At 46.6% G+C, this 57,671-nt stretch carries 51 protein-coding genes and 1 tRNA gene (2 of these 52 running past the window's edge); 15 read left to right on the plus strand and 37 right to left on the minus strand.

Annotated elements, in window-relative coordinates:
* Positions 1-273 carry the 3' portion of a hypothetical protein gene (locus tag AWU77_RS19435; RefSeq protein WP_084618559.1) on the plus strand. Its footprint begins 48 nt before the window's first position, so only the last 273 of its 321 coding nucleotides appear in the window; its start codon lies beyond the left edge, outside the window; the stop codon is at positions 271-273.
* Positions 274-360: 87 nt separating this feature from the next.
* On the opposite strand, the gene sthA is transcribed toward AWU77_RS19435, so the two are convergent.
* From sthA to AWU77_RS19475, 8 genes are all read right to left on the minus strand, one after another.
* A complete protein-coding gene (gene sthA, locus AWU77_RS19440) occupies positions 361-1,776 on the minus strand; it encodes a Si-specific NAD(P)(+) transhydrogenase (protein ID WP_062067530.1) in 1,416 nt (471 codons plus the stop codon).
* Between the two features lie 57 nt (positions 1,777-1,833).
* Positions 1,834-2,085, minus strand: a complete 252-nt coding sequence (nqrM, locus tag AWU77_RS19445; RefSeq protein ID WP_062067532.1) for a (Na+)-NQR maturation NqrM — start codon at positions 2,083-2,085, stop codon at positions 1,834-1,836.
* A gap of 96 nt (positions 2,086-2,181) precedes the next feature.
* Positions 2,182-3,405: an NADH:ubiquinone reductase (Na(+)-transporting) subunit F gene (nqrF, locus tag AWU77_RS19450; protein ID WP_062067535.1), complete on the minus strand. Its 1,224-nt coding sequence runs from the start codon at positions 3,403-3,405 to the stop codon at positions 2,182-2,184.
* A 22-nt stretch (positions 3,406-3,427) separates the two neighbouring features.
* Positions 3,428-4,036 carry an NADH:ubiquinone reductase (Na(+)-transporting) subunit E gene (nqrE, locus tag AWU77_RS19455; protein WP_062067538.1) on the minus strand — a complete coding sequence of 203 codons (609 nt, stop codon included), beginning with the start codon at positions 4,034-4,036 and terminating at the stop codon, positions 3,428-3,430.
* A complete protein-coding gene (locus AWU77_RS19460) occupies positions 4,036-4,704 on the minus strand; it encodes an NADH:ubiquinone reductase (Na(+)-transporting) subunit D (protein WP_062067541.1) in 669 nt (222 codons plus the stop codon). The genes nqrE and AWU77_RS19460 overlap by 1 nt, the downstream gene beginning before the upstream one ends.
* 2 nt (positions 4,705-4,706) lie before the next feature.
* Positions 4,707-5,483: a Na(+)-translocating NADH-quinone reductase subunit C gene (locus AWU77_RS19465; protein WP_062067544.1), complete on the minus strand. Its 777-nt coding sequence runs from the start codon at positions 5,481-5,483 to the stop codon at positions 4,707-4,709.
* Positions 5,476-6,678 (minus strand): NADH:ubiquinone reductase (Na(+)-transporting) subunit B, encoded by a 1,203-nt coding sequence (locus AWU77_RS19470; protein ID WP_193747563.1) that lies wholly within the window; start codon positions 6,676-6,678, stop codon positions 5,476-5,478. Before AWU77_RS19470 ends, AWU77_RS19465 begins: the two co-directional genes overlap by 8 nt.
* Positions 6,679-6,681: 3 nt before the next feature.
* The gene (locus tag AWU77_RS19475) at positions 6,682-8,025 is read right to left on the minus strand and encodes a Na(+)-translocating NADH-quinone reductase subunit A (RefSeq protein WP_062067550.1); all 1,344 of its coding nucleotides are present in this window, start codon (positions 8,023-8,025) and stop codon (positions 6,682-6,684) included.
* Positions 8,026-8,594: 569 nt separating this feature from the next.
* Here AWU77_RS19475 and mfd point away from each other — a divergent pair.
* Together mfd and AWU77_RS19485 are read left to right on the plus strand one after the other, a co-directional pair.
* Positions 8,595-12,056, plus strand: coding sequence for a transcription-repair coupling factor (gene mfd / locus AWU77_RS19480; RefSeq protein WP_062067553.1), 3,462 nt, complete (start codon positions 8,595-8,597; stop codon positions 12,054-12,056).
* Between the two features lie 35 nt (positions 12,057-12,091).
* Complete coding sequence (locus AWU77_RS19485; protein ID WP_062067556.1) at positions 12,092-12,952, plus strand: CsiV family protein; 861 nt, start codon at positions 12,092-12,094, stop codon at positions 12,950-12,952.
* Positions 12,953-13,037: 85 nt separating this feature from the next.
* Here AWU77_RS19485 and AWU77_RS19490 read toward each other — a convergent pair whose 3' ends face one another.
* The 20 genes from AWU77_RS19490 to leuC all read right to left on the minus strand — a co-directional run bounded on the left by AWU77_RS19490 (position 13,038) and on the right by leuC (position 35,035).
* Positions 13,038-13,253 (minus strand): cold-shock protein, encoded by a 216-nt coding sequence (locus AWU77_RS19490; protein WP_062067559.1) that lies wholly within the window; start codon positions 13,251-13,253, stop codon positions 13,038-13,040.
* 186 nt (positions 13,254-13,439) lie between these two features.
* Positions 13,440-14,171 carry an S-methyl-5'-thioinosine phosphorylase gene (locus AWU77_RS19495; protein WP_062067561.1) on the minus strand — a complete coding sequence of 244 codons (732 nt, stop codon included), beginning with the start codon at positions 14,169-14,171 and terminating at the stop codon, positions 13,440-13,442.
* 2 nt (positions 14,172-14,173) lie between these two features.
* Positions 14,174-14,641, minus strand: a complete 468-nt coding sequence (locus AWU77_RS19500) for a methylglyoxal synthase (protein WP_062067564.1) — start codon at positions 14,639-14,641, stop codon at positions 14,174-14,176.
* Between the two features lie 118 nt (positions 14,642-14,759).
* Complete coding sequence (gene htpG, locus AWU77_RS19505; protein WP_062067567.1) at positions 14,760-16,664, minus strand: molecular chaperone HtpG; 1,905 nt, start codon at positions 16,662-16,664, stop codon at positions 14,760-14,762.
* A gap of 170 nt (positions 16,665-16,834) precedes the next feature.
* Positions 16,835-16,911, minus strand: a tRNA-Val gene (locus tag AWU77_RS19510).
* Positions 16,912-17,013: 102 nt separating this feature from the next.
* Positions 17,014-18,222: an O-succinylhomoserine sulfhydrylase gene (locus tag AWU77_RS19515; protein ID WP_062067570.1), complete on the minus strand. Its 1,209-nt coding sequence runs from the start codon at positions 18,220-18,222 to the stop codon at positions 17,014-17,016.
* 25 nt (positions 18,223-18,247) lie between these two features.
* Complete coding sequence (gene purF / locus AWU77_RS19520; protein WP_062067573.1) at positions 18,248-19,777, minus strand: amidophosphoribosyltransferase; 1,530 nt, start codon at positions 19,775-19,777, stop codon at positions 18,248-18,250.
* A gap of 28 nt (positions 19,778-19,805) precedes the next feature.
* Positions 19,806-20,327, minus strand: a complete 522-nt coding sequence (locus AWU77_RS19525) for a CvpA family protein (protein ID WP_062067575.1) — start codon at positions 20,325-20,327, stop codon at positions 19,806-19,808.
* Positions 20,328-20,403: 76 nt separating this feature from the next.
* Positions 20,404-21,015, minus strand: coding sequence for an SPOR domain-containing protein (locus AWU77_RS19530; RefSeq protein ID WP_062067577.1), 612 nt, complete (start codon positions 21,013-21,015; stop codon positions 20,404-20,406).
* Between the two features lie 44 nt (positions 21,016-21,059).
* A complete protein-coding gene (gene folC, locus AWU77_RS19535) occupies positions 21,060-22,352 on the minus strand; it encodes a bifunctional tetrahydrofolate synthase/dihydrofolate synthase (RefSeq protein ID WP_062067581.1) in 1,293 nt (430 codons plus the stop codon).
* 25 nt (positions 22,353-22,377) lie between these two features.
* Positions 22,378-23,238 carry an acetyl-CoA carboxylase, carboxyltransferase subunit beta gene (gene accD / locus AWU77_RS19540; protein ID WP_062067595.1) on the minus strand — a complete coding sequence of 287 codons (861 nt, stop codon included), beginning with the start codon at positions 23,236-23,238 and terminating at the stop codon, positions 22,378-22,380.
* Between the two features lie 77 nt (positions 23,239-23,315).
* Entirely contained in the window at positions 23,316-24,125 is an 810-nt protein-coding gene (trpA, locus tag AWU77_RS19545; protein WP_062067598.1) for a tryptophan synthase subunit alpha, read from the minus strand.
* A 68-nt stretch (positions 24,126-24,193) separates the two neighbouring features.
* Positions 24,194-25,420 carry a tryptophan synthase subunit beta gene (gene trpB / locus AWU77_RS19550; RefSeq protein ID WP_062067601.1) on the minus strand — a complete coding sequence of 409 codons (1,227 nt, stop codon included), beginning with the start codon at positions 25,418-25,420 and terminating at the stop codon, positions 24,194-24,196.
* A 38-nt stretch (positions 25,421-25,458) separates the two neighbouring features.
* Positions 25,459-26,085 carry a phosphoribosylanthranilate isomerase gene (locus AWU77_RS19555; protein ID WP_062067604.1) on the minus strand — a complete coding sequence of 209 codons (627 nt, stop codon included), beginning with the start codon at positions 26,083-26,085 and terminating at the stop codon, positions 25,459-25,461.
* 121 nt (positions 26,086-26,206) lie between these two features.
* The gene (gene truA, locus AWU77_RS19560; RefSeq protein ID WP_084618561.1) at positions 26,207-27,100 is read right to left on the minus strand and encodes a tRNA pseudouridine(38-40) synthase TruA; all 894 of its coding nucleotides are present in this window, start codon (positions 27,098-27,100) and stop codon (positions 26,207-26,209) included.
* A gap of 86 nt (positions 27,101-27,186) precedes the next feature.
* The gene (locus tag AWU77_RS19565) at positions 27,187-30,333 is read right to left on the minus strand and encodes a FimV/HubP family polar landmark protein (RefSeq protein ID WP_062067606.1); all 3,147 of its coding nucleotides are present in this window, start codon (positions 30,331-30,333) and stop codon (positions 27,187-27,189) included.
* Between the two features lie 366 nt (positions 30,334-30,699).
* A complete protein-coding gene (gene asd, locus AWU77_RS19570; protein WP_062067608.1) occupies positions 30,700-31,806 on the minus strand; it encodes an aspartate-semialdehyde dehydrogenase in 1,107 nt (368 codons plus the stop codon).
* A gap of 31 nt (positions 31,807-31,837) precedes the next feature.
* Complete coding sequence (gene leuB, locus AWU77_RS19575; RefSeq protein WP_062067880.1) at positions 31,838-32,914, minus strand: 3-isopropylmalate dehydrogenase; 1,077 nt, start codon at positions 32,912-32,914, stop codon at positions 31,838-31,840.
* 36 nt (positions 32,915-32,950) lie between these two features.
* Complete coding sequence (gene leuD / locus AWU77_RS19580) at positions 32,951-33,598, minus strand: 3-isopropylmalate dehydratase small subunit (RefSeq protein ID WP_062067610.1); 648 nt, start codon at positions 33,596-33,598, stop codon at positions 32,951-32,953.
* 12 nt (positions 33,599-33,610) lie between these two features.
* Entirely contained in the window at positions 33,611-35,035 is a 1,425-nt protein-coding gene (gene leuC, locus AWU77_RS19585) for a 3-isopropylmalate dehydratase large subunit (RefSeq protein WP_062067612.1), read from the minus strand.
* A gap of 177 nt (positions 35,036-35,212) precedes the next feature.
* Here leuC and AWU77_RS19590 point away from each other — a divergent pair, with 177 nt between their 5' ends.
* Positions 35,213-36,091 (plus strand): LysR family transcriptional regulator, encoded by an 879-nt coding sequence (locus tag AWU77_RS19590; protein ID WP_062067614.1) that lies wholly within the window; start codon positions 35,213-35,215, stop codon positions 36,089-36,091.
* Positions 36,092-36,194: 103 nt separating this feature from the next.
* Entirely contained in the window at positions 36,195-36,947 is a 753-nt protein-coding gene (locus AWU77_RS19595) for a TIGR04219 family outer membrane beta-barrel protein (protein ID WP_062067617.1), read from the plus strand.
* Positions 36,948-36,997: 50 nt separating this feature from the next.
* On the opposite strand, the gene AWU77_RS19600 is transcribed toward AWU77_RS19595, so the two are convergent.
* The gene (locus AWU77_RS19600; RefSeq protein WP_084618562.1) at positions 36,998-39,175 is read right to left on the minus strand and encodes a patatin-like phospholipase family protein; all 2,178 of its coding nucleotides are present in this window, start codon (positions 39,173-39,175) and stop codon (positions 36,998-37,000) included.
* Positions 39,176-39,544: 369 nt separating this feature from the next.
* Here AWU77_RS19600 and AWU77_RS19605 point away from each other — a divergent pair, with 369 nt between their 5' ends.
* From AWU77_RS19605 to xthA, 5 genes are all read left to right on the plus strand, one after another.
* The gene (locus AWU77_RS19605; RefSeq protein ID WP_062067620.1) at positions 39,545-40,621 is read left to right on the plus strand and encodes a 3-deoxy-7-phosphoheptulonate synthase; all 1,077 of its coding nucleotides are present in this window, start codon (positions 39,545-39,547) and stop codon (positions 40,619-40,621) included.
* Between the two features lie 234 nt (positions 40,622-40,855).
* Positions 40,856-41,254, plus strand: coding sequence for a hypothetical protein (locus AWU77_RS19610; RefSeq protein ID WP_062067623.1), 399 nt, complete (start codon positions 40,856-40,858; stop codon positions 41,252-41,254).
* Positions 41,255-41,411: 157 nt separating this feature from the next.
* Positions 41,412-42,344 carry a transporter substrate-binding domain-containing protein gene (locus tag AWU77_RS19615; protein WP_084618563.1) on the plus strand — a complete coding sequence of 311 codons (933 nt, stop codon included), beginning with the start codon at positions 41,412-41,414 and terminating at the stop codon, positions 42,342-42,344.
* A gap of 208 nt (positions 42,345-42,552) precedes the next feature.
* The gene (locus AWU77_RS19620; RefSeq protein WP_062067626.1) at positions 42,553-44,664 is read left to right on the plus strand and encodes a carboxy terminal-processing peptidase; all 2,112 of its coding nucleotides are present in this window, start codon (positions 42,553-42,555) and stop codon (positions 44,662-44,664) included.
* Between the two features lie 86 nt (positions 44,665-44,750).
* Positions 44,751-45,563, plus strand: a complete 813-nt coding sequence (gene xthA / locus AWU77_RS19625) for an exodeoxyribonuclease III (protein ID WP_062067629.1) — start codon at positions 44,751-44,753, stop codon at positions 45,561-45,563.
* Between the two features lie 58 nt (positions 45,564-45,621).
* Here xthA and AWU77_RS19630 read toward each other — a convergent pair whose 3' ends face one another.
* The gene (locus AWU77_RS19630; protein ID WP_062067631.1) at positions 45,622-46,563 is read right to left on the minus strand and encodes a LysR family transcriptional regulator; all 942 of its coding nucleotides are present in this window, start codon (positions 46,561-46,563) and stop codon (positions 45,622-45,624) included.
* A gap of 139 nt (positions 46,564-46,702) precedes the next feature.
* Between AWU77_RS19630 and AWU77_RS19635 the strand changes: the two genes are divergently transcribed.
* A complete protein-coding gene (locus AWU77_RS19635; protein WP_062067634.1) occupies positions 46,703-47,302 on the plus strand; it encodes an FMN-dependent NADH-azoreductase in 600 nt (199 codons plus the stop codon).
* A gap of 46 nt (positions 47,303-47,348) precedes the next feature.
* Positions 47,349-48,203, plus strand: a complete 855-nt coding sequence (locus AWU77_RS19640) for a pirin family protein (RefSeq protein ID WP_062067637.1) — start codon at positions 47,349-47,351, stop codon at positions 48,201-48,203.
* Between the two features lie 90 nt (positions 48,204-48,293).
* Here AWU77_RS19640 and AWU77_RS19645 read toward each other — a convergent pair whose 3' ends face one another.
* Positions 48,294-49,319, minus strand: a complete 1,026-nt coding sequence (locus AWU77_RS19645) for an acetylating acetaldehyde dehydrogenase (RefSeq protein WP_062067639.1) — start codon at positions 49,317-49,319, stop codon at positions 48,294-48,296.
* Positions 49,320-49,923: 604 nt separating this feature from the next.
* Here AWU77_RS19645 and AWU77_RS19655 point away from each other — a divergent pair.
* Both AWU77_RS19655 and AWU77_RS19660 read left to right on the plus strand, forming a co-directional pair.
* Positions 49,924-51,174 carry a hypothetical protein gene (locus AWU77_RS19655; protein ID WP_062067644.1) on the plus strand — a complete coding sequence of 417 codons (1,251 nt, stop codon included), beginning with the start codon at positions 49,924-49,926 and terminating at the stop codon, positions 51,172-51,174.
* Between the two features lie 30 nt (positions 51,175-51,204).
* Positions 51,205-52,233 (plus strand): DUF6976 family protein, encoded by a 1,029-nt coding sequence (locus tag AWU77_RS19660; RefSeq protein ID WP_062067646.1) that lies wholly within the window; start codon positions 51,205-51,207, stop codon positions 52,231-52,233.
* 69 nt (positions 52,234-52,302) lie between these two features.
* On the opposite strand, the gene AWU77_RS19665 is transcribed toward AWU77_RS19660, so the two are convergent.
* Positions 52,303-52,827, minus strand: coding sequence for a hypothetical protein (locus AWU77_RS19665; RefSeq protein WP_238582531.1), 525 nt, complete (start codon positions 52,825-52,827; stop codon positions 52,303-52,305).
* A 13-nt stretch (positions 52,828-52,840) separates the two neighbouring features.
* Positions 52,841-53,230 carry a hypothetical protein gene (locus AWU77_RS19670; RefSeq protein WP_062067648.1) on the minus strand — a complete coding sequence of 130 codons (390 nt, stop codon included), beginning with the start codon at positions 53,228-53,230 and terminating at the stop codon, positions 52,841-52,843.
* A 179-nt stretch (positions 53,231-53,409) separates the two neighbouring features.
* Between AWU77_RS19670 and AWU77_RS19675 the strand changes: the two genes are divergently transcribed.
* The gene (locus AWU77_RS19675; RefSeq protein ID WP_062067650.1) at positions 53,410-55,239 is read left to right on the plus strand and encodes an ABC transporter ATP-binding protein; all 1,830 of its coding nucleotides are present in this window, start codon (positions 53,410-53,412) and stop codon (positions 55,237-55,239) included.
* Positions 55,240-55,284: 45 nt separating this feature from the next.
* Here the strand turns inward: AWU77_RS19675 and AWU77_RS19680 are convergent, their stop codons facing one another.
* The 4 genes from AWU77_RS19680 to AWU77_RS19695 form a co-directional block, all read right to left on the minus strand.
* On the minus strand, positions 55,285-55,752 hold the full coding sequence (locus AWU77_RS19680; protein ID WP_062067652.1) for a helix-turn-helix domain-containing protein: 468 nt from the start codon (positions 55,750-55,752) through the stop codon (positions 55,285-55,287).
* 137 nt (positions 55,753-55,889) lie between these two features.
* Positions 55,890-56,135, minus strand: coding sequence for a hypothetical protein (locus tag AWU77_RS19685; protein WP_062067654.1), 246 nt, complete (start codon positions 56,133-56,135; stop codon positions 55,890-55,892).
* Between the two features lie 4 nt (positions 56,136-56,139).
* Positions 56,140-56,685: a DUF2058 domain-containing protein gene (locus tag AWU77_RS19690; protein WP_062067656.1), complete on the minus strand. Its 546-nt coding sequence runs from the start codon at positions 56,683-56,685 to the stop codon at positions 56,140-56,142.
* Between the two features lie 12 nt (positions 56,686-56,697).
* Positions 56,698-57,671, minus strand: the 3' portion of a protein-coding gene (locus tag AWU77_RS19695) for a cryptochrome/photolyase family protein (RefSeq protein WP_062067659.1). Its footprint extends 577 nt past the window's final position; the window shows 974 of its 1,551 coding nt (coding positions 578-1,551); its start codon lies beyond the right edge, outside the window; it ends in the stop codon at positions 56,698-56,700.

Raw genomic sequence — 57,671 nt, forward strand, 5'->3', positions numbered from 1 at the left:
TTTGCCGCTCAAATCCATTACGTAACCGCAGAAGAAATTCGCATTCCTGTTGGTGAGCAAGCCAAAGACCAAGTGCTTGTCGACATGCCAACCAAAGGCATGAGTAAAGAGCGCGTTAAAGCGCTGTTTGGCGCACCATTAGAAGAGATTCCCGCTAAAGGTCAGCCACCTATTTCACGCTGGAAATATCAAGAATTTACCGTTTATTTTGATAACAATACGGTGATTCACTGCGTGCGAAACTTTCACCCAAAGGTAAATCCAGCCGAGTAAAATCAGCACTGGGCGATACACAAATTTGACTCAATAAAAAAGGGCCCGATCACTCGTGCCCTTTTTTATTGCTGCCACCGAGGCAAACTAACGACGACTAATTCGATTCACGCCATCCAGTGCAGCAACACGATACGCCTCAGCCATGGTGGGATAATTAAAAATATTATTGAGGAAATAGTGAATACTATTGCCTCCGCCCTTCTGCGTCATAATCGCTTGTCCGATATGCACAATCTCGGCTGCTTCAGCACCAAAGCAATGCACACCGAGAATTTCCAAGGTGTCTACATGAAATAATAGTTTCAGCATACCTACGTCTTCGCCGCTGATTTGACCGCGAGCTGTATTTTTAAATAGGGCGCGCCCCACTTCGTAAGGCACTCTCGCTTGTGTTAATTCAGTTTCAGTTTTACCCACTGAACTAATCTCTGGCAGGGTATAAATACCGGTGGGAACATCCTGCACTAATTGGCATCCTTCACCAAAAATACCGCCTGATACCGCACGCCCTTGGCCATAAGACGCACTCGCCAAACTCGGCCAACCTACCACATCGCCTACAGCATAAATATTGGGAACCTGGGTGCGATAGCAATTATCAACTTTTAAATTACCGCGATGATCCGCCGTAAGGCCTGCCGCCTCAAGATTCAATGCATCCGTATTGCCACTACGGCCATTACACCAAAGAATGGCATCGGCCTTAAGCCGCTTGCCGGACTTTAAAAATAAAGTCACGCTGGAGTCACTTGCTTCAATCGCTTCAAATTCTTCGCTGTGGCGAACAGTGACACCGCTATCGCGCAGGTGATAACTCAGTGCATCAGAAATTTCATCATCGAGAAATGACAACAATCGCTCGCGGTTATTGATCAAATCAACACGCATGCCCAAACCAGAAAAAATCGAAGCGTATTCGCAACCAATAACGCCGGCACCGTAAACAATGATGTGCCGCGGCGTGTGCTGCATTTCCAGAATGGTATCGCTGTCGTACACACGAGGGTGATTAAAATCAACATCAGCTGGGCGATAGGGGCTTGAACCAGTAGCAATCACAATATTGGTGGCAGAAATAATTTCAATGCCTCCATCTAACTGCAGCAAGCTCACCGTATTAGCATCAATAAATGATGCCCGACCAATATGCACATTAACGCGATTACGCACATAAAAACTGGTGTGTAATTCGACCTGCTTAGGAATTACTTTTGCTGCAGATTGCAATACACGCGGAAAGGTTAAGCGGCGACTATCGCCAATTTCGCGAAACAAACTATTACTTTTGAATTGAATAATTTGTTTAACCACATGACGGAGTGATTTAGAAGGAATTGTTCCCTTATGCGCACAGCTTCCGCCTACAACCGCCCTGTTCTCTACTACTCCGACCCGTTTTCCTGCCTTAGCCGCTGCTATAGCTGCAGCTTCGCCCGATGGGCCGGAACCTATAACTAAAAGATCATAATTGTGATCTGCCGATTTTTTACGACCAGTCAATTTATTCCCCTTAACCGAATGACAGGATTGATTGTGATGACTTTAGTCTAGCAACAACTATTCCTTTTGTTTGCTGGCATCGTATGAAAGATCGCTATTGTCACTCTTTACCATTGATGGCTTTGCTTTTTCTTCAGCACACTTTGCCTCATCACCACCACACAAATCGCAGACATAATTTGGGTCACCCAACGCTTTACCTACACCACCGCAGGAACCGGACACAGGCCGTCTACCTGCAAGCACATTGATTGACAATGCAAATGCCACAAACAACATCACCAGTAAGGTAACTATAAGAACAGCCATAATTAACCCCTAGGCATAAAGCCTTTACTTCACATTAAAAATACCAACCAACAAAAGAAAAAACGAGGCGGTTACCCAGCCTCGTTTTCCTTTTCATTAACCACCAAAATCGTCGAGTAAAATATTGTCGTCTTCAACACCCAGACTCTTCAACATTTTAATCACAGCGGCATTCATCATTGGCGGACCACACATGTAAAACTCACAATCCTCTGGTGCCGGATGATCTTTCAGATAGTTTTCATAAAGTACATTATGAATAAACCCAGTCATACCATTCCAGTTGTCTTCTGGCTGAGGATCAGATAAAGCGACATGCCATTTGAAGTTTTCATTCTCAGCTTGCAGCATATCGTAATCTTCTTTATAGAACAGTTCACGCAAAGAGCGCGCACCGTACCAGAACGACATTTTACGATCAGTTTTCAAGCGGCGCAGTTGGTCAAAAATGTGTGAACGCATAGGCGCCATGCCTGCACCACCACCAATAAACACCATCTCAGCATTAGTCTTCTTGGCAAAGAACTCACCAAATGGACCATATACTGTAATGTGATCACCCGGCTTTAAACTAAATACAAATGAAGACATTTGACCCGGTGCAATTCCCTGTGATTTAGGCGGTGGAGTTGCAATACGAATATTGAACTTTACTACACCTTTTTCTTCAGGGTAATTTGCCATCGAATAGGCACGAATAACTGGCTCAGTCACTTTTGATTCCAGATTAAAGAAACCAAAACGCTCCCAATCGCCACGATACTCAGGCTCGATATCAAAGTCAGAGAACTTAACATGATGCGGTGGGCATTCAAGCTGCACATAGCCACCAGCGCGGAAGTCTACACTCTCACCTTCAGGCAGACGCAAAGTCAGCTCTTTAATAAAGGTGGCAACGTTAGGATTGGACTCAACAGTAGTAACCCACTGTTTAACACCAAACACTTCTTCCGGTACATGAATAGTCATGTTTTGCTTAACAGGAACCTGACAACTTAAACGCCAGCCTTGTTTTTGTTCACGACGATTAAAATGCGGCTCTTCGGTTGGCAAAATTGAACCGCCACCTTCATTCACCACACATTTACATTGCGCACAACTACCACCGCCGCCGCAAGCAGATGCCAAAAACACATTATTGGCAGCCAGTGTCTGCAACAATTTACCACCAGCAGGTACGGTAATTGTTTTCTCATCATTGATGAGAATTTGCACATCGCCGCTATTTACCAATTTGGCGCGGGCCACAAGAATCACCACCACCAGCGCGATGACGATTGCGGTGAACATGACTACACCTAATACAATCTCGATATTCATTGAATTCTATTCCTCGTCTCTCTTAGAGGGAAATGCCGCCAAAAGACATAAAGCCTAATGACATCAATCCCACGGTGATAAAGGTAATGCCCAAGCCACGCAGACCTTCTGGCACATCGGAATATTTCATTTTTTCAAGAATACCGGCCAGCAATACAATCGCAATTGCCCAACCTGTACCTGAACCCAAACCATACACCACACTTTCACCGAAGTGATAATCGCGCTCAACCATAAACAGCGATCCACCCATGATCACACAGTTCACGGTAATCAGCGGCAGGAACACACCCAGTGCGTTGTAAAGTGCGGGCAAGAACTTATCCATAACCATTTCCAAAATCTGTACGATTGCTGCAATCACACCGATAAAAGAAATAAAACTCAGGAAGGTCAGATCAACACCGGTGACGCCAGCCCAAGCCAATGCATCCTCTTTCAACAGATAAGTCAAAATCAGATTGTTAGCCGGTACGGTAATGGTTTGCACCACAATTACCGCAATACCAAGACCAATTGCCGCGTTAATCTTTTTAGACATAGCTAAAAAAGAACACATGCCCAAGAAAAATGCCAGCGCCATATTTTCAATAAAGACGGAGCGCACAAACAAACTTAAAAAATGTTCCATTATGCGATCTCCTGAGTCTTGATGGAGTTAGGCGAAATTTTAAATGATTCTTTCTCTACCTGATTTTTCTTCCAGGTACGCATCGCCCAAATAATAATACCAATAATAAAAAACGCACTTGGGGGCAGTAACAGCAAACCATTAGGCACATACCAACCACCATCAGATATAGTTGGTAGAACTTGAATGCCAAACCATTTGCCAGCACCAAACAGTTCACGGACGGTCGCAATGACAATTAACAGCACCGAGTAACCCAAACCGTGACCAATACCATCTAAAAAGCTAGGTACCGGAGGATTCTTCAGCGCAAATGCTTCAGTACGCCCCATCACAATACAGTTGGTTATGATCAAACCTACAAATACTGAAAGCTGCTTACTAATGTCATAGGCCACGGCTTTCAAGACCTGATCTACCACAATAACCAATGCAGAGATAATGATCATTTGCGCAATAATACGTACACTGCTTGGCAAATAATTGCGCACCAAAGATACAAAAAGATTTGAAAAGGCTGAAACCAGAGTCAAACCGATTGCCATAACCAAACTGACTTTCACACTAGATGTCACCGCAAGCGCGGAGCAGATACCCAAAATTTGTAAAATAACTGGGTTATTTTCCAAAATGGGTTTGACGAGGAGATCTTTTGCTTTGCTGCTCATGATTAGGCCTCTCCATTTTTCAAATTGGTCAGGAAAGGTTTAAATCCATTATCGCCCATCCAGAATTTCATCAAATTGCTCACACCATTACTAGTCAAAGTGGCTCCTGCAAGAGCATCCACTTTATGTTCAGCATCAGGTGTTGAATCATCGACATGCCCCTTAACTACACTGACAAGAACATCGCCTGACTCCGAGTAAATCTTCTTGCCAATCCATAATTGCTTCCATTTTGGGTTATCAACTTCGCCACCCAATCCTGGTGTTTCTTTTTGATCATAGAAACCAAAACCAAGAACAGTGTTCAAGTCTTTATCCAATGCAACAAAACCAGACATGGTTGACCATAGACCATAACCACGTACTGGAAGTATCACTTTGGAAAGCCCATTATCGTCATTTACCAAAAATACTTTGGCGTATTTTTCCCGACGAATTATTTTTGCAATATCCAGCTCTGCACCCAGCTTGTCCGACAGCTCCGGCTTTTTAGCAGATGCGGTTTGATCGAATTTATCCACGTCGGATATTGCATCTGTAAACTTACCAGTTTCTAAATCGATAATTTTCACTTCGACTTTCTCAAACTGCGCATCAATAGACTGCGAGGCATCATAAATACCTGCAATTTTGAGTACGTTGGTTTTAAAGTCGAGCGCTTTGTTGGCGGCCTGCACAGGCTTTAAAAGCACTGCGGAACCAGCCACCAAAATAGAAGCCACAAGACACATAATCAATGTGACTGCGATAGTGTATTTTGCTGTTTGTTGGTTAGCCACGCGCCAGTCTCCGTTTAATATTGGATTGAACGACGAAGTAGTCGATAGTAGGTGCAAACATGTTTGCAAACAAAATAGCTAACATCATGCCCTCTGGATAAGCCGGGTTAACGACACGAATTGTAATCACCATGAATCCGATTAACGCGCCATAAATCCACTTGCCTGTATCAGTCATAGAAGCAGATACAGGGTCGGTGGCCATAAAGAACAAGCCAAATGCAAAACCACCGATTACCAAATGCCACCAAAATGGCATTTGAAACATGGGATTACTACTACCAGAACCAGCCCAGTTATAAAGTAGCGTGGTTAAGATTGCACCCGCCAAAACACCTAGAACAATACGAGTTGATGCGATACCCATAATCAGCAGCGCAACACCGCCAATCATTAATGCCAATGCAGACGTTTCACCAATAGAGCCTTGCTCAAAGCCGATAAATGCGTCTAACCAGCTAACATGATTAACTACTGCATCCATACCCTGCTGAGCAGCAATAGAAAGTGTAGTTGCACCTGTATAACCATCTACTGCAGTCCACACCGCTTCGCCTGACATTTCTGCCGGATAAGCAAAGAAGAGGAATGCGCGACCAGTCAGTGCAGGGTTGAGGAAGTTTTTGCCAGTACCACCAAAAACTTCTTTACCAATCACCACACCAAAACTGATACCCAAAGCCGCTTGCCACAAAGGCAAATCGGGCGGACAGGTTAAGGCAAACAGGATGGAAGTTACAAAGAAACCTTCATTCACTTCATGACCACGCGTGGTAGCAAATAACACCTCCCAAAAACCACCGACAATGAACACAGTCGCGTATATAGGAAGGAAGTAAGCAGCACCCAGCACCAAATTGTCCCAGATACTGTCGGGATTATGACCAGCGAACATCGCAGTCAAAGCGCCATGCCAGTTATCGATACCCGTTGCGCCTGTCGCAGCCAAAATAGTGTTTGCTTGCAAACCAACGTTATACATACCAAAAATCATTGCTGGCCAAGCACACAGCCACACAGTGATCATGATACGTTTCAGGTCAATGCCATCGCGCACATGAGAGGTGGATTTAGTGACATCAGCCGGCTTGAAAAGCCCGGTATCTATAGCTTCATAAAGTGAATACCACTTTTCATATTTACCGCCTTTATGGAAATGCGGCTCAATACTATCGAGTAATTTTCTCAGACTCATCAATTAGCCCTCCTGCTCAATGCGTGTAAGGTTATTGCGCAGGATTGGACCGTATTCATACTTGCCAGGGCACACAAATGTGCACAATGCCAAGTCTTCTTCGTCCAACTCCAGACAACCCAGTTGTTGTGCCGCTTCGGTATCACCCACAATTAGCGCGCGCAACAGTTGAGTTGGCAGAATATCTAACGGCATAACCTTCTCATAAGAGCCTACCGGAACCATAGCGCGCTCGGAGCCATTGGTTGAAGTAGTAAAGTTGAATACTTTTGAAGGGAGCAGCTTAGACAAATAAATTCCCATTACCGAGAACTTGTTGGTGCCAGCACGCAAGTAATGCAGCATTTCGCGCTCGCGACCTTCGAGTAATACACTGACTTGGTTATGAAAACGTCCAAGGAAGCTCAAGTTTCCATGAGAGCGACGGCCACCAAACACCGAGCCGGAAATAACACGATTCTCACCGGATTTGGTTTGACCTTGAGTCAATTCACTCAAGTTGGCACCGATGCGAGTGCGCACCAAACGTGGACGCTCAACCTGTGGGCCAGCAAGTGCAACTACGCGATCAACATTTAACTGACCGGTAGTAAACAACTCACCAACAGCAATTACATCTTGATAACCGATAGTCCACACAGTTTTATGTGCACTAACCGGATCAAGGAAATGGATATGCGTACCCGAGTTGCCAGCAGGATGAACACCAGCAAAAGCCTCAGCAACAATATTGCTACCTTGCCCTTTAGGAAGATCTGCACCTTCGGCATGACATACAAACACTTTACCTTCGGTCAAGCGCGCTAACACTGTCAAACCATTCGCAAACGCTTCTTTTTTGCTGGCGATGATAACCTGTGGATTAGCAGCAAGTGGATTGGTGTCCATCGCCTGCACAAAAATCGAGCTGGGCTTTGAATCCAACGCGGGAGCCTTGCTGAAAGGACGCGTGCGCAATGCAGACCAAAGACCGGATTGCACCAAATTTTGTTGCACACTCTCACGTGTCAAACCAGCCAAATCAGCCGCTGAATACTTGGCGAACTCGACTGCATCATTGCCCTCCACATCAATAACAATTGAGTGGAATACACGCTGATCACCGCGATTAATTGCACTAACAATGCCTGATGCTGGAGCCGTGTAGATAACACCGGGCGTCTTTTTATCAGAAAACAGTTCCTGACCAAGTTTAACCTTATCACCAACCTGTACCGCCATAGTGGGCTTCATACCATGGTAATCAAACCCGATTAAAGCTACTTGGCGAACCTGCGGGCCATCTTCAATAGATTGATTGGGGCTGCCGGTAATGGGCAAATCCAATCCTCGACGAATCTTTATCATACGTCTCTGCCTAGTCGTTCGTGTGGATGTGGACCTGGTAAACCAGGCCATGGGAATGCAGCAAGCGATAAACCAACTGTCATTATTCAGTTACTTCCTGGCGGGAACTGAATAAGACTTTGTGGAGGACGTGCTTGATGCGAGCGCGCCAGTGTTTATTTACGCTGCAAATAAACCAATGGAGCATAGAGCCAGTAACTTTCATTCAACATCCTGCATCAACATCTGCCCTGAGAAGCACAGAGAACACACAAGAGATTGATTTCTGAGAAGTTTTGGTTAGCCCTAGTAAAACCCGCGAATTATAAACGCCACCCAGACCAAGCACCATAGCAATGCATCGATTTGATGCACGTTTTACTCGCGTTTTCGTTGAATTCGAATTCTTTTTGCCTATATTGCCAGCAATAAAAATACCAATGAAAACATTTCTCATCTACAAGAAGTACTGGTTAAGCCTAGCAGCAAATCATCATTAAGCTTTTATTTACCTATTGATCACCCAAGAAGCCGCATAACACAGGTAAAATGCCCGCCACCCAAATGAATGTATAACTAATAAACGCTTTATGACCCAGCAACTTACAAGCAATCCCCCTATCTCAAGCAAATCTGGCAATCGCCACTATTGGGGCCAGCTCTTTGGTAGCGCCCAGGCACTTACGATTGTAAATGCCGCCAAGACTTACCAAGGTCTAAGCTTGGTAGTCACTGCCGACACCAGTGCTGCAATTCGGATGGAAACCGAACTTTCGTTTTTTGCAAAAGGACAAGATCCACTGCCGGTATTACATCTCGCCGATTGGGAAACCCTGCCCTACGATACTATCTCCCCGCATCAGGACATTATTTCCGAGCGTCTAAGCACGCTCTATAAATTGCCCGGCATAAAACAGGGGATTCTCGTTGTTCCGGTAACCACACTCCTGCAGCGACTCATGCCGCAATCCTATTTGGTTGGCAACAGCTTGATGGTTTCGGTTGGGGAAAAACTCGACGCCGATCAGTTGCGCCACAACCTGGAACGTGCGGGCTATCACTGCGTCGATACGGTTTACGAGCACGGGGAGTTTGCAGTGCGCGGTTCGCTGATGGATATTTTCCCCATGGGCAGCGAGCTGCCCTATCGCATCGATTTATTTGATGACGAAATCGAAACCCTGCGCACCTTTGATCCGGAAACCCAAATCACTATCGACAAGGTCGATAAAATTCAATTGCTCCCAGCAAAAGAATTTCCTCTCAACAAAACCGGCATTGGCCTATTTAAACAAAAGTGGCTCGAACGCTTTGATGTCAACCACAAAGCATGTCCAGTCTTTCAAGATGTCAGCGCAGGCATATCGCCACCCGGTATCGAATATTATCTGCCGTTATTTTTTGATGCCTGCAGCACGCTGTTTGACTACCTGCCTACTGACACCCAAATTTATGCGCTGGGCGACATTGAAAAATCAGCCGAAAATTTTTGGCTCGAATTATTGCGTCGCTATGAAAGCCGCCGTGTAGATCCGTTGCGCCCACTGCTCGCACCACGGGATATTTATCTGGCGATTGATGAATTTTTTGGCAATCTGAAAAATTACCCGCGCACCTTTATAGAATCTGCAACGCTGGAAGAAAAACCCGGCAACTACAATTTCGCCACCGCCGCCACACCATCACTACCGATTCGCGCGCAAGCCGATAATCCGCTCGCCGCGATTCAAGCTTTTTTAATGGAATTTGATGGCAAGGTTTTATTTTGTGCTGAATCGGCTGGGCGCAGGGAAACCTTACTGGAATTATTGGGCCGCATTCGTGTTCGTCCAACAACAGTAGAGAGCTGGCACGACTTTCTTACTCACAACGAAAAGCTCGCAATCACCGTTGCCCCCCTTGAACAGGGATTACTACAAACCAAGCCTAAAATTGCGCTAATTTCCGAAGCGCAGTTATTTGGTGAGCGCATTCAACAACAGCGCCGCCGCAAACAAACGCAAGACAACGCTGATTTGGTGGTTAAAAACCTCACCGAATTAAAAATCGGCGCATCGGTGGTACATATCGATCACGGTGTCGGCCGCTATCGCGGCTTGGAAACTATCACCATCGACAATCAAACCAACGAGTTTTTAACACTGGAATACGCTGATGAAGCCAAACTGTATGTTCCGGTAACTAGTCTGCACTTAATCAGCCGCTATGGCGGTGCTGAAGATAACTTGGCGCCACTGCATAAACTGGGCAGCGAGTCATGGCAAAAAGCACGCCGCAAAGCCGCCGAACAAATTCGCGATACTGCCGCGGAATTATTGGAAGTTTACGCGCGCCGCGCCGCTCGCAAAGGTCATAAATTTCCCGACCCTAAAATTGCTTATGAAGCTTTTTCTGCAAGTTTTCCGTTTGAAGAAACTGCAGATCAGCAGCGCGCAATTGAAGCTGTAATGGAGGACATGCTCTCATCCAAACCTATGGATCGCTTGGTGTGTGGCGATGTTGGTTTTGGTAAAACAGAAGTCGCTATGCGTGCGGCATTTATTGCCAGCCATAGCGGTAAACAAGTTGCCATTCTTGCGCCGACCACCCTGCTTGCACAACAACACTATGAATCATTAAAAGATCGCTTTGCCGATTGGCCCATCACCGTTGAAGTGCTCTCGCGCTTTCGTACCACTAAAGAAGTGAATCAAGTACTGGAGCGATTAGCGGAAGGCAAAGTGGATATAGTAGTCGGCACCCATAAACTTTTATCGCCCGATATTAAATTTAAAGATCTCGGTTTATTAATTATCGATGAAGAACATCGTTTTGGTGTGCGGCAAAAAGATCAGATCAAAGCACTGCGCGCAGAAATCGATATTCTCACGCTCACGGCAACGCCGATTCCTCGTACATTAAATATGTCGATGGCCGGCATTCGCGATTTATCGATTATCGCCACACCGCCGGCGCGGCGCTTATCGGTTAAAACCTTTGTGCGCACCTACGATGAAGCCACTATAAAAGAGGCGATACTGCGGGAAATTTTGCGCGGTGGACAAGTGTATTATCTGCATAACGAAGTCGACACTATTGAAAAAGTAGCGCGCGAACTGCAAGAGTTAATTCCTGAGGCGCGCATTGGTATTGGCCATGGGCAAATGCGTGAGCGCGATCTTGAACGGGTGATGTCAGATTTTTACCACAAGCGTTTTAACATTATGGTGTGCACCACCATTATCGAAACGGGTATCGATATCCCCAGCGCCAATACCATTATTATCAATCGCGCCGATAAATTTGGCCTCGCGCAATTGCACCAATTGCGTGGTCGTGTCGGCCGTTCGCACCATCAGGCATACGCCTATTTACTAACACCTGATCGTCGCTCAATGACCGACGATGCACAAAAACGTCTTGAAGCCATCAGCGCAGCAGAAGATTTGGGCGCTGGTTTTACGTTGGCAACCTACGATATGGAAATTCGCGGCGCCGGTGAACTGCTGGGCGATGAACAAAGTGGCCAAATTCAAACTATCGGTTTCTCACTGTATATGGATATGCTAGATCGCGCGGTAAAAGCAATCCGCCAAGGCAAACAAGCAGATCTAGAAAAAGCACTGAGCGAAGCGATTGAAATCAATCTGCGCATTCCAGCACTCATTCCCGCCGACTATTTGCCTGATGTGCACACACGACTAGTGATGTACAAACGCTTGGCTAATGCCGACAGCGAAGAAGCCCTGCGCGACCTGCAAGTAGAAATGATCAACCGTTTTGGCATGCTGCCCGAACCGATCAAAAATTTGTTCCGAGTTACGCAAATTAAAATTACTGCCGAAACCATCGGCATTACCAAACTGGAAGCTAACGCGCGGGGCGGAAAAATTGAGTTCTCCAGCGATACCCGGGTGGATCCACTCAAAATAGTTAAACTGGTTCAAAGCCAGCCGCGCATTTATAAATTGGAAGGCGCCAATCAATTGAAATTTACCATGGACTTGGAAGCGACTGAAAAGCGCATCCAAACCGTTGTCGATTTATTAGATCACTTGATGACTGGCAAATAATGCCGACTCTTATCAATTACTGGTGGAATTAATTTATGGTTTCTCAATCAATAAAACACCTATCAACATTACTTGGCGTGACTGCGGTTTTTGTAAGCGCAATGCTGGCACTGTCCACTCAAGCACAAACGCGAACGCACGAGGGCTGGTATCAAGTTGAGATGATAGTTGTAGCGCGAAAAGACGATTCCGGGCAAGAACACTGGCCCAGCAACATTAAATTGCGCTACCCCGCCAAATGGGTCGAGTTGAAAGATCCCGCCGCTACCGAAACTGGCATCACCGGTAGTACGGCAACGGTAGATCTCACCAAAGAAGCCTTTTATTTGCTACCCGCTAGTGAACGGCAATTAAATGCACAAGCGCAAAAATTACAGCGCAGCCCGAATTTTGAGGTTTTGTTTCACAATGCCTGGCGGCAAATCATCACCAATAAAAAATCCTCCAAAGCCATCCTCATTAATGGCGGCCGAACTTTTGGCCAACATCAAGCATTGGAAGGTAGTATTCGCTTAAGTGTGGCCACTTATCTGGAGCTGCAAACCAATTTATGGCTAACGCAATTTGATCTCAATGTCGGCCAAGAAATCACCCAAACCTGGCCAGAAATTCCATTGCGCCCGAACTATACAACAACAGCAACCCATAATTTTTCATTGGATTCCGATATAGAAGCAGAATTGGAACAAGCCCTGGCAAATGAAAACAGCCAATGGTCGAGCGGAAATATAGAAGGCAATGCGACGCAGCCCGAAGTGGATAATTTTGTGACGCGGCAAATTATTTTACTGCAAGAAGAGCGCGATATGCGTAGCAGCGAAGTACACTACATAGATCATCCAGTATTGAATGTCATTATTCAAATCACGCCCTACTCAACACCAGCAGGGCAATAATTATTTTTTGCTTCCCCCAAAAAAAACACCGGCCAGTGCCGGTGTTTTTATTTTGAGAGTTGGGAAATCCTGAGTGAAGTTTACATCAGCTCAGCAAAATAACATCTTCTGCCTGCAAGCCCTTATCACCTTGTTGCAACTGAAACTCAACACTTTGACCTTCAGCTAATGAGCGGTAACCTTCCGCACGGATATTTCTGTAGTGTACAAAAATATCCTCGCCTCCTTCTCCTCTGGTTATAAAACCGTATCCACGCACGTTGTTAAACCATTTAACAGTGCCCATCTCACGATCTGCCATATGAAACACCTCTAACAGCATTGGTAGCTTATTGTTATTGCTCGGTTTGCTTCATCCGTTGATCGCCAGCACAGCAGGCTAGCAGCTATCCACAACCGGGTTCATAGAACTAAAAACCCCGCGTTAACGGATATTAACAAAAGTTAGAAATAAGAGGGGGATTTTTTGCTGCTTATTTGCCCAAGACTACTGCTTAGCAAATAGAAAAATAGCCTTTTTAACATCGTCCATGCCGGCAACAAGAGTTTTCATTATGTCGTCAATACTCAACTCTTCGCTCGCCAGCCCAGCTGCCCAATTAACCACCAAGCATAGCGCCGCGTATTTTAATCCCAGTTCGCGCGCCAATGCCGCCTCCGGCATTGCGGTCATTCCCACCAAATCGCAGCCATCACGCTGTAAACGCAAAATTTCTGCTGCTGTTTCCAAACGCGGCCCTTGCGTACAGGCATATACACCCTGCTGCTGAAACGGAAGATTCGCCGACAATAAACTGGCGATCAATTGTTGACGCATGTCCTCACAATAAGGGTGGGTGAAATCGATATGATTGATATAGCCATCAAGCAAGAAGTTATAACTCTGCTCGCGACCATAGGTGTAATCGATAATTTGATGCGGCACGACAAAGGTGCCCGGCTCCATTGTAGGATGAATACCGCCAACCGCATTTACAGCTAGCACTTGCGTGACGCCCGCCTCTTTTAGTGCCCACAGATTTGCACGGTAATTAATCTGATGCGGCGGCAGTTTGTGCCCCTGCCCATGACGAGGCAGAAACACCATCTGACGACTACTTATTTTCGCGATAATCAATGGCGCAGAGCAATCACCATAGGGTGTAATGACTTTCTGTTCAGCAATAATTTCCAATTCAGGAAATTGATTTAACCCGGAGCCGCCGATAATTGCCAACATCGCTAGACACTCGTTTGCGCGCGGCTAGCCATATAGGCTGCATAATCTGGAACCCAATGTTGTGACTCACCATTAAAGAGCGGCGAAGACACCATAAAATCGGCAGAGCTTTGGTTACAGGCGATAGGAATATTCCACACAGCGGCAATACGCAACAGTGCTTTTACATCGGGATCATGTGGCATTGGCTCAAATGGATCCCAAAAAAAGATCAACATATCGACCCTGCCCTCGGTAATGAGCGCGCCTACTTGCTGGTCACCACCCAAAGGTCCGGAGATAAGTTTGTTAATCGGCAAGGCCGTTTCTTTTTCTATTAAGGTGCCGGTCGTGCCGGTCGCAAATAATGTATGGCGGCTCAAATCGGCGCGGTGTTTTTTACACCAGGCAAGCAAATCTTTTTTTCTATTATCGTGCGCAACAAGTGCAATCGATTTTGCAGCTGGCAAACTAATTTCTTTATATTCCATGGAGCTCACCCAAAATAATAAATAAAAAATGACCCTGCCTGAATATAGATGGGGTCGCCTAGACGGGGTCGCCCAGACAAGGTCATCTTTAATAGCAGCCGTAAAAATCAGCGGCTAATTAATTGCTAAGTTCCAGCAATAATTTATTCAAGCGTTGCACATACGATGCGGGGTCTTGCAACTGGGCGCCTTCAGCAAGATTTGCTTGATCAAACAGAATATGCGCCAAATCACCAAAGCGCTCCTCATTACTTTCCTGTTCCAACTTTTTCACCAGCGGGTGCTCTGGGTTCAATTCAAAAATCGGTTTGGAGTCAGGTACTTTTTGCCCTGCCGCTTCCAGAATGCGGCGCATTTGTGCACCCATATCGTGATCACCCACCACTACGCACGCAGGAGAATCCGTTAGACGGTGGGTAATACGCACTTCGGACACTTGATTTTCCAATGCCGCTTTTGCACGATCCAGTAATGGTTTCAATGCTTCAGCGACTTTTTCTTGTGCTTGTTTTTCTTCTTCGCTGTCGAGCTTACCTAAATCCAGCTCACCCTTGCCTACATCTTGCAAAGATTTGCCATCAAACTCAGCCAAGTGGCTCATGAGCCACTCATCAACACGGTCGCTTAACAACAATACTTCAATGCCTTTTTTACGGAACACTTCGAGGTGCGGGCTGCTTTTTGCGGTATTAAAATTTTCAGCGGCGATGTAGTAAATCTTCTCCTGACCCTCTTTCATCCGCGCCACGTAGTCTTCGAGCGAATGATTTTGCTCGGCGGTATCGGTATGGGTAGAAGCAAAGCGTAACAACTTGGCAATCTTTTCACGATTGGCAAAATCTTCCGCAGGGCCCTCTTTCATTACTTGGCCAAATTCTTTCCAGAAGGTGGCGTATTTTTCCGGCTCGCTTTTCGCAAGTTTTGCCAGCATATCCAATACACGCTTAGTCAGTGCGGAACGCATAGCGTCGATGTTGGGATCTTTTTGCAGAATTTCACGCGAGACGTTCAAACTCAAATCGTTTGAATCCACTACACCTTTTATAAAACGCAAATACAACGGCAGGAATTGCTCGGCGTCATCCATAATAAACGTACGTTGCACATACAACTTCAAACCGCGCGATGCATCTCGGTTGTACAAATCATAAGGTGCACGCGCGGGAATAAACAACATGCTGGTGTAATCCAAATTACCTTCCACACGATTGTGGCTCCAACTAAGTGGATCAGTAAAATCGTGGCTTACATGCTTGTAAAACTCTTTGTATTCCTCATCGGTTACGTCGGAGCGCGAACGTGTCCAAAGCGCTGTTGCCGTGTTGATAACTTCATCTTCCAGCTCTTCGCTCACCGCATCATCACCCGCAGGCTTTTGCTTTTTCATCACAACAGGAATTGCGATGTGATCGGAATATTTCTTGATGATTGAGCGCAAGCGCCAGTGATCAGCAAACTCCAATGCATCATCTTTCAAATGCAATTCAATGGTCATACCGCGATCAGCTTTTTCGATTGACTCCACAGTAAATTCTGCGTCGCCAGTACACTCCCAGCGCACCGCTTCATTTGCTGGTGCCCCCGCACGACGAGTAGTGACCACAACCTTATCAGCAACGATAAAAGCTGAATAAAAACCAACACCAAACTGACCAATCAATTGCGCATCTTTCTTCTGATCGCCAGACAGTTTTTGCATAAATTGTGCGGTGCCGGATTTGGCGATAGTACCGAGGTTTTCAATCACCTCATCGCGCGACATGCCGATACCGTTGTCACTAATCGTAAGAGTTTTTGCTTCTTTATCGAAATCGATACGAATCTTTAATTCGGTATCGCCTTCATATAAGTCGCCATTTGATACGGCCTCAAAACGCAATTTATCAGCGGCATCCGACGCATTAGATACCAACTCACGCAGGAAGATTTCCTTGTTTGAATACAGCGAGTGAATCATCAAATGCAGCAATTGTTTGGCTTCAGTTTGGAAACCACGGGTTTCTTTGCGGGCATCAACGGTCATTTTCTAACTCCTGGGTACATGCACGAAGGTGTGAATAATTAACATCCGCCAGAGATGGCGAGCATGAACACAAGATGGGGTAGTCATACTGAAATTCAAGGGGGAGAGCGATACGCAGCAAATCCTAGACAATAAAAAAGCCGCTAAAAAGCGGCTTTTTTAAAGATTTTTGGTAGGACTAAGCAGACTCGAACTGCTGACCCCCACCATGTCAAGGTGGTGCTCTAACCAACTGAGCTATAGTCCTAAATTGTTAAGCCTTTTGGCTAACTGGGCGCGCACTTTACCAAGGTGAATTCGCAAGGACAAGACCCAACAACACTTTTTTGCGCCCTAGCCTTGCAAACTCTTAGTAAATGCCTAAACCGCGCGCAAGATCGGCTTTTAAATCGCCAATATCTTCCAAGCCAACCGCAACACGAATCAGGTTTTCGGTAATGCCTGCATCCGCCTTTTGTTCTGGCGACAAACGACCATGGGTTGTGGTTGCTGGATGCACGATGGTGGTTTTGGTATCACCCAAATTAGCGGTCAACGACATAATGCGGGTTGCATCGATCACTTTCCACGCCTCATCTCTGCCGCCTTTTACTCGGAAAGATAAAACACCACCAAAAGCAGATTGTTGTTTCACAGCCAGCTCGTGGCCAACATGGCTTGGCAAACCGGCATAAAACACTTTTTCTACTTTAGGGTGACCATTCAACCACTGCGCCAATGCCAATGCATTGCGCGAATGCGCCTCCATCCGTAAACGCAAAGTCTCCAAACCTTTTAAGAATATCCACGCATTAAAAGGGCTAAGGCTTGGGCCAGCGCTGCGAATAAAACCGAGCACTTCATCGACATATTTTTTTGCACCGGCAACCACACCACCGAGGCAGCGGCCTTGGCCGTCTATGTACTTGGTAGCAGAATGGATAATTAAATCTGCGCCCAGCTCTAGTGGTTTTTGCAGCGCAGGCGTACAGAAACAATTATCGACAGCCAATAACGCGCCGCGTGCATGGGTTAAATCTGCAAGGCGCTGGATATCAATCACATCGCATAAAGGATTCGACGGCGTCTCAACAAAAACCAGTTTGGTATTAGCCGTAAAACCTGCTTCCCACTCGGTGTAATTGGTCGGATTAACAAAAGTGGTAGTCACACCAAACTTTTGCAAGTATTTAGTGAACAACACAGTTGTTGTACCAAATACGCTGCGCGAACAAAGAATGTGATCCCCCGATTGCAGTAAGGCAATGCAGGTAGACAAAATGGCCGCCATGCCCGATGAAGTGCCGACGGCAGATTCAGCACCTTCGAGCGCCGCAATACGCTCTTCGAACATGCGCACAGTAGGATTGGTATAACGCGAGTAAACATTGCCGGGTTGATTGCCCGCAAACCGGTCGGCCGCTTCTTGCGCACTGGCAAAGACATAGCTTGAAGTGAGAAACAGCGCTTCACTGTGCTCACCTTCATGGGAACGCGACTGCCCTGCGCGAATGGCCAGCGTATCCAGAGCAGCGCCGAACAGTGGATCTTCAGCTAAATGTTCGTCGTAATTTTCCATAGAAATTCACTCAATAACTTATGCGTTAAACGCTCGCGGCTCCGTTGTGCAAACCTATCGGCAACTCCATTTGTTTAACCGATTTTTTACCTGATTTTGCACTGTCATTACGCGCTGCCGCGACTTTTTCTAAATATTCTGCTGTTACATCACCGGCACAATATTCTCCGTTAAATACCGCGCAATCAAATTCTGTTACGTTGCTATTTCCTTCTGCAGAGGCGGCAATTAAATCTTCCAGATCTTGATAGATCAGCCAATCAGCGCCTATATCACTACACACTTCATCGTCGGTGCGGCCATGTGCAATTAATTCATCGGTTGTCGGCATATCGATACCGTACACATTGGGGTATTTCACCGCGGGCGCCGCTGAGGCGAAATATACTTTCTTGGCACCAACATCGCGCACCATTTGAATAATTTGCTGGCAAGTAGTACCGCGCACGATGGAGTCATCGACCAGTAGCACCACCTTATCTCTAAACTCCAACTCAATCGGATTCAATTTTTGGCGAACAGATTTTTTGCGTTGCTGCTGACCGGGCATAATAAATGTGCGCCCGATGTAGCGATTTTTTACCAAACCTTCACGGAATTTTACGCCCAGCTTTTGCGCAAGCGCCTGGCCTGCCACGCGGCTGGTATCCGGAATTGGAATAACAACGTCAATATCGTGATCAGGGCGTTCGCGCAGAATTTTTTCTGCCAACTTTTCACCCTGACGCAAGCGTGCTTTGTAAACCGAAATGCCGTCCATAATAGAATCGGGGCGCGCGAAATAGACATGCTCAAAAATACAGGGGGTTAAGCGTGGCGATTTAGCGCATTGGCGACGATGCAGTTCGCCATCTTCGGTAATATAAATTGCTTCACCGGGTGCGACATCGGCAATCAACTCAAAGCCTAATACGTCGAGCGCAACGCTTTCAGACGCCACCATATATTCGACACCGCCCTCTTCCGAGGGACGCTTGCCATATACTAATGGACGAATGCCGTTTGGATCGCGAAATGCAACCAAACCATAATTGGCGATAAGCGCCACTACAGCATAACCGCCGGTTACACGGTTGTGTACACCAGCAACTGCAGCAAACATATCATCGGCAGTCGGGCTCAGCTTTCCCTGCATCTGCAATTCATGGGCAAATACGTTGAGTAATACTTCTGAGTCCGAATCTGTATTTACGTGGCGCAAATCAGTTTTGAAAATATCTTCGCTCAGTTTATCGGCATTGGTTAGATTGCCGTTGTGCGCCAGCGCGATACCATAGGGTGAGTTGACATAAAACGGTTGTGCCAACGCTGGACCGGAACTACCTGCGGTTGGGTAACGCACATGGCCAATCCCCATGGTACCCAGCAATCGCTGCATATGACGAGTTCTAAATACGTCTTGCACCAGACCATTTGCCTTTTGTTGGCTCATGCGGCCATCCTGACAAGTCACCATACCAGCGGCGTCCTGCCCACGGTGCTGCAAGATGGTCAACGCATCGTAAAGCTGCACATTCACATCGCGTTTACTCACAATACCTACAATACCGCACATAAGATTGCCTCAATAACAGTTATCAACTTTAAACTTTTTGACCGCTTTCAACACTGCCAAACAGTGCTGTTAGCCATTGGGCGACTTGTTCATAAGCCGCCCTGACCCACTCTTCACACGCGAGAAAGTGGGGGATGAATTGCGCCTGTGACCACCACTGATCTTCATTCACCGGAATGAAACCGGGTAACAGGATCAGTAGCGCCATCACAATTATAAAGGCGCGCGCTGCACCAAACACCATTCCAAGAAGACGATCAGTACCGGATAAGCCGGTGGCACGCACCAATGCGCCAATGAGATAACTCAACATCGCACCTAGCAGTAGCGTAACGATAAATAACACCGCATAGGCGGTCATGAGCCGAACAGAAGGTGTTTCAATTTGGTCGATCAGCAGAATTTCAAGCTGGCCACCGAAGACTCTGGCTACCAGCACTGCAGCAACCCAGATTATTAGCGAAAGGGCTTCGCGCACAAAACCACGAATCAAACCGATCAAACAGGACAGGGAAAAAATCCCGATTATGGCCCAATCAGCCCAATTCATTCGCGCGCCCACTCCAATATCATTGATGGGAGGTTTACAGAGGCGCGCATTCTAACAGAGGTGCAGGATTATGGCTTTAGGGTTTAAAGGGTAAAACGAGGGAATTCACTTTCAACTGTTTGTCTAATTGCGACTTAATCGCAAGCGCTTGGGCTTTATCTTGCTTGGGTCCGATAAATACGCGGTAAATAGTCGCATTAGCGGTCGCAACTGAACGCACATAGGCTTTATGCCCCTCAGCCTGTAGTTGATCACGCAACTTATTCGCTGAAGCTTGCACACTGAGACTTGCCACCTGAATCACCCATGTGTCAGGCAAACCTTGTTCATTCAACGGCATATCCGGCACCGATGTTTCCGCTTTTGCCGCTGCAGATGAAACTGACTGCCCGGACGACGAGACAACCGCAGCAGTTACTGCTGGCTCAGCAGGAGGAATTTGCGCAACCGCAACGGCTTCAGCTTCATCCGGGACAAACATTGTTTCCGGTGCTGGTGCTGGCTCAATGCCATCTGGCCGAGTGGGCTCATTAAAATCCACCGCAGTGATGCTCGGACGCCCCGGGATGTGGGAGCTAGTATCCACTTGATACTGTTGGCGATCCTTAAAAAAACTGGGCAGAAACAATACAGCAATAGCCGCAAGCACTGCAGCGCCAATCAATCGATGTTTTACGGATTCTCTCACCTAAAACCTCTACGCCAAAACCATGGGATAACAATGCAGTCTAACTAGTATTGCTCCGCGCAGCCTGCGAGCGCTTGCAAACCGGCCGCAACCGTATAAAAAGATCCAAAAATAAGAATGCGATCGCCTGGTGCCGAGTTGTTGAAGGCCGCTTGCAAGCAATCGGCCACACCACCTGAAAATGCTACCGTCACACCCAAATCGACCAAATTCTGGCGCAATTGTTCAACACTGGCTGCGCGCGGGATAGGTGACAAATCAGCCACATACCAGGAACTGACCAATCCTTTGAGATTGCCCAAGCTTTGAGCGCGATCCTTATCTGCCATCATCGCCACTATGCCATGTATTGTTGAGCCGGGTGCCGACACTTGCTCCAAACGCTCAGCCAAATAAGCAGTCGCTGCTGGATTGTGAGCCACATCGAGAATGACTTGTCGCTCGCGCCACTGCAAGGTTTGAAAGCGCCCTGGAACGCGCAATGCAGCTATACGTGTAAATGCATCCAGAGTCAGCAAATCCAAACCAAGAATAGACATTACTTGCAATGCAGCGGCAAGGCTGGGCAACGGTAGCTGAGGAAGAGGCTGAGAGGAAAACTGAAGGTGGTTGTTCCACCAATTCCAAGTGGCGTTATCCGTGACAGAATAACCAAAGTCGCGCGAAATCAAGTGTAGTGAAGCAGAGAGATTGCTCGCGTGATCTAACAGCGATTGAGGCGGAGAAAGATCAGCGCACACCACCGGTCTTTCTGTGCGCATAATGCCTGCTTTTTCATAGCCAATGGCTTCGCGGTTATCGCCTAACCAGTCCGTATGATCAAGCGCAATACTGGTGATTACCGCCACATCGGCATCAATAATATTGATTGCATCCAAACGTCCACCCAACCCCACCTCAAGCACCATTGCAGTCACTTGTTTGCGGCGGAAAATTTCCAGCGCAGCTAAAGTACCGTACTCAAAATAAGTGAGGGAAATAGGCGCGGGATAATCCGCAGAGGTTTGTTGACACGCATTGAATATAGCTTCAAACGCGGAGCAGATTTCATCATCTGCAACTGCATTGCCATTAACGACAATGCGTTCGTTATAGTGTACTAAGTGTGGAGAGGTGTAGACACCAACCGAATAGCCCGCAGCATTTAACAGCGCTGCAGTAGCAGTAACGCAAGAGCCTTTTCCATTGGTACCAGCAACAGTAATAATTTTTGCCGCTGGTTTTAATAAATCCATTCGCTGCGCAACACGGGTAATCCGCTCAAGACCGAGATCAATCTCGGTTGGATGATTTTTTTCCAACCAGTCCAACCAAGCAGGTAGCGAATTAAATTGCATAGCAGCGACTAATTAAAAGAATCAATTACACAGCTGCTTTGCGGGTAAATTTTGCCAATAGCGAGGCCAACTTATCGCGCATATCACGGCGATGGATGATCATATCGATCGCACCGTGTTCCAGCAAAAACTCTGCACGCTGAAAACCTTTGGGTAATTTTTGACGGATAGTTTGTTCAATAATGCTGGGGCCAGCAAAACCAGCGCGGGAGCCAGGTTCACAGATATTCAAATCACCTAACAGTGCGAGACTAGCAGAAACACCACCATACACTGGGTCGGTCATTACTGAAATATAGGGGGTCCCCTGCATTTTCAAGCGCTCAATAACAGCACTGGTTTTAGCCATTTGCATTAATGAAATCAATGCTTCCTGCATACGTGCACCGCCAGTAGCAGAGAAACAAACAAAAGGAATATTTTCTTTTAGTGCGATAGTTGCCGCACGAGTAAAACGTTCACCCACCACATAACCCATAGAGCCGCCGTGGAATGCAAATTCAAAAGCGACAGCAACAATCGGCATACCTTTTAACTCGCCACGCATAGCTACCAACGCATCTTTTTCGCCGGTTTCTTTTTGCGCCGCAGTTAAACGGTCTTTGTATTTTTTCACATCTTTAAATTTCAGGCGATCAATTGGCTCAACTTCGGTGGCCAATTCCTGACGATTCTGCGGATCCAAAAACATTCCCAAACGTGCACGCGCGCCAACACGCATGTGATGATCGCACTTGGGGCAAACATCGAGCGTTTTTTCCATTTCCGGCTTATACAGCACCGCATCACACTTAACACACTTTTCCCACAGACCTTCAGGCACCTTATTGCTGCGCTTGGTATCAGTGCGGGAAATACTTGGAATAATTTTATCTAACCAACTCATGGTCGCTTCTCTGTACTCGATGTCAATTTAGTTGATTGGCTTTACCCGGCGCGCGAGTTACCAACGTTTTTTTGCTATCAAATAGAATCTATTGCTACGCGAATGCTGCCGACAATATCACCTACTGCTGCAGCAATGTCAGTGGCGCTCTTATCAGCCATGCTGCCCATTTTTTCAACCAGAACACTGCCAACCACGACTCCGTCGGCCAATACAGCAACCGCTTTAGCGGTTTCAGGGTCTTTAATACCAAAGCCTACACAAACGGGCAAATCTGTTAACTGACCAAATCCGGCTAACTTTTCTTTAACTGCATTTACATCTAAATGGCCTGCACCCGTTACACCCTTCAGTGAAACGTAGTAAAGAAAACCACTGGCATAGGCTGCGATCTTTTGTGCGCGCTCGAGCGTGGTAGTGGGTGCAAGCAAGAAGATATTATCTAACCCATTAGCATCAAGCTCACCCTTGAGCACCACAACTTCTTCCGGCGGCAAATCTACCGTGAGCAATCCGTCAACACCGGCATCAGCCGCTGCTTTCGCAAATTCAGCATAGCCAAAACGTTCAACAGGGTTAGCGTAACCCATCAATACCACAGGTGTAGTGTTGTTGGTGGTGCGAAACTGCTTAACCAGTTCAAGCGTGCCACGCAAACTGATGTGATGCTCAAGTGCACGCTCGTGACCTTTTTGAATCACTGGACCTTCGGCCATAGGGTCGGAGAAAGGCACGCCTAGTTCAATTACATCCACCCCCTGCTCCACCATGGCGTGCAAGGTTGGCAAGGTTGCTTGTGGATAAGGGTCACCATTAACTACATAGGCAACTAAGATTTTTTTGCCCGCCGTTTTGGCCTGACTCAAGTGCTGGGAAATACGACTCATCGACAATTCCTGATTTTTTATTCACCGCCTATTGGGCGATATTTCAAATTAGCTGTTGACCCACAAGATTAAACAGTGATGCCGTCTAAGCCTGCGACAGTCAAAATGTCTTTATCGCCACGACCAGAAAGGTTGGCAATGATGATTTGATCTTTGCTCATAGTCGGCGCTAATTTTTCCACATATGCCAGCGCATGACTGGATTCCAATGCCGGCATAATGCCTTCCGTCTTGGTGACTTTGCGGAACGCGGCCAAAGCTTCGTCATCGTTAATGGCAACGTAATTAACACGACCTATATCTTTTAACCAAGAATGCTCAGGACCTACACCGGGATAATCCAAACCAGCTGAAACCGAGTGAGTCTCGATAATCTGACCGTTCTCATCTTCCATCAAATAAGTGCGATTGCCGTGCAATACACCGGGGATACCTTTATTCAAAGGCGCAGCATGTTTACCGGTTTCGATCCCCAAACCACCTGCTTCAACACCGTACATTTTGACTGATTCATCAGTAAGGAATGGATGAAACAGACCGATTGCATTTGATCCACCACCGACACAAGCGACCAACGCATCGGGCAAACGACCGGCCTGCTCCAGACACTGACGGCGTGCTTCACGGCCGATAATCGATTGAAAATCACGCACTAGTTGTGGGTAGGGATGAGGCCCAGCAACGGTACCAATAATGTAGAAGGTATCATCAACGTTAGTAGCCCAATCACGCATAGCTTCATTCATCGCATCTTTCAACGTGCGCGAACCTGAAGTCACCGGAAATACTTCTGCTCCCAGTAATTTCATCCGATATACGTTGAGCGCTTGACGCTTAACATCTTCAGCACCCATGTAAACGCGGCACTTTAAGCCTAAACGAGCAGCAACAGTCGCCGTAGCAACGCCGTGCTGACCAGCGCCCGTCTCAGCAATAACACGAGATTTGCCGGTAAATTTTGCCAGTAAGGCTTGACCAATAGTGTTGTTAACCTTGTGCGCACCGGTGTGATTAAGGTCTTCGCGCTTTAAGTAAATCTGTGCGCCACCCAATTCACGAGTCCAACGCTCGGCAAGGTAAAGTGGCGAAGGACGGCCAACATAGTGCGCCATATCCTTGTCGAATTCTGCTTGAAAGCCAGGATCATCTTTCAATTTGAAATAAATAGACTCAAGTTCATCGAGCGCGTAAATCAGTGTCTCGGAAACAAAGCGACCGCCGTAAGGGCCAAAGTGACCTTCCGCATTGGGGAAAGCACTGTAATCAATAGCTGAAAACTGCTCAGTGTTACTCACCGTTTAATCACCTGTAAGAAGCCGACAATAAACTGCATTTAAGCTGCAGCATGTCGTGCATTATGGATAAAAGAGGTTATTTTGCCGTGATCTTTTTTACCGGGTGCCGATTCTACACCACCGCTCACATCAACCCCATAGACTTGGGTTGCCTGAATTGCGCTGGCAACATTAGCGGAGGTTAAGCCCCCAGCCAAGACCAAAGGTGTTGTCGAAAACTGAGGCACTCGCGCCCAATCGAAGGTTTCACCCGTGCCACCGGGTACACCAGCGCGATAAGCATCCAATAAAATACCTGATGCGCTGGGGTACTGCGCGATGGCAGCGGCCACATCCAATTCTGGCCGCATCCGAATGGCCTTCATGTAAGGGCGCGCAAAGGATTCGCAATAAGCCAGATCTTCATCGCCGTGAAACTGTAAAAGCTGCAGCGGCACTTGATTCAATACGGCAGTCACAAATTCTGGATCAGCATTGACGAACAAACCCGTCACCACTGTAAACGGCCCTGCAGCCAAAGCTATCGCACGCGCCTGTTCAATACCCACTGCCCGAGGACTGGCAGCGTAAAACACCAACCCCAAGGCCTCAGCGCCAGCTGCAACCACAGCGTTAGCATCCTCTAAGTTAGTAATACCGCAAATTTTGACACGCGCTCTGGACAAGCTCTGACTCTCCAATCGCTATTCGCGAACAACCAGAATGAAGGACTTGGCAAAAAATAAGGCGGGGATATTAACAGAATTAACAGCGAAAAGCCGCAAACTGCAAGGCTTCATTTTACGCTCAAGGTGCAAAGCCACCTAAAGGTTCAGTAAAAAACAATGGCCCCGGCAGGCAGGATGACAAACCAAAATGCTCAGGATAGTCAACACCAACGAGATAGAGACCAAAGGGTTTGGCAGTAACGCCGGCAGCACTGCGATTTCGCGCCGCTAAAACCTCCGCAACCCAGCTCGATCGCTTATCGCCTGCCCCCACAGCCATCAACACTCCGACAATATTGCGCACCATGTGATGCAGAAAAGCATTGGCCTGCACCTCCAAAATAATTAACTCCCCTCGCCGCGCCAGATGTATGTATTCAATCCGTCGCACTGGGCTTTTTGCCTGGCACTGAGTTGCGCGAAAAGAAGTGAAGTCATGCTGACCAATCAGATGTGCCGCGGCCTCGCACATCGCTTCAACATTCAGCGGACGCGACGACCATGTCACTTGGTCATGCAACAAACCTGAGGGGGTTTTCGCATCGCTTATTAAATAACGATAGGTACGATTGAGGGCACTAAAACGCGCATGAAACTGTGGCACCACCTCTCGCGCCCAACGCACCGTCACAGAATCTGGCAAGTGCGGCCGCACACCGCGCAACCAGGCTTTTTCAGGGCGAACAGCTAGAGTATCAAAATGGATTACCTGATTAGTGGCGTGCACACCCGCGTCCGTCCTGCCTGCACAAACCAGACTCACAGGCTCATTAGCGACAACAGATAAGGCCTTTTCCAAGGCCTGCTGCACGGTTTTTACCCCGTTTGGCTGCACCTGAAAACCGTGATAATCAGTTCCTTTATATTCAATCCCCAAAGCAATGCGATGCATCCCGTCCGGCCAAATAGTATCGGCTACCACCTCACCATTGCGGGCATAAGGCTTGGAACTGGGAACGTAGTTTTCACTCATTAGAAAGCAGCCATCACACTAAAACCAAATTGCACAAAATAAAAAAGCCTTGCACCGAAATGCAAGGCTTTTGCGATCCACAAAAATTACCCTATACGGCCAAGCAACTCATTTGCTTCTTTACGCTGCTCATCATTACCCTCACCCAAGACCTCAGAAAGGATATCTTTAGCGCCTTCACTATCACCCATGTCAATATAAGCACGCGCCAAATCAAGCTTAGTCGCGGCCTCATCGGCATCCGCCAGGAAGTCCAATTCAGCATCCATGTCGTCATCAGACAAGTCTGCAAGAGCAGTTTCATCGCTGGAAAACTCATTCAAGTCAATATCATCAGACTCACCAGAAAAATCCGACAAGGCTTGTGCAAACAAATCCTCGTCATGCTCTTCTTCAGTATCAACCAAGGCCGAGTCGCCAGGCATTGACACAGTAGAGTCCTGCACAGGCTCTGGTTGCGCAGGAATTTCATCCTGCAACTCCAGATCAACCATATCATCTTCAACAGCAAGCTCAGTGTCGGCAAGTTCTGCGGACTCAGATAGTTCGCCCAGATCCGCATCAAGCTCAGCAAGATCAATATCATCTTCAGCCAGATCAAAATCCGGCATTAAATCATCAGGATCAACCGCAGGCGCTTCAGCTACAGCCGTGAGCTCCTCCTCAATACCAAGATCAGCCAAGTCTTCGTCCAGCTCAAAATCCATTGACGCATCAGAATTATCCAAATCGTCGGTCAGACTCAGATTAGCGACGGACAAATCCCCGGGCGTTGAACCAGCACCTGAAAGATCAAGATCCTCAAGGTCAAAATCATCTTCTAAATCCAGATCAAGCTCAACGGCTGCTGATTCAAGTGCCGCCTCCGCCCCACTCTCAACCACTAAGTCTTCATCAAACTCAACATCCAGACTTTCCATTTCATGATCAAGTGCTGCCAAGTCGACATCTTCAACATTCATATCCAAGTTGAAATCATCTGGTAGCACATCAAGTGATTCCGGAGCCTCAGTAACAAGCTCAGCAGACTCTTCTAATGAAGACTCAGTCAACTCAAGATCATCATCCAAGTCAAAATTGAACTCGTCTTCAATGGATGATGCCTTAACTTCCAGATCCTCCGGCAGAGTATCGACATCCATATTATCGAGCGCTAATGACAACTCGGATAAGTCATCGACCTCGTCAGAACCCGCTAGATCATCACTTAAATCCAAATCGAACTCTGTTGCCACTTCGGTGGGCGCACCTGAGCCTGACGAGGCAAGGTTAGACTCGTCATCATCTAAATCCAGATCAAAATCAAAACTGGTTGATTCACTTGCAGCAACCGGAGCAACTGACAAATCCTCATCGAGCTCCAGATCATCGAGCGAAAACTGATCCAGATCTTCAGTCTGGGAATCGCCGGAAGCCGAAACCCCGGGATCAAACTCATTTGCACCTGAGATCCCGTCACGCAACTCTGACGCACGCGCCAGCAAAGCACTGCCCGCAACAGGCAATAATGCAGCATAGTGTTTATCGAAAGCAGGAGCATTTTGCTGCTGGGAATAAACTTCGAGCAATTTCATGCGAATATCAGCAGAGTCTGGATCTTTCTGCAGCGCATTGAGGAGCATTTCTTCAGCTTGATCTAATTTTCCATAAGCGATGTAAATATCAGCCTCACCAACTACATCGCCAGTTTCAGCAACCGCCGGAGCTTCACTGCCCTCATCAAATAACGACGCCTCATCAATTTCATTAACCTGATCAATTTCATCAGCGGCCTCTTCATACTCACCGGCTGAATCGTCCATAGCAAATACATCATCCTGCTCTTCCGCCGCTTGCTCCTCAGCTTGCTTGCGCCGACGATAAGCAAAGTAGCCAGCGCCCGCTAACCCCAGGACACCCAAACCAATCCAAGGGGCATTTTCGATTGCAGTATCAACAAAGGTTGGTTGTGGCTTAGGCGGCACAATTACCTTCTTCGGAGGGGCTGGTTGTGGTGGCACTACTGCAGCAACACTGGATGCAGCCGCCTCGGAGCTGGCAACAGCTGCCACCTCTGGGGTGGATTCTGTTATTGCGGGCTCTATAGCTGTTTGGCCCGAGGATTGTTCGGCAGAATTCTGGCCAGCAGCAACTTGTAGAGCGCGCAATTTCTCATTGCTCACCTCAACCAAACGCTCCATGGTTTGAATTTGCGCTTCAAGATCCTTTACCCGTGAGCTTAATTCTGTATTTTCAGCCTTCGACTTATCCAGCTCTTCCAATGTTACTGCGAGCTCAGACTCCAACGCCTTGCCCGCACCATCATTGGCACCACTACCCTGACCCGCACCGGTTGCACCAGAGGATGGAGCCGCCAATTTGACTCTGCCGCTAGCTTCAGCAGACTCAGTGCGCGCAGTACTGGTACGACGCGATGCGTTTAACTGAGCACCAGACTCAGAATCACCTGTTGCCTGTGCAAATTGGCTCACTGCATCAGATTTATTAAGCGACTTCATCTCGCTGGCATCGGGAATACGCAACACTTGCCCGCGGCGCAAGCGATTGATATTGCCATTGATAAACGCTTCGGGGTTGGCACGGTAGAGTGCCATCATACTTTGATGGACGGAGACACTAGAGTCAGGACGCGCGCGCAACGCTATTTCCCACAATGTATCGTTACTGCGGACCTCGTATTGATCGCCACTCAAGCTGGGCTGACGGGATACAGAAGCCTGACGTGTTTCAGCAGAGCCGGAGGCAGCCCTAGGTATGGAGGAGGTTGTACGCGGTTGCTGCCGGGGGGTACTGGTTACAGCTGCCTGTACGGCTTGCGTAGAACCTGATTCGTCGAAAGTAGGCAGATCCATCAACAAGGTGTATTCACGCAACAGGCGACCAGCAGTCCAACGCGCCTCAATTAAGAAATTCAAATAGGGTTCACGCACAGGGTTGCGCGAAGTAATGACCACCTTTGGTCCATCGGCAGCGGCAAGATCAACTTGGAATTGAAACTCAGTGTAGAAAAACAAGCGATCCACGCCATTGCGTTCAAAGTCAGCAGGAGACGCCAAAGCAACTAAAATCTGCTCTGCCGTAAGGTCGCGAGTATCAAGCAGCTTAACCTCAGCCTCCAACGGCTGATTCAGCGTTGACTTGAGTTTAACCTCACCTAACCCCAAGGCACTGGCGTAGGGCGACAGCACAATGGATGTAAGACCACAGGCTAAAACCAACTGACGAAGACGCATAGCGCTATCCTTTTATTATTCCACGGCTGAACCAAACACAATTAGCCAGACATATTAGTTGATTAACACAGTTTGAAGAGTAGATGAAAAACTGTGCCGGCGAGGTAAAAAACCTCGAATGAATCTTCAGTATCGTTCGTAAGTATTCATTATAAATAGGTTTTTATCAATACTTGGGGTCTTGACAAAGACCTAACAAAACGACTTTTTGGGTGATTTTTTGCCGTGTTTTTGTAAAAGTGTGAAAAACAACTGACATTTAAATCCTTATTCACCCCCAAATTGGTTATAAAAAGCAAAAACCCCAAGATTATATTCAATCTTGGGGTTTTGATTTTTACCTAACCGACAAACAAAAAGAACCGCTTATTTAGCTTCTTTGAGGATACGTAGCATACGGCGCAAAGGCTCAGCAGCACCCCACAACAGTTGGTCGCCGATCACAAAGGCAGAGACATACTCCGGCCCCATATTCAGCTTACGCACACGGCCAACACCAATATTCAAACCACCAGTGATAGACGCTGGAGTCAACTCTTGCTCAGTAATGCTGCGATCGTTTGGCACAAACTTCACCCAGTCATTACCTGACTTAATGATGGACTCGATCTCGCTGAGCGGCAGATCTTTCTTGAGTTTGATGGTCAAAGCCAAGCTATGGCAACGCATTGCACCAATACGCACGCAAAGACCATCAACAGGGATAGTCGTGTCAGTACCCAAAATTTTGTTCACTTCAGCCTGACCTTTCCACTCCTCTTTGGATTGACCATTGTCCAATTGCTTATCGATCCAGGGGATCAGACCACCAGCCAGAGGTGCCGGGAAGAACTCACGAGGCACATCATTGCGAATAGTGTTAGCTACTTTTCTATCGATATCCAAAATCGCCGATGAAGGGGTTGCCAACTCATCAGCGACCGCATCATGAATCACACCCATGCCTTTCAACAGTTCACGCATGTGATTTGCACCACCGCCCGAGGCTGCTTGATAGGTCATGGAGCTAACCCAATCCACCAAACCAGCATGAAACAGACCGCCCACACCCATCAACATGATGGAGTTAGTGCAGTTGCCGCCAATGAAGTTTTTAACACCCTTTTTCAGGGCAGAATCAATAACAGCACGGTTCACTGGATCGAGAACAATAACCGCATCATCTTCCATGCGCAGACTGGAAGCTGCATCAATCCAATAGCCATCCCAACCAGCAGCGCGCAGCTTTGGGAAAACCTCATTGGTATAGTCGCCACCCTGACAGGTAATGATTGCATCCAACTGCTTCAACTCTTCAACGGAATAAGCATCTTTCAATGGGGGCAAACCAGCCGCTACCGCTGGCGCAGCGCCACCTACGTTTGAGGTGGTAAAAAATACGGGCTCGATATCCGCAAAATCATTCTCTGATTGCATACGCTCCATCAATACGGAGCCCACCATACCGCGCCAACCTACAAAACCTACTTTCATCTCAGTCTCTCTTTATTTCACAAGCGAAAATTTAAGCCAATGCTGCCACAACAGCATCGCCCATTTGCGAGGTAGATACTTTGGTCTTACCTTCGGTATAAATATCAGCAGTGCGGAACCCCTGATCCAACACCTTGCCGACTGCCACTTCAATGGCATCCGCCACCTGCGGATAACCGAGCGAATAACGCAACATCATAGATACCGACAAAATCGTCGCCAGCGGATTGGCGATACCTTGACCGGCGATGTCAGGGGCAGAACCATGACAAGGCTCGTACATACCGCGACCATTTTTATCTAATGAGGCTGAAGGCAACATTCCGATCGAACCGGTTAACATAGCAGCTGCATCGGACAAAATATCACCAAACATGTTGCCCGTCACCAATACGTCGAACTGTTTTGGCGCACGCACCAACTGCATAGCAGCGTTATCGACATACATATGCGACAACTCTACATCAGGATACTCTTTATGCAGCGTATCCATCACTTCGCGCCACAGGATAGTCGCTTCCAGCACGTTTGCTTTGTCCACTGAACAGAGCTTTCCATTGCGCTTGCGCGCCATTTCAAAGGCTGTCCGGCCGATACGGATAATCTCGCTTTCGGAGTATTTATAGGTGTTGTAACCCTCGCGCTCGCCGTTTTCCAAGACACGAATACCGCGCGGCTCACCGAAGTAAATACCGCCAGCCAGTTCGCGCACGATCAGAATATCCAAACCGGAAACCACTTCAGGCTTCAGCGATGAAGCCTCAACCAATTGCGGATACAACAGCGCCGGGCGCAGGTTTGCATACAAGCCCAATTGCGAACGGATTTTTAGCAGGCCTCTTTCCGGGCGAATTGAGCGATCCAGCTTATCCCATTTAGGACCACCTACTGCGCCTAACAAAATAGCATCCGCTTGACGCGCGCGCTCCAGCGTTGAATCAGCCAAGGGAACGCCGTGCACATCAATCGCACAGCCGCCCATCAGTTCATTTTCAAAGGTCAAACCCAAGTCGAATTTAGCATTAACTACATCCAACACTTTACGAGCTTCGCGCACGATTTCTGGACCTATACCATCGCCTTCCAGAATTAAAATATGTTTGCCCACAAGCATTCTCCAATTAAAAAATTCTTATTTCGCTACTCATTTAACTACATCAAACAACCAAGGCGCCTCAATACGCTTTTTCGCTTCATAGGCGCGAATCGCATCGGTATGCTCAAGGGTTAACCCTATATCGTCCAAACCATTTAACAAGCAGTGCTTGCGGAATTCATCGACCTCAAACGCAAAGCTCTCACCGCTTGGGGTTTTAACTCGCTGCGCTGGCAAATCAATGGTTAATTGATAGCCTTCTGTCGCGTACATCTCTTTAAATAACTGCTCAACGCTTTCATCACTTAACACAATGGGCAATAAACCGTTTTTAAAGCAGTTGTTATAAAAGATATCGGCAAAACTAGGAGCGATAACACAGCGAAAACCGTAATCATCCAGCGCCCAAGGGGCGTGCTCACGGCTTGAACCACAACCGAAATTTTCACGCGACAAGAGTACTGTAGCACCCTGATAGCGCGGAAAATTCAAAGGGAATTCTGCGTTGACTGGACGACCTTCGCAACTTTGATCCGGCTTGCCTTCATCGAGGTAACGCAATTCATCAAACAGGTTTTTGCCGAAGCCAGTGCGCTTGATCGACTTCAAAAATTGCTTGGGGATAATCATATCCGTATCGACATTGGCGCGATCCATCGGAGCCGCCAAACCTTGTAATACAGTAAAACTTTTCATGTTCGGCTCCTATTAATTAACAAAAGTACGCACATCGACAAAATGGCCAGCAATCGCTGCAGCTGCCGCCATAGCCGGGCTGACCAAGTGCGTTCTGCCACCATAGCCCTGACGACCTTCAAAGTTGCGATTTGAAGTAGATGCACAGTGCTCTCCGTTACCTAACTTATCGGCATTCATCGCCAAGCACATCGAGCAACCTGGCTCGCGCCACTCCAAACCGGCGGCGATGAAAATCTCGTGCAGCCCCTCCGCTTCGGCTTGTGCTTTAACCGCACCAGAACCGGGAACCACAATCGCCTCTTTTACGGATGATGCTTTAGTGCGACCTTTAACAACGGCAGCTGCCGCGCGCATATCTTCTATACGCGAGTTGGTGCAAGAACCAATAAACACGCGATCCAACTTGATTGAAGTAATCGCTTGATTGGCTTGTAAGCCCATATATTGCAAGGCGCGCAACATACCTTCGCGTTTTACTGGATCAGTCTCTTGCGCCGGATCTGGCACCTTATCTTCAACTGAAACCACCATTTCTGGTGATGTGCCCCAGCTCACTTGCGGCTTGATATCAGCGCCATTGAGTTCAACTACCACATCAAAATGAGCACCTTCGTCACTTACATAGTTGCGCCAGTCGGCAACCGCCTTTTCCCACAAGTCGCCTTTAGGGGCATAGGTTCTGTCTTTTACATAATCGATAGTTGTTTGATCCACCGCGACCATACCGGCACGTGCGCCCGCTTCAATCGCCATGTTACACACGGTCATACGCCCTTCCATGCTCATGTCGCGGAAGACCTGACCGCCAAACTCCATCGCACAGCCGTTACCGCCAGCAGTGCCAATTTTGGCGATGATGGCAAGCACCACGTCTTTTGGCGTCACACCCAAACCGAGCTTGCCATCCACTTTGACCAGCATGTTTTTCATCTTTTTGGCGACCAAACACTGAGTCGCCATTACATGCTCTACTTCACTGGTGCCGATACCATGAGCCAAAGCACCCAAAGCGCCATTGGTTGCGGTGTGAGAGTCGCCGCAAACCACTGTCATACCCGGCAAACAGGCGCCGGTTTCCGGGCCGACGACGTGCACAATTCCTTGGCGATGGTCATTGATCTTGAACTCGACGATACCAAACTCATCGCAGTTATCATCAAGGGTTTGCACCTGAATTAATGACACTGGGTCTTCAATCCCTTTAACGCCATGGGCGCGCTCTTTTTGCGTAGTTGGAACATTGTGATCGGGCGTAGCCAAAATGGAGTCCACTCGCCAAGGCTTGCGGCCAGCCAAACGTAAACCATCAAATGCCTGCGGCGATGTCACCTCATGAACAATATGGCGATCTATATAGATAAGGGCTGAGCCATCATCGCGCTGCTGCACCAGATGGGCATCCCAAAGTTTGTCGTAAAGCGTTTTAACGGCCATGGTGAATCTCCAAAAGATCGGCTTACACGGTATTTGTTCTGGATCAGTCAAAATTCCCGATACAGGAACCTCGAAGATCGTTTAGTAGAAAGCGATGGTACGGCCACACAACCCATAAAACAAATTTATCTTTTTTATAGTTTGCATTCCCAACAGGAATAATAAGAAAATAAAGCGATGGATACCCAACATTTACACGCATTTGTAGCAATTGCCGAACAGGGCTCATTCTCTGCAGCCGCTGAGCGCTTACACCTGACCCAGCCCGCGATTAGCAAACGCATTGCGTTACTGGAAGATCAGCTCAATGCATCTTTATTTGACCGTATGGGGCGACAAGTGGTGCTGACCCAAGCAGGTCAGCTTCTGTTAAGCAAAGCCAAGTTAATCTTGGGTGAAGTGGCTGCAACACAGCGTGCAATCGCCGATTTGCAAGGTGATATCCAGGGCAAACTGAGCATCGCTACCAGCCACCATGTAGGGCTACATTATTTGCCACCCTATTTGCGGGACTTCTCAACACGTTATCCGCAAGTAAAACTGGATTTACACTTTCTCGATTCGGAGCAGGCTTACCATGAAATACTCCAAGGCAGATACGACATCGCCATTATTACGCTCGCGCTTCAACAAGACTCGCGCCTCCACAGTGAAACGCTCTGGCACGACCAACTCCACTTCGTCGTCGCACCCACCCATGCACTTGCAGCGCAATCGCATCTTCAGCTGGCCGATTTAAGCCTCTATCCATCAATAATGCCCGATACCAACACCTATACAACGCAACTCATTAAAAACCTGTTTGACTTACAACAGTTACCACTGGCTACCGGCATGGTATCCAACCATCTAGATACGATTAAAATGCTGTTAAGTATCGGATTTGGTTGGGGCGTTTTACCCCAGCGTATTATTGATGAGAGCTTGCATATTTTGGATGTAAATCAACCACCCATCATGCGCCCGCTAGGCTATATCCATCACAGCCAACGAACCCTGAATAATGCTGCACGGGTCTTTTTGGATTTATTACAACAAAAAGCCATTGAGGCCTAGCCGTCAAACCGACAACTTGTCACAGAGTTTTCATCAGCCTCGATTTACACTGCACCATAAAACTTCAATTCAAGCCTTTCCAATTCAAGCCAAAGGATACCCTATGAAGCCACGCTCGTTTTTAATCAGATTATCACTCAGCTCGCTCGCATTTACTGCAGCACACCAAGGGCATGCGGATACCGTCTTTGGCGTTTATGCTGGCGCAGGCATATGGCAGAGTGAATACACAGGTGATATGGGCAACCCTGCAACATCCGCCGATGACTTGGGTATGAGCGATAACAATAACAACTTCTATTACATTGCCGTCGAACATCCCGTGCCATTTCTTCCGAATATTAAAGTTCAGCAAAACAACATCACCAGCAAACAGAGCAGCGTGCTTGAAAACAACTTAAGCATTGGGACTATCACCTACCCCAGCGGCACCACTGTCGCGACGGATTTTGATTTGAGCTATACCGATGCAGCCCTTTATTACGAGCTGCTCGATAACTGGCTAACACTCGATCTTGGCGTCACGTTAAGAAAATACTCCGGCTACTTAAAAGCGGAAAGTTCCGGGTTAAGCGACAACACCGATATTGATCTTGCACTCCCCCTCGCCTACGGACATATGCAGTTTGACTTACCATTGACCGGCTTTTTTGCAGGATTTGAAGGCAATTACATCAGTTACGATGGCAATGACTTAGCCGACTACAGCGCAAAAATAGGCTATTCATTTGATTCAGCGTTAGATATTGGCGTTGAAGTGGGATATCGCGCACTGACTGTCAATATTGACGATGATGAAGTGCAAACAAATTTAGATATAAAAGGACCCTACGCGGCAGCCATTTTTCATTTTTAAGCAATCATTGCGATAAGCCTCATTGCGAGGCTTATCGCATACTCCAATTATTAAAAAGCGCCCAGCTTAAAATACAAATTGTAGTCGCCACTAAATGTGAATCCGTACCCTAAATATAAGGGTCCCAATGGCGTCTCCCCACCTAAATAAAGCACCCCGGAATCCAACCACCTATCTGTTTGAGTCATAGTGTAAATCGTTTGCAGTTTGGCCGCCTCTAACGCAAACCCCATACGCAAGTCACCGTTTAATCCCAATGGCATGCGCCCAATAATACGCTCCGCGCGCAGGTGGGAATAAAATGCATCGTCGCCAATGATTTGATTGCTGGCATACCCAGACAAATTCAGAAATCCGCCTAACATCACCGCATCATAAAACGGCAGTTCATCCTCTAGTGAAGCCACATAGAGCCCACGCACGGCAAAAACAAAATCATTGAGTTTATAGGCCTGCCCAACATCAACTGAAAGCTTTTTATAGCCTTCATGATGGGCATCAAAAAAAGTAATCTCGCTACGCCAGCCATGGGAAGGGAAATAGATACGGTTACGTCGATCCAAATTTAACGAAAACTCAACGCCGCCATAACGCTCATCTACATCCGGCAATGTTACTGCGCTTATATCGGCAGTGCCTTTGATTCGGTATTCGCGCCACCCTATTGAAGACTGACCATAAACACCCAGATTGGTCCCCAACAACAACTCAGAATAGGATGTATCTAGCTGATACTCTGCAATCTCCATATCATCGGCAAACAGGCCAATTATTTCACGCTCTTTAAAATAACGCGGCTCGATAAAAAAATGGTGCCGGTAATCGACTGGTTGGTAAAAGTCCAGCTCAAGAGCCGACTCGGTGCCCACATCTATGGCTGCAAAAAATTCTCCGCCGTAATCATTCATCCAGGTGTTGCGATAAGCGCTGCGCAAATTAAAATTGGAACCCTTGCGATACTCATTATCGATAGAAAAACCAAAGGTCAAATAATCCGAACTCCATGCTTTTTCAGCAGCGGTAATTTCAAGAATATTTTTTCCCTCTTGCGCAACGATACGGTAATCCACTCCATCGTAAAAACCGTCGCCATAAGCGCGCACCAAATCCTGTTCCAATTGAGCGCGATTCAGTAGCTGCCCCTCTTGCTGCTGAATTTGTCGCGCAACATATTGAGGATGAACCCGTCGCAAGGGTGAAATAACAACTTGATCGATATAGATTTCTTTTTTACGGCCATCTTTATTTTTCAGCTGCCATGCGGCGTAAGTCTTTTGGTCAACAGACAGTTCGCGCAAGGTCAAAACCTGCCGCTGCGCAGCGGCTCTTCCTATATCAGCCGCCTCCTCATAACGGGCAAAATCAGTGGCTTTAATATCACCCAGCTCAGGAGCAATATAAATGTCGCGCCCGGTCAGACTTGCAAGCGAGCGCTCCACATTTTGCTTGGTTAAAATCCCAATCATTTGCGCCGTTACACTTAACAGTGAACCAATACTTTCCGGTGGCTTTAGCGGAGAACCCACATTGACGGCGATAACCCGATCCGCTTTGCACAAATCCCGAGCCACCTCGATAGGCAGGTTATCGACCAAACCGCCGTCAACCAATTTCCGGTTTTCATACTCTACCGGCGCCATCAACCCGGGAACCGACATGCTGGCTCGCATGGCTTGAGTCAAACTGCCACTGCGGAAAACAACACGCTCCCCCGTACCTATATCGGTTGCGACTATGGCAAGTGGTAAACTCAGTTCTTGAATTTCACGCTCCCCTAAGTCTGCATCCACCAGTTGATTAAAAAATAGTTTTATTTTTTCACCGGCAACAACACCCGGTTGGATTTGCACACCATTTTTGGTCAACCCCAGTTCGGTACCGGCAAGGTAACGTTTGCTGACCTTTTTCTTGCGATAACTAAGCTGGGAAAAATCCGCCACATCAAGGAACATATCCGTCCAATCTGCTACCGCTAGCTTATCGCGCATAGTTTGCGGTGATAATCCCGCTGCATAAGAGCCCGCAACTAAACCACCCATACTGGTTCCCACCACACAGTCAACAGGAATTCGCTCGCGCTCTAATACTTCCAGAACCCCAATATGGGCCGCACCGCGAGCGCCGCCACCGCCCAGCACCAATGCAATACGCCCGGAATCACTTGCATTAACCCAAGGTGACAAGATGCCGATCAGTACCGCAGCAATCGTCTTTCTATTCAACTGCACAGAATCATCCTTTTAAGGAAAAAGTAATTTTTCATGTATAGCAAAACTTGCCAACCAACAATAAGCCCTATTTGTTACCTATCAGATAAAAAGCTGATCAAACGTTGGCCTGAAAAATCCCCAAAACTGCCCAAATAGATACAATATGATCAACTTTAAGAGGATGAGTATTTCAAAAAATGCATTTTTTGGCGGATCAAAAAAAGACTAACCGCAAAAACCTTAAAACAGGAAAACAAAAAACCTAAAATATCGCAACAATATAGTTTATTCTCCCTTATTTTAGCATTTTATTAAAATACCATCCCACTTTTTCAATTATTATAGGTAGAATGAACCACGTTTTTACATTTCTCAGGAAGCAATACCATGACTAACGCCCAAGTCGATGACCTGAATGTGGTCTCGCAAGAACTGTTGATATCCCCAGCAGAACTTAAGAAAAAAATCCCGCTCACAGATAAAGCTCGCGATGCGGTCACCCAAGGTCGCGAAGTAGTACGCAATATTCTCGACCGCAAAGATCATCGCATCTTTGTAGTGATTGGACCCTGCTCCATTCACGATGTAGCCGCCGCTAAAGACTACGCCCAACGCCTGAAAAAATTAGCTGACGAAGTAAGCGATACAATCTACGTAGTAATGCGCGTCTATTTTGAAAAACCACGCACAACCGTCGGTTGGAAAGGTTTAATTAACGATCCTTACCTGGATGACTCCTTCAAAATTGAAGAAGGGCTGCATATCGGCCGTCAATTATTGCTGGATATATCAGAAATGGGCTTGCCGACAGCCACTGAAGCGCTCGATCCTATTTCACCTCAATACCTGCATGATTTAATTAGTTGGTCAGCCATCGGCGCGCGCACAACGGAATCGCAAACCCATCGCGAAATGGCGAGCGGACTTTCTTCTGCTGTAGGCTTCAAAAATGGTACCGACGGTGGCTTGACCGTCGCCATCAATGCACTGCAATCCGTCTCCAAGCCACACCGTTTTCTTGGCATCAATACCGAAGGCCAGGTAGCTATTATTCACACGCGCGGCAATGGTTACGGCCATGTTGTGTTACGTGGCGGCAACGGCAAGCCCAACTATGATTCAGTCAGTGTTGCATTGTGTGAGCAAGAATTGGCTAAGGCAAAAGTGGTTCCCAACATCATGGTTGACTGTAGCCATGCCAATTCCAATAAAAACCACGAGCTTCAAACACTGGTTATGGAAAATGTGGCCAGCCAAATTGTTGAAGGCAACCAATCTATTATCGGATTGATGGTGGAGAGCAATATAGGCGCAGGCAATCAAAGTATTCCTGCCAACCTCTGCGACCTGAAATACGGTGTATCTGTAACCGATGCGTGCATTGATTGGGAGACAACCGAACGAACCTTGCGCTCAATGCGCGAAACGATCAAAACAGCCTTGGTAAACAGAGCAAAAGCTTAGCGAAAGAATTAACTACCACTCATAAACCATTGATATAAAATAAAAAAGCGACATTTTGTCGCTTTTTTATTTTCAAGATGCGAACCAGACCACCTAACAACTGTTAAATTAATCGACATTTTTTAAGGTTAAACTCTAGCCTTTTAACGACGTGACTGTTAGATTCTAACCACTCAGGAAAGCCTGTTGCCGGACGCAAAAGAAGAATAACCTTACCTAACTGCGGAGCAAGACATGGCACTCACCCAATCAGTTCAACAATTTGTTTCCCGAACGAACGATGCGCACGATTTCGACGTAGCTCAAGCCGTTGAACGCGGTGAATTCGTTCTTAGCCTCAGCACTATGCTCGGCTGTGACTACATCTTTTTAAGTCACAAGGGTGACCACCCACTACTTGAACTAAATCGAATCGACACAACTATCCGAGAGCTGCTGGATATATTGGACACTTCCCCCCACCAAAGTATGGTGGTTAGCGCCGATGAAAACACCACTGGTGCATTAACCTTTACTCGCTACGATTACACTTGGGACAATCGACAAGTTTCAAATGTTATTCCCACGCGAGTAACTCACGCAGACCAAGCAGACTTCATGCAAATGATGTTTGATTGCAGTACAACCTGTTAAGACAAATCCGTCACCGCCGTCTCATTCTCTAAAAAGCCACAATTAACCTTGTGGCTTTTTAGCTCAATAAACCCTTTTATTTCTTACTACCAAGCTGATGATGCTGTGCTACTTTTAAGTCTATAACCTCAAGACCAACAACAGATAGAGACGTCCTATGTGGATCAAACCCAAACTGAGACAAATCCTGCTGTACGGGGCACTAGCCTTAATCGCTGCAACAACACAACCGCTGGCAGCGGCAACCAAAACTGTCACTACCAACATGAAATCCAATGTGCAAACTGATTACATGAATGGTCTACTCAAGCTGGCGCTTTCTTATTCAGACAAAAGTTATGTTTTCTCCACCACAAGCGAGGTTTATTCACGCCCGCGCGTTATGGAATCCGTCAAATCTGGTGAAATTTCAGTGATGTGGGGGGGAACCTCTGACGAGATGGAGCGCGACTTTATCCCCATTAGAATTGATGCATATCGCGGATTAATGAACCATCGGTTATTTTTTATTCGTCAAGGAGATCAAGCACGCTTCGACAATATCAAAACCTTGGAAGACCTCAAGCAAATACGCTTTGGTCAGGGACGCAGCTGGCAAGATGCCTCTATTTTAGAGAGCGCAGGGCTTACCGTAGTAAAAACCACTAAAAAACCCGGCTTGTACCATATGCTGGACGGCGGGCGATTCGACGCCTTCCCCCGAGGAGCCAACGAAGTTTGGACAGAGCTATCCGCATTCCCTGAGTTAAAGCTCACGGTAGAAAAAAACCTGGTATTAATTTATCCCCTACCGACCTACTTCTTTGTAAGCCACAAAGATCCCGAACTGGCCAAAGACATCGAACATGGGCTTGAAGCAGCTATCAAAGATGGCGCTTTCAACAAATACTTTTACGGCAGCCCCGAGGTACAGGAGGCATTAGGGAAAGCGGATTTGGGTAACCGTCGCGCCATTCGAATCGACAACCCCTATTTACCCAAAGCAACTCCGCTAGATCGCAAAGAGTTATGGCTGGATTTAACGGCGACCGCCTCCACTGCAGATATAAGCATTAGCTCCAATGACAAATCATTACCAATTCCGGAATAACAGGAGGAAACTTTTAGCAAATCCCAGAATCCCACTAGTGCACATTAGACCAACTGCAAAACTAGCACCTGCCTTTAAGTGTGCAATTCCGTTATAGTAAGCCCTGTTAACATGGCTCTTCGTAATAGCGGGTGCGCAGGTCACACTGCTTGAAACTGCCGCATATTGACGCGCCCAGATACGCGCTTTGACTTTTTGAGACCCCCCTATGCAAATTGTTGTTGTAAGATCGCTAAAACTCGCACTGTTTAGCCTTGTTATCAGCCTGTCCTCTCTGAGCATGGCTGACAAAATAGAAGCCCTCAAGCCTACCTCGGAACAAAATAAAGCCGCGATCGATCTGGTGCAAAAGCTGGATAGCGAACATTATCGCGATCAAGAATTTAACGATGCGCTATCCTCCCGCTACTTTGATGAATACTTAAAGTCACTGGATAGCGCCAAAAACTTCTTCATCCAATCTGATATCGCCGAATTCGAAAAATACCGTAAAACGTTTGACGACGATTACAAAAAAGGCAAGCTCAACAACAGCTTCACTATTTTCAATCGCTTTAATGAACGCATGATTGCACGCCTCGAAAAAGTCGTAAAAACACTGGACGACCCCAAAACAAAATTCGATTTCGATGTGGAAGAATCAATAGTAATTGACCGTAAAAAGGCATCTTGGCCTGCGAACGAGGCAGAAGCCGATAAACTTTGGCAACAATATATAAAATCCAATTTGCTCAACTCCATGTTATCGGGCAAAAAACTCGACGAAAGCAAAACCACACTGCGCAAGCGTTACGCCAATCAATTACGCCGCATAAAACAACAAACCAGTGAAGAAGCATTCAGTGTGATGATGAACTCACTCACCATGCTTTACGATCCGCACACCAACTATTTATCGCCCGAAAATGCTGAAAACTTCGACATCAGCATGTCGCTTGAATTACAGGGCATCGGCGCCGTATTGCAAAGCGATGAAGACTACACCAAAGTCAGTAGCTTGGTATTCGGCGGCCCAGCACAAAAACAGGGTCAGTTAAAACCTAACGATAAAATCGTCTCGATTGCACAGGGAATTGACGGAGAATTTGTCGATGTGGTCGGCTGGCGTCTTGATGAAGTAGTGAAACTTATCCGCGGCCCTAAAGGTACCATTGTACGTCTGGAAGTTATTCCATCAGATCCAACGGCAACCGCCAATAAAAATATTACGATTAAACGCGAGACAGTCAAACTCGAAGATCAGGCGGCCAAAAAAGCAGTTTTTGAAGTGAAAGATGGCGATAAAACCTTCAAGTTAGGCGTAATCGACATACCGACGTTTTATATGAATTTTGAGGCCTACCAAAAAGGTGACCCCAATTATAAAAGTACCACCCGCGATGTATTTAACCTGCTCAATGAATTAAACAAAGAAAAAGTAGACGGCATTATTATTGACCTGCGTGACAACGGCGGCGGCTCACTACCAGAAGCAGCCATGTTGACCGATCTGTTTGTCGATCCGGGCCCTGTAGTACAAATTCGTCAAAGTGACAACACTATTTCACGTAACTACCGCGCTTATCAACCAGCGGTATATCACGCCCCTATCGCGGTATTGATTAACCGTTTAAGCGCTTCAGCATCCGAAATTTTTGCCGGTGCGATTCAAGATTACGGCCGCGGCATTATTATTGGCTCCACCACCTTCGGCAAAGGCTCGGTACAAAATCTGGTCGAGCTAAAACATGGTCGCCTGAAGATTACCGAAGCAAAATTTTATCGCATCTCTGGCGATAGCACCCAACACCGCGGTGTGATCCCAGATGTCACGCTGCCAAGCCTGTTAGATCCAGATGAAATTGGTGAAAGTAGTTATGACAACGCTCTACCATGGGATCGTATTCACCCTGCGCCACATCAAAATTACTACAACATTAAAAAATATTTACCCACCATAGAAACGGACCATCAAGAACGTATGGCGCAAGATCCAGACTTTGTCTTTTTAAACCAGCAAAGTGCTATGTTTAAAGAAGCAGCAGCTAAAAAAGAGGTATCGTTGCGTCTGGCAACTCGTCAGGAAGAGCAAAAACAAATGGAAAAACGTGCTCTGGAAATGGAAAATCAAAAACGCACTGCAAAGGGTGAAAAACCTTATGCTGACTATGCCGCGCTGAAAGCAGCTAATGGTGACGATGAGGATGAGAACGCCCCCCCCAAAGAAGCCGACAAAGAGATCAACCCCAAAGAAGACCCTTACTTGATGGAAGCGGGTCATATTTTGGCAGATTTTATCGACCAAATTCAAAAACCCATGAAGAAAGTCGCAACACAATAATCTTTCGCGCACTATCATTTTGATTACCGCATAAAACACCTGACCAGAAATGTTCAGGTGTTTTTTCATTACCGAGTTTATATCTTATGAAAGCCATTTCATTTAATGCCAACAGCATCAGAATCCGCATGCATCAACTAGAAGCCATGATTGATAAGCACAGCCCGGATTTTATTGGCCTGCAAGAAACCAAAGTAAACGATCCGGATTTTCCACTCGATGCAATCAACACGCTGGGTTATCAGGTCGAATTTTTTGGCCAAAAAACTCACTATGGTGTGGCGATTCTGTCCAAGCACCCGTTCAAAAAAGTCATTAAGGGCTTCGCCGGTGATGATGAAAACGCCCAACGTCGTTTCATCGGTGGTGTATTTGATACCCCTATCGGAGAAGTTACCCTGCTCAATGGGTATTTCCCTCAAGGCGAGAGCCGCGATCACGCGGTAAAGTTTCCGGCAAAACAAAAATTTTATGCGGATCTCATCAACCACTTAAAAACAAGTGAAGACCCAAGCAAACAAGTGATTGTGATGGGCGACATGAATATCTCCCATCAAGATATGGATATTGGCATCGGCGAAGTCAATCGCAAGCGCTGGCTCAAAACTGGAAAATGCAGTTTTTTACCGGAAGAGCGTGAGTGGTTAAATGAATTATTAGCCTGGGGTTTGAAAGATAGCTACCGCGAACAGAATCCTGATAGCAATGAATTGTTTAGCTGGTTTGATTATCGCAGCGGCGGTTTTGAGGACAACCCCAAACGCGGTCTGCGCATCGATTTAATTTTAATGACACAGAGTCTACTGGAAAAATGTGTAGCTACGGGTATCGATTACGATATTCGCGGTATGGATAAGCCCTCTGATCACTGCCCTATTTGGGCTGAATTTAAACAGTAATCGCCATTCGATTGCCCGCAAAACGGATAAGTATGCGGGCAATTCCCTACATGATTTTTTAAGCGCTATAACCGCACATGGTGGGTAAATGTTCTTTTAAAATCTCCGCCAATCGGCGAGTTGCCGGCCCTGCAAAATCGCGATCGGCAAAGGTCAGGTAAGTCGTCACTTCACGCACAGAGCCAATTTCAACTGGCAAATATTTCAAGCGTCCAGCCTCGATATCCTCATGGGTATACGCGTCCGGCAACCAAGCGTAACCTAGCCCTAAACGAATAGCATCCAAAGAAGTCTTGATATGGCTTACCGTCCAACGCTGATCCGCTTCCTGCCAACCTTCGGTATGCCGGCGATATTGTCCAGAGTCACGCACAATAATTTGGCGATACTGACGCATGTCCTCAGTATTAATTGGCCGCCCCAATAACTGCAGTGGATGATCGGCGCTGGATACACCATGCATCGCTACAGTCACTAACTTTTCCCCCATAAAACCCATTGGCACCCGGCCACCAATGGCTAAGTCCACCTGCCGCTGTATGAGGGCATCTTCGGTTCCGCTCAGTACAGATTCAAATACCTCTACGCGGGTATCGGGAAAATCCTTGGCGAAAATCGCCAAACACTGCAATACCCGCGCCGGAGGAATAATAATATCAGCAGCAATTTTCACCAGTGGCTCTACATGAACTGACAAGCATCCCGCCGACTTTTCCAACCGCTCCGCTTGCTCCAATAATTGTTTCGCCCGGCGATACAACAATTCACCCGCTGGCGATGCCACCGCTTTACGCCCTTGCAGTTGAAACACTTTAACGCCCAGCGCCGTCTCCAATTGCGAAATCGCGTAAGAAACAGCTGACTGGCTTTTATTGAGCAGCTCAGCCGCTCTAGCGTAACCACCAGCGTCGATGACGGCGAGCAGTGCACGCCACTGTTCCAAGGTTACTTTGTTTTCAGTGATACTCGCCGTTACTGGTGAAACTTTTTCCTGAGCCATAGCTAGCTAATCCAATGAAAGAAGAAACCAATCCAATTATTCGATGATATACAACCAAATATCGCTATTTATCATTCGCTCGTCAAATCATTTAATGAGCCCATGGCAATCACGCCACTCACACGAAGAGGATTTAACCATGGCAACTCTGTTACAAATCAATAGCAGCTTATTTGGCGACAATGGCAACTCCAGTGTATTGACACAAGAGTTTGTGCAGCGCTGGAAAGAGAAAAATCCGACTGGCGATGTAATCGTCCGGGATTTTGCCAAAGAAGATGTACCCCATTTGGATGCAGCACGAGTACAAGCGTTATTTAGCCCGGCTGAGGGTCGCACTCCAGCACAACAAGCCGTGCTGGATTACTCAGATAAAATTATCGCGGAAATAGCAGCGGCCGATGTCATTGTGATTGGTGTGCCCCTGTACAACTTTGGTGTGCCATCTACGCTGAAAGCTTATTTCGACCATATAGCCCGCGCCGGAGTTACCTTTAAATATACTGAAACAGGTCCGGTTGGCTTACTCAACAACAAACCCGTGTATATCATCGCCACCCGCGGCGGCGTTCACAAAGGTCAACCAAGCGATACCCAAAGCCAGTTCCTTACCAATTTTTTAAGCTTTGTGGGATTGAAAGATGTGCACTTTATTTATGCGGAAGGCCTCAACATGGGCCAAAAAGAACAAGCCTTTGCCTCGGCAAAAACTGAAATCGAACAAGGTGTAGCTGCATAAACAACGTGCAGTTGAAGATTACACATTCATTACAGGAGTGGATTTTATGCAACGCCAGTTACAACAAATAGTACAAGGCCGCGACACCAGCGACGGTGCTGGTGTGCGCATAAAACGCAGCCTTGGCCAGCACCAACACGCGCGTTTTGATCCTTTTTTAATGTTGGATGAATTTGGTAGTAATAGCGCCGATGATTACATCGCCGGTTTTCCCGCACATCCACATCGCGGTTTTGAAACAGTAACCTACATGCTCGAAGGCCATATGCTGCATGAAGACCACATGGGCAACAAAGGCCATTTGCGCAACGGCGATGTGCAATGGATGACCGCAGGCCGGGGGATTATCCATTCAGAAATGCCGCAACAAGAGCATGGAGTAATGCGCGGGTTTCAGTTATGGCTAAACCTGCCCGCTGCAGAAAAAATGAAGCCCGCCAGTTATCGCGATATTGCCGCCACTGACATACCCGTTGCCAACTTACCGAATGGCGGCAGCATCAAAGTTATTGCCAATAGCGCGTTTGTGAATGGAAAAATTATCAGCGGGCCGATTCAAGGACTAACCACTGAAGCCATTTATTGGGATGTCCAACTTCCCGAGCACATTGAATTTCATCATGCACTGCCAGAAGATCACAACACGTTTCTGTATGTGTATGAGGGTGAAATAGCCATAGGAGAAGATAAACGCAAACTGACCAAAGGTAATGCAGGGCTATTAGGAAAAGGCGATCAATTGAGCGTGCAAGCACTCAGTGCAGACACCCGATTTTTGGTGATTTCAGGTAAACCGATAAGAGAGCCTATTGTCCAGTACGGCCCTTTTGTCATGAACACTAGCGATGAAATTGAACAAGCCATTCAAGACTATCGCGCCGGCACTCTTGCAGAAAATTAAACATTTCATTCACTTAATAAAAGCAGGCAACTTTTGCCTGCTTTTATCGCTGCTAAAAAATAAAACACAATCTGACTATTCCACGGAACCTTAGTACTCCAACTGCAAATTGCGATGATATTGCACAAGCGGTCGTTTGGTTTGACGCGACGCCAGTACAGCCTGCGCATAGTGCTCAGCCACAGCAATAGCCGCACAATTAATAATATCGAGATTGCCTGCATACTTAGGCAAGTAATCCCCTAGCCCCTCAACACTGAGATCAATCCGCACACCGCCATCAATTAACACGGGCGCTGATTCCATCTTATAACCTGGAACATAAGCTTGAATCTGTTGCAGCATTGCCATTAATGGCTGCCATAATGCATCCAGATCCACCGCATCAGAATAAGCCGTCACACTGGTGAGCATGCGAGTTTCAGGGTTAACTTCATCGACTAATAACTCAACATCAAAAGCATTGATGCCGGTATATTTTTTCAACCCGGCCTTGGTATTGTGATAATACTCATCCAGATTCGCGAGTGTTCCTGGGCCGATGGAGTTCGGCGACACTATCGATTTGACCGCAATTTTTTGCACATTGGGAATCACCTTGGCCAACACCTGTGCAACAGGAATAGAAGACTGGCCACCACAAGAAATCATGCTGATGTTTTTGTTTTCCAATACTTCCTTCATGCCCAAGGCTGGCACACAACATTCACCAATTTGGGATGGAGTCATATCAATTGCAAGAATGCCAAGCTTGTCGAAAACTTGAGCATGCTCAATATGATTAGCCGCGGATGTCGCATCAAACACTATATCGCAGCGATAGCGGGGCTCAAAAAAAGCGTTAATGCCTTGATCTGATACAGGCACACCCAATTCGGCGGCGTAACACATACCTACCGATTGCAAATTTCTACCAGAGAAGATGACGCAATCCATCCATGGCGAGCGCCGCACTTTTACCAGCAAGTCTACTCCGATTTTTCCTGTCCCTATAATCCCAACCCGCAAACGACCAGGCAATGAACCAACCTGCTCCTTGTTTACCTCTAAGGCATTTTTATGCGAAAAATTCCGCTGTAAAAAATCACCACTCAACAACGCTTTAATGAACTGCATAATTTAATCCTTGGCAAATTATCTCATTAACCGATTTACATCTCGGTGATCAGCATACGCCTCAAAGATTTCACAATCATTTTTCTATTGAAATAACATTTTTTGTTTTTCGAGAACTGGCTCGCATAAAAAACAATAAACCGAAACGTGAAATTTCCCAAACAGAACAACTCTCCATCTTGTGCACCAAAACCAAACAAGAAAGACTTTTTCTGATCCGATAAATATACGACCCACAAAAAACAAGATTGTTTTTTGGTCAAAAAAGAACAAACAAAGGAAAAGGAAACTTTAAGCGACATATTTTTTTATGTCGCCCCAAAAAACCTATTAAAAAAATAACGATATCGTCATAATCCTCTGCCCGTTAACAATTATTAACGCATGACTACAACATGAGAGTTGAAGCGACCGCCTCTTTGCCGTGAGCAACCTTGTTATCACTGCTCATTGCTACTGTTAATACAATTTAAATTTGATAGCTAACATAATTATTGTTAAGCAATCAATCACGGCTTTGAATAATAGTAAACGATACTTTGATCTGAGGTTTTGTCGAAGTAATAGATAAATTTCTGACAGCTGACAGCCAAAGGAGCATCAAGTGGTTAAACAACCAAAATATTATTTTGAGGCCATTTTGGGAATTAATGCGCCTTGGTCAATACAAGATGTAAATGTGGATGAAAAGAATAAAATAATCCAAGTAACACTTTCACATCATACAGAAAAAACACGCTTTTCATTTTTCTCAAAAGGCAATGAAACTGAAAGCAATAAAATAGTTGACACTGGTTTGGGCAAACGTTGGTTGCACAGCAGTATCGGTTATTACAACTGCCACATAGTCTCTTCTGCTTATGACCCCAACATTTCCAGTGCCGGAATTAGCAGAGCTGCACTCTTACAGCCTAACTTTTTAGGCGATCCAAACCGTAATTACACTCATCAATTACGCCAGGAAGTAGCACTTGCCTATCTTCGCAATCTTTCACCCGATGCAATTGCCAACATATTGCGCATCGATCAGGCAATTGTTGATGATATTTTAAGTGATATTGAAAAAACGCCTGAATCCTATCGCTTGGCTACTTGTTTACCCTGTGAATCAGACCCCATCTGGGAGAATATGATTTATGACAAATTTCATTTAAAAACCCAGTTGTTTCCTTTGAAGCTAATGCTATCAAAGCTAAAACTCAGCATGATTGATCCAAAAGTTGATGTTAAATTATCAGACTCAGTCACTGAATTACGTAAATTTTTTATCTCACATATCAACGCACTGGATTCAGAAGTTAGCCAAATAACTGCGCTCTCGATGAAGAAACAATCAGTAGAAGAAAGGCGCAATGTCACCACTAAATTAGTATTGCCAGCATTAAAAAATGGTATCTGGTTAAAATTAATTACCGGAAAAATTGATCTTAACTCTACCAACATGCCACTAAACCTGTTTTTAGTGCGCTTGCGCCATGCGTTTCAAAATACCGAAGACAACAATATCCGTGTATCCGCACTTAATTCCCTGCGTGAATTTTTCCGCAAAAATGTTCGGAGTTTGAAAAAAGAACTGGTACTGATTAATCAGTTAATGAACGCACCAGAAGAAGCACAATACTCACTACCTGACGAGCGCAGTGAAATCTGGAAACGCATATTAAAAGACGATACTTTCATCCCAAGTTCACACATTGCTTATAAGCTCTTACTGTCTAATCTGCGCTCACAAATTCTGATGAATCCAGATCCAGTAGTCGAACTCAATGCCGTAAGACGAGTCAGAGACTTCATTAAACACAATCAGCGCTTCATGCAACAAGAACTACGCATGGTTTTAAGTAATAGCCGCTAAATATTCATAGTATCGATCAGGAGATCTTGCATGGCACAAGACGCCGACATCAGCATTCGCAGTGCGCTCATTAACCGCGAACAGCTTATTGAAAAAATTAACAAAGGCGAATACCTGGTAATCGCTGCCGATGAATCTGTATTAACCGACTTACCTTCCGGTAATTGGATTGCAGGAACCATTCCCTACTTCATGACCACCGAAGGCGGAACAGTTGATCGCGAGAAAATTTTCGTTAACACCATAGAAGGTGTACAACCGAGTAACGCACCGCGCATTACCCTTTACGATGGCAACTCCATTTCGCGCATTGCGCAAGAAGCACCAGAACATGGTTTTACCATTGTTATTTTGCCTGCAATGTCAGAGGTGCATTCATCCTATGCGCAAAATGCACCCGACTACGCCAATATGTATTTCTCACCTATTGTTGGTTGGATTTCCGGGGTCCATCTGGAAGATATAGGTAGCCGCACAGCCAAAGTCGGCTTTGGCCCTGCCCGTGGAATGCTATTTGATCAACAAGCGGTGGCGATGCACATTCCATTACCAAGTAATCAATTAGCCAATATCAATATCGTCAATTTGTTTACTCAAGGTGACGGCCCTGAGATTAAATTTAAGAACACCGGCTTTAGCGTAAGTGATTGCACCATTAACGGCGAAGAGGCAAATCTTGCCGACTACATTAAATATTCCAAAATCGACACGCGCTTGCCATTAGTCGCCAATTATTCGGGCGTGATGATTAACGTGAGCATTCAGCAAGTCGATGAAAGTAATAACAAGGTAGATCTCTATGCCCCAGTATTTGCCGACATCAGCTACCGCTTTGCAAAACCGGTTGATAATTACATTGAGAGTTTCAATAAAGAACTTTCTGCATCAGCAAGCGAGGGAATTTCTTTCTCTTGCAACTGTATTCTGAATTATCTTTATTCAGAATTGGAGGGGAAAAAGACGCGCGATTTAACCGGGCCAATTACCTTTGGTGAAGTGGCTTATCAGCTATTAAATCAAACACTTGTGTATCTCAGCATCAGTGGCGGCTCCCGCTAAAACCGAAACAAACAAAAAAGGCGGATGCATACACATCCGCCTTTTTTGTCACCTCTGAAAAAACCGTTATTAACGCCCTGCTCCATAAGCCTGAATATATTTTTGCAATACCTTTTCATTTTTCTTAATAAATTCAATATCGCTTTTGGGCACCGCCAGAACAGCGGGATCGGCCTTTTCTTTTAATTGTTGCGCCTGCTCTTCGGTAACCTTACCTAAATCGCCAAACAAAAAATACGCAGCTATCGCATTGCCCAGTTTAGTGCTCAAACGCATATATTCGCCGACGGATTTCCAGCCGTGTTTTTGCGTAATCTGATTTGCACTGCCCAGTAGATTATTGGATTTTAATACGGCGTTAATTTTTTTATCTTGCTCTGCGGGCGGCAAAGCTTCAAAAACCTTAAGCTCTGCTTCGGTAGTATTCATGGAATCCACCAATTGCACGATGGGCGCAATATCGCGATTAGTTTGCATCCAGCGTGTAACCGACTGGGAATTCAAATTCTTATTGTCCGGCAGCAACTGCGCGCTGACCGATGCGCAACACACTACCAACATCCACACCACTAGATTTAACAATACTGTTTTCATCACTATCACAAACTCACGATAATCTCAGCGTAACCGCTGTGGTTAATGACCAAACCCAAAAGAAGAAGAACACTAGGAATGGCGTCAATAAGCCAAGCGACAAGCCCGCAACACCTTTACCTTCATAGAATGGATAAAACACAAATAACTGAATTAATGTGGGAATTAATGCAATCACAAAACTGCGCGCAAACAAACTGCTGGCAAAAATCGGCAACAAAAATAATAAACCCCAGAGCCCACCCCATACAATACGCGGGTACATCCAATGCGGCGATACCGATCCCGCCAACTTCACATTTAAAGATTGGGTAATTCCATAATAGGAAAATAACCACATCACCACACACATCACCAAGCCACCCAGACAGCCAGCGGCAAACACAACCAAGGAATTCTTCATAATTTTTACCCCAACAAAAATGCTACTGCCAAGGGTTGGCAGTTATTTTATCGATACTAGGCGGCAGTTTATCACTCTGGCTTAACACTTGGTTACACGAATAAACCACGTTGAGCTGCTACAATATTGGCTCAGAATTTAGCCAGCCCCCCCATTTATATATTACCGGCGATTGCATTATGTTCCGTTTTTTTGAAAGCCTGATAAAACCTTTCCCTCCGCAAGATCCCACTGAACCGCCCAAAACCCTTTATGCGTTTTGCCGCCATTACAGCCGTGGCGCAGAGTGGTATTTAATCGGCATGGCAATTTTTACAGGTTTAATTGCAGTAATGGAGGTGTCTTTATTTGGATTTCTTGGCGATCTGGTTGACTCGCTCAATAAACATACACCCAATACCTTTTGGGATGAGTCCCAGACACAGCTAATCTGGATGGGTTGTATTCTACTTATCGCCCTGCCCCTGTGTGTACTACTGCACTCGCTGTTAATGCACCAAACCCTTTTGGGAAATTTCCCAATGCGTATTCGCTGGATGGCGCACCGCTATTTACTCGGTCAAAGCTACCAGTTTTATCAAAATGAATTTGCCGGTCGCGTCGCCACAAAAGTCATGCAAACCGCGTTGGCAGTGCGTGAAACCATTATGAAATTACTCGATGTACTCTTGTATGTCATGGTGTATTTCACGGGAATTCTCGTCTTATCCGCATCGCTCGATTGGCGCTTGGCCATGCCACTGGTTGCATGGTTCTTTGCCTACTCGGCACTGCTGTATTATTTTTTACCGCGCCTTGCAAAAATTTCCGCAGCGCAAGCCCATGCGCGCTCGGATATGACCGGCCGCTTGGTGGATACCTATACCAATATCTCTACCGTGAAATTATTTTCACACTCCAATCGCGAAGCCGATTACGCCAAAACCGGCATGGAATCTTTTTTAGCAACCGTGCATCCGCAAATGCGTTTGGCGACTTTATTGGGCAGCGGCGTTTGGGCGATTAATGCATTGTTAATTTTTGCCATCGCCGCTGTTTCACTCTGGCTTTGGTCAAGCGCAGCTATTACAACCGGTGCGATTGCCGCTGCGGTCGGGTTGGTGCTGCGCCTGAATGGTATGGCGCAGTGGATCATGTGGGAAGTCTCTGCTCTGTTTGAAAATATCGGCACCGCGCGCGATGGACTAAATACTTTATCTATTCCGCGGGAAGTACAGGACAAACCCGAAGCACAGCCCTTGCTGATCCAAAAAAGCCAAATCGATTTTAAATCCGTGCGTTTTAACTACGGCAAAACCGAAGGACTATTACAAGAATTTGATTTGCATATTAATGCCGGTGAAAAAATTGGTTTGGTTGGCCGCTCGGGCGCGGGCAAATCTACACTGGTAAATTTGTTATTGCGTTTTTACGATGTGGATGACGGAGCTATTTTGATCGACGGACAAAATATCGCGAACATAAAACAGGAAAGTTTGCGCGCACAAATCGGCATGGTGACGCAAGACACATCACTACTACACCGCTCCATTCGCGAAAACCTGCTCTACGGCAAACCTGATGCGACAGAAGAAGAAATGATCCGCGCCGCACAACAAGCCGAAGCCCATGAATTTATTTTAGGGCTCAGCGATAACGAAGGTCGCACAGGATATGACGCACACGTAGGCGAACGCGGCGTAAAATTATCCGGCGGCCAGCGTCAACGCATCGCCATTGCCCGCGTATTGATCAAAAACGCGCCGATTTTAATAATGGATGAAGCAACATCGGCGCTGGACTCCGAAGTAGAAGCCGCCATCCAAACCAACCTCAACACCTTGATGCAAGGCAAAACCGTGATCGCTATTGCACACCGCTTATCTACCATCGCCGCGCTGGATCGTTTGATCGTATTGGATAAAGGCCAGATTATCGAACAGGGTACACACAATGAATTAATCGCACTGGGCGGTGTATATGCGCACTTGTGGGCGCATCAATCAGGCGGTTTTTTGGGGGAGTTTTAAAAGCTCATAATGCGGGTACACTAGGTACCCGCGTTTGTATGTAACTTAACTATCTTCGCCATCAACAGCATCATACCAAACACCGTATTTATCCCCCTGCCATACCAACAGGTGAAAAAAATAGGCTGTTAGTAAAAATGCCAAGCCACCGGGCAATGCTTTTGGATCAGTCCACGCAAAGGCACAGAGTGCAAAGCCAAAGGCATGGCAAAAAAATAGACCTCGCAATGCGGATTTACGTAAGGGTTTAAAACTGAAGTAATTTAAAAAAAACCACCACTTCAACCAAAACGGTGAGTTGCGCCAAATATCGGATTTTTTATCTACCATCATTCGCTCCTGGGTTAGGGTTGCTACATCCACTTCTAGCACAGAGGCGAGGCATTTAAGTGATTCCACACTGGCATTGTTGCCGCTTTCAATTCGCTGAATGGTTCTGACATTCAAACCAGACATTTGCGCTAACTGCTCTTGAGAAAGATGGCGACTAATGCGCAGCTCTTTAAGAATCATTTATCTACTCCAACCTGTGTGAACCCAGAGTATTACTAAAAATACATTCAGTCGGGTACGGCACCTACCCGACTTTCACCCGACAGATGCGAAATGGTTGATTTTACGGTAGTTTTTTATTGCGGGCATTTTCAACATTATTTTTTAGTGAAATACATATCGCGCAGAATTAATAAAATTCCCACTAAAAATCCCACATGCGCAAGCACCGCGCCTGCGGCAAACAGCCAGCCTAGAATGATTGGAGCATCATCGTTAGGAGCCAAAAGGCTAAACAACATAATAGGTAATGCAGAGGCGAGAACCAGCATTAGGCTTAGTGCAATTATTTTTATACCGCGCGGGGATTTACTGCCTAACACCGCGCGGATCGGGTTCCACATAGGGCTACCACATCAAATCGTCAGGGATAACGTAATCTTTGTAGGGATCATCTTCATCTACTTTGTTGTCGGCTTTGGTGTTGGCAACTACCACAAATTTTTCGTCGCGCTGGGCAATTTTGTCGGCGACTATACGCGGCACGACTTCATAGCCATCACCCAGTTTTACAACCCCCAGCAAACCGCGCGCTATTTGTTCCAACACCAGCGGTGATACGCGCATTTTTTTGATGAGCTTGCCATCGGTAAAGTTGTATTCCACATCGCCGTTGCCAGCGCCTTTTGGCTGGCGATGGTTTTCAATCAGTTGTTTGATTTGCGCGGCTATGGCTTTTTGTTGCAGTTCTGAATCGCGCTGGCGATTTAATTCGCGGTCGCGCTCCACTTTTGCTAAACGTGCCTGCTCCGCAGATTGTTTGACCTCATCGACCACTTCTTCACTGGAGCGCCGCGCAACATTGGTTTCTTTACGCTTTTCTTTTTTCGCTTGTTTGACTTTTTTGTTGTCGATCAAACCGGCTTTGAGGAGCTGATCTTGCAGGGATGCCATAGTAAATTCCGATCATGTGTAGTGATTAGCTGGGTAATGCGCCCTTACCCATTGCGCACGTTTGGCAATCGCCGCGCGTTTTTCTTCGCTCTGGTTGTCCAAATGCTTAACTTGCAAAGCCAAACGCGGATGCTGTTGAAAGCGCGCGCGATGTTTCCGCAAAAACTCCCAATACAAGGTGGTAAATGGGCAGGCATTTTCCGTTTCAGCTTCGTCTGGCTTATAACGGCAGTGATCGCAATAATTGCTCATTTTGGCAATGTAGCGACCCGTGGCAATGTAGGGCTTGGAGGCCATTATGCCACCATCGGCGTATTGGCTCATCCCTAATACGTTAGGCAATTCAACCCACTCGACGGCATCGACATACATGGCCAAATACCAGGCATGTATTTGTTCAGGATGGGTTTGCCACAACTGGGCAAAGAGGCCGGTCACCATCAACCGTTGAATATGATGACCATAACCCGTATCCAGCACTTGTTGGATACTTTGACTCAAGCAGGTCATATCCACATCGCCGGTCCAATAAAAGTCTGGCAGGTTGTGCTGTGCATCCAATGCATTCATCGCCTTCCACTCTGGCATCAGACTCCAATACAGACCGCGCACGTATTCACGCCAACCGAGGATCTGGCGAACAAATCCCTCTACAGCATTGAGCGGGGCTTGCCCAGTTGTATACGCCTGCTCGGCTGCCTGCACCACTTCCATTGGCGATAACAACTTAATGTTCAGCGCAGCGGATAGGCGCGAATGATAGAGCCAAGGTTCGTTGGTCCACATGGCATCTTGATATTCACCAAACAGCGGTAAATTTTTCTCGATAAAAAAATCCAGTAGTGCAAGCGCCTGCGCGCGGGTCACTGGCCAGCCGAAACTCACTAAACTGCCGGGATTATTGGGAAAGAACGTTTCAACAGAACGGATCGCACCTTGGGTGATTTCATCGCATGGAAAAGTCAGCGCGCTATCTAATAGACCCG

This window comes from Cellvibrio sp. OA-2007 (assembly GCF_000953825.1).
GTDB lineage: Bacteria > Pseudomonadota > Gammaproteobacteria > Pseudomonadales > Cellvibrionaceae > Cellvibrio.

Bases quoted from the DNA above. Each gene is read 5' to 3' on its own strand.
- nqrM (WP_062067532.1), bottom strand. From the start codon at position 2,085: ATGGCTGTTCTTATAGTTACCTTACTGGTGATGTTGTTTGTGGCATTT.
- nqrF (WP_062067535.1), bottom strand. From the start codon at position 3,405: ATGAATATCGAGATTGTATTAGGTGTAGTCATGTTCACCGCAATCGTC.
- nqrE (WP_062067538.1), bottom strand. From the start codon at position 4,036: ATGGAACATTTTTTAAGTTTGTTTGTGCGCTCCGTCTTTATTGAAAAT.
- AWU77_RS19460 (WP_062067541.1), bottom strand. From the start codon at position 4,704: ATGAGCAGCAAAGCAAAAGATCTCCTCGTCAAACCCATTTTGGAAAAT.
- AWU77_RS19470 (WP_193747563.1), bottom strand. From the start codon at position 6,678: ATGAGTCTGAGAAAATTACTCGATAGTATTGAGCCGCATTTCCATAAA.
- AWU77_RS19475 (WP_062067550.1), bottom strand. From the start codon at position 8,025: ATGATAAAGATTCGTCGAGGATTGGATTTGCCCATTACCGGCAGCCCC.
- mfd (WP_062067553.1), top strand. From the start codon at position 8,595: ATGACCCAGCAACTTACAAGCAATCCCCCTATCTCAAGCAAATCTGGC.
- AWU77_RS19485 (WP_062067556.1), top strand. From the start codon at position 12,092: ATGGTTTCTCAATCAATAAAACACCTATCAACATTACTTGGCGTGACT.
- AWU77_RS19490 (WP_062067559.1), bottom strand. From the start codon at position 13,253: ATGGCAGATCGTGAGATGGGCACTGTTAAATGGTTTAACAACGTGCGT.
- AWU77_RS19495 (WP_062067561.1), bottom strand. From the start codon at position 14,171: ATGTTGGCAATTATCGGCGGCTCCGGGTTAAATCAATTTCCTGAATTG.
- AWU77_RS19500 (WP_062067564.1), bottom strand. From the start codon at position 14,641: ATGGAATATAAAGAAATTAGTTTGCCAGCTGCAAAATCGATTGCACTT.
- htpG (WP_062067567.1), bottom strand. From the start codon at position 16,664: ATGACCGTTGATGCCCGCAAAGAAACCCGTGGTTTCCAAACTGAAGCC.
- AWU77_RS19515 (WP_062067570.1), bottom strand. From the start codon at position 18,222: ATGGAAAATTACGACGAACATTTAGCTGAAGATCCACTGTTCGGCGCT.
- purF (WP_062067573.1), bottom strand. From the start codon at position 19,777: ATGTGCGGTATTGTAGGTATTGTGAGTAAACGCGATGTGAATGTGCAG.
- AWU77_RS19525 (WP_062067575.1), bottom strand. From the start codon at position 20,327: ATGAATTGGGCTGATTGGGCCATAATCGGGATTTTTTCCCTGTCCTGT.
- folC (WP_062067581.1), bottom strand. From the start codon at position 22,352: ATGCAATTTAATTCGCTACCTGCTTGGTTGGACTGGTTGGAAAAAAAT.
- accD (WP_062067595.1), bottom strand. From the start codon at position 23,238: ATGAGTTGGTTAGATAAAATTATTCCAAGTATTTCCCGCACTGATACC.
- trpA (WP_062067598.1), bottom strand. From the start codon at position 24,125: ATGAGTCGTATTTCCCAGCACTTGAGTCAGGCCAAAACGGCGGGCAAA.
- truA (WP_084618561.1), bottom strand. From the start codon at position 27,100: ATGAGTGAAAACTACGTTCCCAGTTCCAAGCCTTATGCCCGCAATGGT.
- AWU77_RS19565 (WP_062067606.1), bottom strand. From the start codon at position 30,333: ATGCGTCTTCGTCAGTTGGTTTTAGCCTGTGGTCTTACATCCATTGTG.
- asd (WP_062067608.1), bottom strand. From the start codon at position 31,806: ATGAAAGTAGGTTTTGTAGGTTGGCGCGGTATGGTGGGCTCCGTATTG.
- leuD (WP_062067610.1), bottom strand. From the start codon at position 33,598: ATGAAAAGTTTTACTGTATTACAAGGTTTGGCGGCTCCGATGGATCGC.
- leuC (WP_062067612.1), bottom strand. From the start codon at position 35,035: ATGGCCGTTAAAACGCTTTACGACAAACTTTGGGATGCCCATCTGGTG.
- AWU77_RS19590 (WP_062067614.1), top strand. From the start codon at position 35,213: ATGGATACCCAACATTTACACGCATTTGTAGCAATTGCCGAACAGGGC.
- AWU77_RS19595 (WP_062067617.1), top strand. From the start codon at position 36,195: ATGAAGCCACGCTCGTTTTTAATCAGATTATCACTCAGCTCGCTCGCA.
- AWU77_RS19605 (WP_062067620.1), top strand. From the start codon at position 39,545: ATGACTAACGCCCAAGTCGATGACCTGAATGTGGTCTCGCAAGAACTG.
- AWU77_RS19610 (WP_062067623.1), top strand. From the start codon at position 40,856: ATGGCACTCACCCAATCAGTTCAACAATTTGTTTCCCGAACGAACGAT.
- AWU77_RS19615 (WP_084618563.1), top strand. From the start codon at position 41,412: ATGTGGATCAAACCCAAACTGAGACAAATCCTGCTGTACGGGGCACTA.
- AWU77_RS19620 (WP_062067626.1), top strand. From the start codon at position 42,553: ATGCAAATTGTTGTTGTAAGATCGCTAAAACTCGCACTGTTTAGCCTT.
- xthA (WP_062067629.1), top strand. From the start codon at position 44,751: ATGAAAGCCATTTCATTTAATGCCAACAGCATCAGAATCCGCATGCAT.
- AWU77_RS19630 (WP_062067631.1), bottom strand. From the start codon at position 46,563: ATGGCTCAGGAAAAAGTTTCACCAGTAACGGCGAGTATCACTGAAAAC.
- AWU77_RS19635 (WP_062067634.1), top strand. From the start codon at position 46,703: ATGGCAACTCTGTTACAAATCAATAGCAGCTTATTTGGCGACAATGGC.
- AWU77_RS19640 (WP_062067637.1), top strand. From the start codon at position 47,349: ATGCAACGCCAGTTACAACAAATAGTACAAGGCCGCGACACCAGCGAC.
- AWU77_RS19645 (WP_062067639.1), bottom strand. From the start codon at position 49,319: ATGCAGTTCATTAAAGCGTTGTTGAGTGGTGATTTTTTACAGCGGAAT.
- AWU77_RS19660 (WP_062067646.1), top strand. From the start codon at position 51,205: ATGGCACAAGACGCCGACATCAGCATTCGCAGTGCGCTCATTAACCGC.
- AWU77_RS19665 (WP_238582531.1), bottom strand. From the start codon at position 52,827: ATGAAAACAGTATTGTTAAATCTAGTGGTGTGGATGTTGGTAGTGTGT.
- AWU77_RS19670 (WP_062067648.1), bottom strand. From the start codon at position 53,230: ATGAAGAATTCCTTGGTTGTGTTTGCCGCTGGCTGTCTGGGTGGCTTG.
- AWU77_RS19675 (WP_062067650.1), top strand. From the start codon at position 53,410: ATGTTCCGTTTTTTTGAAAGCCTGATAAAACCTTTCCCTCCGCAAGAT.
- AWU77_RS19680 (WP_062067652.1), bottom strand. From the start codon at position 55,752: ATGATTCTTAAAGAGCTGCGCATTAGTCGCCATCTTTCTCAAGAGCAG.
- AWU77_RS19685 (WP_062067654.1), bottom strand. From the start codon at position 56,135: ATGTGGAACCCGATCCGCGCGGTGTTAGGCAGTAAATCCCCGCGCGGT.
- AWU77_RS19690 (WP_062067656.1), bottom strand. From the start codon at position 56,685: ATGGCATCCCTGCAAGATCAGCTCCTCAAAGCCGGTTTGATCGACAAC.